This window comes from Xanthobacter aminoxidans, assembly GCF_023571765.1.
Classification (GTDB): Bacteria; Pseudomonadota; Alphaproteobacteria; order Rhizobiales; family Xanthobacteraceae; genus Xanthobacter; species Xanthobacter aminoxidans.
Genome location: NZ_JAMJXC010000028.1, coordinates 1 through 41,851 on the forward strand (window position 1 = coordinate 1; position 41,851 = coordinate 41,851).

Below are 41,851 nucleotides of genomic sequence, written 5' to 3' on the forward strand. Positions count from 1 at the left end.
CGCGTCGGTCGCCGCGTGGGTCGCCGCGTCGGTCGCCGCGCGGGTCGCCGCGCGGGTCGCCGCGACGGTCGCCGCGACGGTCGCCGCGTGGGTCGCCGCGCGGGTCGCCGCGGGATCATCACCCGCGAGAGAGGGGCCTTTGCGGTACAAAATCGCAGCGGCGGCGCCATGGGCAAAAGCCATGACGAGAGGAGAAGGGACGATCACGACGCGGGGCTTCTTGAGCCCGGCGGCGGAGTAGAGGCCCTCAATGGCCGGGATGATGCGGTCGGGAACGATGGGGTCAGTGCGGAACGCGCGCGCTGTCCACAGCGCGACGTGCTCTTGCATCTTGTCCAGTTCTTCTGGCGTCACGCCGCCTTCGGCGCGGGTCAGGGTACGGACTATTTCAGCCATTGGCTGGGCTCCTTCAGGCCGCCTTGGCGGCGAGGTGGGGGAAAAGGGTGTGGAGGCGGGCGCGCCATTCGTCGGCGGCTTTGGGCCAGGGCCACACCTTGATGCGGCCAAGGCGGGCAGGCGGGGGCACGCGCTCGACGCTCGGGTGCCAGGGCTTGGGCGGCTTGCAGAGCATGTCGCGCCGCTCGGCGGTGAGCATGGCGAGATCCCAGTGATGCACGCGCGCGGCGATGTCGGGTGGCAGGGGCCACGGGTGTCCGGCGGCGGCGTGAATGGCGATGTTAATGTCGCTCTTGAGACCCCGAAGAGCCTCATCAAAGACGCCTCTGCCGAACTCCGGCGGCATCCCCCACCGTTCGGCTATGACCTGCTCGACACGGCGGTCCAGCGCTGCTGCAAGCGGCGTCGTAATGTCCTTGCAATAGGATTCGTGCCCGTCGTGCAGCAGGAAGGCGCGGGCCGTATCGATGGAGCCGGTTTCGGCGATGATGGCGTCGACGCCGAGCACGCAGTGCTGCGCCACGCTGTAGGGGCCGGAGCGCACATGCCCGCCGAACCGCGGCTCGCGGGCGAGGGCCTCGGCCACATCGTGCTCCAGGTCCACCATGTCGGCCGTGGGCGCCAGGAGATCGAAAGCGCGGCCGGTGCCGGTTTGCATCCAGATGTCGGTCATTGGGCCGCTCCCGTGGTGGGAGCTTCGACGATTGTGAATCCGGCAAGCCGTTTTTGCTCAATGAAAGCGGCGTCGCGGCCTTCGCGGAACGCGCAAGCGCAAAGAGTTTCGACGAGGTCTTTACTGGCGCCGGTGTTGTAGGCAACGAACTCGGCATTCGCGGCCACTTGCCCTGCGATGTGAGCGATGTAGACCGAAATGGCAACTAGAAGCTGAGGGCTAGAATGCTCACCGCAGGCATCGCGAAACGCCTGCGTAACTGGCGCAAGCCCGGACGTGACCTTCTCGGACATGGTGGCGAGTATGGCGGCTTCTTCGTCCGTCAGCTGAGTGTGGATTGCGTTCACGGGCGCACCTCCGTGGGAGGCAGCCCGAGGCTGGCGTTCAAACTGGACAGCGGCACCGACGGCAGGCGCGGCGGCACGATCCGCTCAAGGCGGGTCACGAAGGCGGAGGCCTCCGGCCAGCGCTCGCGTAGCATCTTGGTGGAGGAGACGGAATAGACCACGGCCTTGATCTGGGTGCGGGATTCCTGCACCCGCTTAGCCAGGTCTTTCCTGCGCTCTTCGATGCTCCGGAAGGTGGCGGTGAAACGGTGTTCCGGGGCATAGACCTTGGCGCAGCCCGTCGTATGCTTGTGCGCCACGCGCATCGCGATGGGCTTGGCCTCCGACTTCTTGCGCAAGGCGCTCCATTCGCCGCGATAGCCGTGTACACCGTCAAACGACAGATGGGTGTAGCCGTTGCTATCGCCGAACTGGATGGCGAAGTTGGAGACTTCGGCCATCCATCCAGCGGGCAGGTCCGCCATGGCAGCGCGCTGCGCGGGCTTGTAGATGTCGTTGTAGACGGCAAGGGCGAGGGCCGCGGCCTCGCTTTCCAGCCCCGCGATCTCATCGGCGTAACGATGGCCGAGCAGATCGGTGATGAACCGGTCGCGCATCATGTTGGTCAGTGGGATGGACTTGCTCATGCCACCTCTCCGTCGTCGGGCTGGATGGGTTCGAAGCGCCAGCGGCGCAGGGGGACGACGGCGCAGGGCGGCGCTGCGGCCCCGGGCGCGGCGTCGAGGCGGCGGTTGGCGACCTCGAGCGTGTGGTCGATGACGCGGACCATGGTCGGCGTGCAGCGCGGGTCCTGGCTGGTGTTGAGCAGCCAGATGCCGAGCTTGCCAACGGCCTCGCGATGGCCCTGCGCGGCGGCGGCAAGCATCCCTTGCGAGGAGGCCCACACCAGATGGGCGATGGAGCCGGGCCCGGCGCCGCCGGGGGTAAAAGTGATAAGCGTGCCCATTTCAGGCCACCTCTTGCGGGGCGGGCTCGATGGCAAATGGCGCCATACGGATGCCTTCCGGAGTCACTTGCGCAGTGAATGCTTGGCCAAGCGGATCGATCACGATCACCGGCAAATGGCCGCCCAAAGCCGCGTTATCCCAGCGACTGTACGCTCCATCGCGATATGGAAGGTCGTTGGGGCACGTCTCACGAGAGCCGCGCATCGTGCTGCCGATGCGCAGCGCAAGTTCGCCGTTTTCACAGCCCTCACGATCGCGACGGCAGTCATGCTCTCCGAGAGGGAGAACAAGCTCGTAGTGAGCAACCCATTCGTATTCACGGTCGGTCGATGCTTCCCACCGGAATTGCAGACGAGGGGCTGGCAAAGTCGCTTTGGCGGCCATCAGGGGTTCCTCTCCGTTTCGCGGGCCAGCCGCGCCATCTGCGCGAGGGCGATGCTGGCCGGGAAAAAGGCGGCGGTGATCGCGAGCAGCGTCGCCGTGGTGGCCCAGGCGCCGGTGGCGCCGATGAGGCCGGAGGGGGTGCGGGCGCGCGGCGGGCCGGGCAGAAGAACCGCCACATGGCCCGGCTCAAAGGAAGTGACGCCGGCCGGGCAGGGGGGCTGGGCCCGGCTGGACGCCACCTGCGCATCGGCGTGCGTTTCCGCCGATGCCTCTCGCGCACGGCCCCGCTGCCGCCGCTTGGGAAGGGAAAAGGGAAGGAGGTGGCCCATCACGCCGCGTCCCGCGAAATGGGCGCGGTCGCCGCGGCGGCTTTGGCTTCGTCCTTGGCTCGCCGGGCGGCGAGCACCTTGGGCGGGCGACCGCAGCCGCGCTCAGCGCGGATGGCGCGGAGCATTGCGCCCGAGTAGCGTGAGCGGTCGCGATAGACAGCCCGGGCGCGGCGGATGGGCTTGGAATGAAGATGCCGCGTCAGCAGGCTGAGGTGCATCGCTTCCGCGTTGCGAACAGCGGCCTTAAGGGCTGCTTCCGAGAACCCTTCGAACTGCGCGGCAAACTTGGCCAGCGCTGCTCCGAGCATGGATTTCCCTTGCGACGACATCACGCCACCTCGTCCGTGTCGGTTTCGACAGGGCCGGCAAGGCGGCGGGCCTCGTCGACAAATTCGGCGATCTGCGCGGCGGTGAAGCCGGCGCGGGCGAGGTCGTGGACATCGCAATGGCCGTGGGAGGCCACGCATTCCTTGAACACCTGCGCCATGAGGCGGGGGATGACGACGCTCTCGCAGGGGTCGTCATTGGCCGGTGCCTTCACCACCATGGAGAAGCGGAAGGCGAGGAAGGGGCTCTCGTAGCCGTGCAGGTAGAGGACCGGCGCGGCGTGATCGAGCGCCTGCTCGATGGTCTCGGCCTGCTGCACCGCGCGGATGGTGTAGATCTGGCCGACAACGAGCGGCAGCGGCGGCCCGGAGCCGGCAACCGTCTCGCAGCGCACAATATCGCCGGGCGCAAACGGGCAGGTGGGCGGGAAAGGCGGCCGGGTGGAGCGGATGGGCGCGCTCATGTCAGATACCTTCCGCAAAGGTGTCATCAGCGTCGGCGGCATCTCCAAGCACATCTCCCAAGGTGGGACCGGCTTTTGCAAGCCGCGCGGCTAGCAAAATCATGATGCTGAGGATCTCCGACGCTTTGTCGGCGGCATCGACCTGCATGGCCGCCAGGCGGTGATTGGCCTCATCGCCGCCGCCAGCTTCCGCAATGCTTGCGGCCGGAAGCAAATGCGCCACGAGGTCTTTGAAATCGCGGATGAGGTCCGCAAGCTGCGCGGAGCGAGACGCCACGCCAGCCAAGGCAGCCAACGCGGCGGCTGCCTCTTTCATATTCAACTGGTTCGGATGGTGGGGCATGCTGGCTCCTGTGAGCAGGCGGGTCTTGCGGTTCAGCGAACGGGCGCGGGCTTGTCGCAGCCGGGCGTCTCGCCGTTGTCGAGCGTGATCGGTGCGGCGCTGCCGGTGGGGTCGAGGCGCTGGACGTCGAACCAATGCGCGTCGCGAAGGGCGCCATCGCCGCTCACGCGGGGAGACAGCAGCGCCTGATTGCAGCCGGAAATGTAGGTGCAGAAGCCGGTGGCGACGCCGCTGAAACCGGTGATGCGGTCCGTGTAGGTGGCGCCGAGTTCAATGATCTTGCTCATGAAAGGTCTCCCGTGGTGCAGGGAGAGGCGGCCGGAGGGCCGCCTCGGTGAGGCGGGCCTTGCGGCTCAAAACTTGCGGTCGCCCTCGGGCTCGCGGAGCGCTTCGGTGAGGGCCCAGCCGGGGCGGCGGCGGGGGGCGACGGTCAGCGGCAGGGCGGTGGGTTGGATCATGTCTGCGGCTCCCCCTCGGTTGGTAGAGCCGTTGTAGCGGATATCGCTACGACGCGTCAAGCGGCATGTAGCGATATTGGAAACATCATCAGCCTCGCGCTATGATGAGCATCGTCCGGCAAACCTAATCATCGTCGGGTAACAAACAGCCCCGCCGAAGCGGGGCTAAGCTGGAGATCTGAGATGTGTGCGACCGACGAAGGGGCATCCGGCGCTCAGGACTATCCTGAAATCACAGACGAGATGGCCATGGCGGGGGAGAAGGAAATGAGCGCGGAAGTCAGCTGTTTTTTCGATCGGGATCGCTGGCATCCCGACCTTTTGGAATTAGCGCGCGAGGTCTATACAGCCATGTGGTTGGCCCGCCCTCGGCGAAAGCGTCGAGTGCGTTCTCGGCGTCCGGCATCTGGGCTGCCACAAGAATGACCTTTATGGTGGCGAGATCCGCCATCATGGCTTCGAGATCCTCGACCTCGATTGCCCGCACCTGTGGGCTCTGTGCTTTGCGACGGCTATTTTTGGCGGCAACGACAACCGATCCATCGGGAGCTAGTCGTGGTCCCGCATGGACGAGATCGTTTCTGGCGATGTTGATGGCCCGCATCTGGGTGATGGCCTCGGCCAGGGCCGGCTCCATGACCCTGCCTCTCGCGGCATAAATCCGATCAAAAAAATCACAACAAGTTGCTACTGACGGGCCATTCAAGATAATTCGGCCAATGTCTTTATCAATGCCTGTAATATGGATCAAAAGTTCAACGAACTTAAGTTCAATATGCGTGAACTTGTCGATGAACATTCCGAAGGCTTCATAATACAATGACGACTTGGTTCGCGTTGCTTTTTGTGGACGCATTGCATTTGCCCTAGCCTATCTGGCGGTATCAGCCGATGCGTCCGATCTTCGCCACCACGCGGCCAATGACCGTCAGCCAATCGGCATCCACCACGCGCGGCGGCTCCAGGGTGGCATTGTCGGAGCGTACTTCGATCTGCGGCGGGTCGGACTTGGGGATGCGATAGAGGCGCTTGACGATGATCTCGCCATCGCCATTCCGGGCCACGAACATGCCACCCTGGCCCAAGGCTGTGTCCGTCGTATCGACCGCGACGTGGTCCCCGCCTTGCAGCGTCGGTTCCATGCTGTCGCCGCGCACGCGCACCCAGTGCATGCGTCCGGCCGGAGCGCGGGATATTTCTTGCTGGAGGTACCCCGGCAAAAGGATTTCGCCGATCACCGCATCTTCGGAATAGATGACTCCACCGGATGGCGCGATGGCGGGCAGGCCTATGCTGCCTGGGCCGGCTCCGGCGCGTGTGTCGATAACGGGGGAGGCGCCGGGAACGTCTGGTTTGTAGATCCGGTCGGTTGAGACGCCGCCATGGGTGTCGGGATGAAACTCGCCGTCTTGTTCGTCGGGCGTGTCGGGGTCAAACGATTGTATAAGGCTACGGTGACCCGGAAGCGGCCTTAATTGGCGCGAGTGATTTGGATCACCAAGCAACCACTCCATTGAGGTGTTGGTGGCGAGAGCAATTTCGTAAAGTTTTTGGGGCCGCTGCACTCGGCCGCGTTCAATTTCAGAAATTGATGATTGCTGCCCTTCACTACCGATAGCGGCGGCCAGTTGCTCCTGTGTCAGTCCGGCAGCTTCCCGAGCAAATTTTATTCGGTCACCAATCTGTTGTTCCAACGGTAGTGGGTAGTTTGTAATTTCCGAAATTGCGATTAGCTCGGCGGCCGTTACTTTACGCGGTTTGGTCTTAGTCGTAGCGTGCTCAAGCATCATTTTGTTGATGGCAGCACGATCGACACTAAAACCGCGTTGGTTCATTCGGCGAGCCAATTCGGCGCCCGATATGCCGGCGGATTTGATGGCGTCTCTTACCCAGCGTGCAATCATGGGCATGGTGTAGCGTCCCACGCAACAAATGTCGGTTTCCAAATCCGCTACGCCGCTTGACAACGTAGCGAAATTCACTACCGTCCGGCTCTATGAACCCGGCGGAATTGATCATCGAAAAGCTCGGCGGTCCCTCGAAGGTCTCGAAAGAGGTCGGGGTTCACCGAACGCGCGTCTCCAACTGGAAGCGCCCGCGTGAGGCTGGCGGGACCGGCGGCGTCATCCCGCAGAAGCACATCCCCGTGCTGATCTCGATGGCCCGTCGGGAGGGCATTGAGCTTTCCGCTCAAGACTTTTTCCCGTCGCCCGAAGCCCCCGCCAACGACACCCGCCCCACCCAATCGGAGGACGCAGCATGAGCGGCCTCGACGTGTCCCGGCTCTCCGCGATCTGGACCAATCTGGGGGTCATCGTTGCCGGCGCCCTGCCGCGCGCCCCGTCGCCACGCATTCGCAGCACGGACGGCACTCTGCAGGTGCTGCCCTGTTGCCGGTGCAAGCGCTCAATCATCTGGATTGCCGAGGCGCCGGCTTTCGCGCTCGAAGAGGGCTTCGACCGTGGCGAGGGCCGCGCGATACCCGGCCGCTTCGTCCTCAATGGAAATGCCCTCGGTTACGTTTGTGCGGATTGCGAGCAGCGCGGCCGTCCGGGCTTTGTCGAGCGCATTCGGCGCCGCGTCGCCCAAGGCTTCGATCACCTGCGCCAGCGCGGTCATGAAGCCGTGCGTCAGGCAGCGCTGGCCTCCCGGCGTCTTCGGAATCTCGATTTGCCACTGCTTCGGCGCCTCTTCGGTCATCGGTCGTCTCCTGATGTGACGGGCAAGGGGGATGCGGCATGAGCGACGTGCGCAATCTCACGACGGGCGGCATGGAGCGCCTGATGGACGATTTGCCCCGGCCGGATCGCGGCCGATTGGTCTCCGACCTGGCCGCGCTTGTCGGCCGGCAGGACATTTCCGTCAGCGAGGGGCGGCTCAAACTCAGTGTGCCGATCTCGGTTGCGCTCGACCATGTCATGTCCTCCGCTCTCATCACCGCAGCGAGCCTGATCCGCGTGAACGCGGAGACCATTGTGCGCGCCGCCGCCGTGCTCGATGCCGCCTCATTTGAAGTCTGGGTGTTGAATGCCGGCCACCTGCCCGATCCGTCGGCTCAGGGCTTCGAGCTCGGTGCGCATGGGGCTGCCTTGCGGCATGGGATTGTAGGCCTCGGGCAGGAAATGCAGGGCGATGGGACCGAGGAAGGTCCGCGCGTCGCGGTCCTTCTCGACGATGCGCCGGGCGAGCAGCCCGACCAGCTCCTGCACCACGTTGCAGAAGACCACCTCGTCGCCGGAAAAGCCCTGTCTGGAAGTCATCCCGAACCCCTGGTGCCGCGGAGGTCTACGCCTCCGCCGTGATCTGATACCGCACTGAACCACACCGAAATCATTCCCGCACCGGGAAAGCGCGCTGCGTTTTCCCAGATCGGGAAAGCTTTATCCGCTTGACAGGGAGGCAAAGACATGAGCGCGGCGGGCGGCGGGTCCGATCATTTCATCATGCGCGTCAAGGCCGTGACGCGAGACCTTGTGAAATATTGCGGCGGCGTGGTCCGCTCCGGCGAATTGACCGGGCGCTCAAAGAGCGAAGTCTCCCGCTGGCAGCATGTGGAGACGCCGGACATCATCGATCTGCCGGCGACCCTGGCGCTGGAGCGTGAATGCGGCGTGCCGCTTGTCACCACCGTCATGGCCGAGATGCATGGCCGGCGCCTGACGGACGAGGCCGCCGCGCAATCTGCCGCCTCCATCAACGCCCACCATTCGGCGCTGCTGCGCGGGCAGGGCGAGCTTTCCATCCACATGGCCGCGGCGCTGGAGGATGGAACCGTCACGCCGGCCGAGGCCGAGCTGCTGGACCGCGCGGCCTCCGACCTCGAGGTGCGGTTGCGCGCCTTCCGCTCCGGCCTCGCCGTGGTGAAGGCCAATGGCCCCGCCTCCGCCGCCACGCCGCTGCGCGGCGTGCGTGAGGGCTGAAGCCATGGGCCGCCTCTCGGGCGCGATACGGCAGCAGTGGCGGGCGGCGCGGGATGCCGTGCACGGCAGCGCCGCGCTGCTTGAAGCCCTCGTGCGTGTCCACGGCCACCCGCCGGCCGATGTGCCCGATGAATCTGCCAGTCATGAGGTGTCGTCATGAAAGCGCCGCGTCGCATCTGCCCGGCCTGCGGCAGCATCAAGGTGGACGTGGGGCCGAAGGCCACCCGTTGCCTGAACTGCGGCCACGTGGCCCGCAAGTTCCCGTCTTCGCTCGCCCCCGTGGCTTCGCCCGAAAAGTGGGACGGCCGGGACCGCGCCTTCGGGCATGTGCTGCCGGCCAAGGGAGCGGAGTGACATGACTGCCCCCCGCCGCATCCAACTGTCCCGCGCCAAGGGCTGGCGCATGCCGGAGAACACTGTGCGGGTGGACCGCGCGACGGCGTGGGGCAACCCGTTCAAGGTTGGGCGCGACGGGAGTGCCCAGCGCTGCGTCGAGCTGGTCGCCCACACGCTGGCGGGCGTGCTGCCTGTCCTGCCATCCCCGACGGTCGAAGAGCAGCGCGCCTATCGCGATCATGTTCTTGCCAATGTGTCCGACCTGCGCGGCAAGAACCTCGCCTGCTGGTGCAAGCCCGGCGCGCACTGTCACGCCGACGTGCTGCTGGATATGGCGAACCGTCCGACCTGTGAGGCGGTGTCGTGAGCGCGCCGGAAATCAGCATCCGCCTTGGCCTGTTTGATTCCGGCTGCCTACCGGTTCTGCTGGCGCGCGAGATCCGCGAAGTAGAATACCGGTTGGCTTCTCGCCCGATGCGCGAGGACGCCAAGGAAAGTACCGAGACCTATCTGCGGCAGCTTAAGGCTTGCCAAGGTGCCGTCGACGCCGCGAGGGCGCCGAAATGACCGCCTCCGACCTCGCCTTTTCCGATTGGGTGGCCGAAGCCCGCGCCGTCGGCGTGCTGGATGAGCTTGGCCGGCGCGGCGTCTCGCTCAAGCGGGCGGGGTCCGAGATGGTGGGGCCGTGCCCGGTGTGCGGCGGGCGGGACCGGTTCGGCGTCCATGTGCGCAAGGGCATCTGGCATTGCCGCCATGCCGGGCGCGGGGGCGATGCCATCGCGCTGGTGCAGTATCTCGACGGCGCGGATTTCCTCGCCGCCTGCGAGACCCTCGCCGGCCGACCGCCGCCGCGCGGGGAGGGCACGCGCGCCACGCCCGAGGAGCTGGCGGCCCGCGAGGAGGAGCGTCGGGCGAAGGCGGCCGAGCGCGAGGCCGAATCCAACCGCTACCGCGAGGAAGAGCGGCGGAAGGTCTACGCCCTCTGGCAGGCCTCGCTTCCCATCGCCGGCACGCCCGCCGCCGCCTATCTGGCCCGGCGCGGCATTCCCGACCCGCATTCGCGCGCCTTGCGCGTCAAGCCGAACTTTGCCTTCTGCCACGGCGAGCGTGAGGAGGGTGACGGGCGCAAATATGCGCGCGTGCTGCATCGCGGCCCGGCGCTTGTCGCGGCCATCACGGCCCCCGATGCCAAGGGCGTCATGCGCTTTCGCGGCCTGCACATGACCTGGATCGACCTCAACCAGCCCAAGGGCAAGGTGCTGGTCGCAGATCCCGAGACGGGCGAGGTGCTGCCGGCCAAGAAGATGCGCGGCTCGAAGCTGGGCGGCGTCATCGAACTGGTGCCGGCCTGGAGCGGCGTCGCCAAGTGCGTCTACGCCGCCGAGGGCATCGAGACGCTACTTTCCGTGTGGGCGGGGCTGGTAGCGGCCGGCGCGGACCTGCGCGACACGGCCTTCCTGTGCGCGGCGGACCTCGGCAACCTCGCCGGCAAGGCCACGGAAACCATCGTGCATCCCACCGACACCGTGGCGGACAAGCGCGGTTATATGCGGCGCGTGCATGTGCCCGGCCCGGTGCCGGACTTCGACAGCCCCGCCATGCCAATTCCGCCCGAATGCACCGAGCTGGTGCTGCTGGCGGACGGCGACAGCGAGCCCTTCTTCACCCGCATGGCGATGGAGCGGGCTTGTGCCCGCCACGCCGCGCCCGGCCGCCTCGTGCGCGTCGCATGGGCGCCGCCGGGGAAGGATTTCAACGATGTGCTGATGGAGGCGCTCTCCATCTTCGATCCGGGGTGGCGAAGCCTCGTGGCGAACGGGGCCGGCAACGCGCCCGAGCAGGGGCGCAGCCCCGTCGCGAACAGCGCAGGCAACACATCGAACGGCGCCAACGACGCGCCCGAGCAGGGGCGCAGCCCCGTCGCGAACGGCGCCAACGAACACGGAGAGGCGGCATGAGCGGCGGCTATGGCGACAGGGCATGGACGGAGGCGCAGGATGCGCTGCTGCTCGATCTGCGGACCCGCAAGGGTTACACGCACAAGCAGATCGCGGAAGCGCTGTCCAACGGCCCTCGTCCCGGCACCACGCGCAACGCCTGCATCGGCCGCCTGATGCGGCTGGCGCCGGACTATGTCTCCGAAGAGCGGATGAGGCGCGCGCGCGAGCGGTCCACGCGGGTCTTTGTGGGCCATCAACCCGCCCGCGCCGCGCGGCCGGTTCCGGAGACGCCCGCCCGCCGCGCGCCGGATCAGGCCCGGCCTGCCCGGCCCGCCCAGCCTGCCGCCGCCCGCCCGCTGGAGCGCGTCGCGCGTCTCGTTCCCCTGCCGAGGTCCGGCGCGGGGCCGACGGAGGCGCCATCCGGCGCCGGCTGCACACTCTTCGAACTCACGGAACAGAGCTGCCGCTGGCCCGTGGGCAATCCCGGCGCGGCGGGTTTCCATTTCTGCGGCGGTCCCGCCTTCCCCGGGCGGCCCTATTGCCTCTTCCATGCGCGGGTCGCCTATCAGCCGCTTTCCGACCGCCCGGTGCGCGCGCCTGCCGACGTGACCCGCGCCCGCCCGGCGCCGTCCGAGTCCGAGATCGACCTGGTGGACGCGTTCGCGTCAGGGGAGGCGGCGTGATGGATGCGTTAGCCCATTCGCACGCGCCTGACCTTGAGAGCCTTGCCCTCTGCGGCGGGCGCCTTCACGCCGGCGCCGGCCTCTTCCTGCGCCAGCCGGAGCGCGCCGGCAACGAGGTAGCTGGACCGGTTCTTTCCGGCCGCCTTGGCGGCGCGGTCGATGCGCTCGAGGTCGCGCTCGTCGACCGAGATGTTGACGCGCACCACGTTGCCGGGGAGCTCCACCGGCACCAGCACGGCGAGGCCATCCTTGAGCCAGTCGGGCTCCTCCTTGCGCAGGGCGTCGAGGGTGCGCAGGCCTGCGGGCAAGGCCTTGTCTTCTGCCAGTCCATCCACATGGAAGGCGAGCATTTCCGCGCCCTTGGCCACGGCCTCTTCCAGGCTCCGGCCGGTGCTGACGGCGCCGGGGAAGTCGGGGAAGGAGATGCCGAAGGTGCCGTTTTCCTCGTGGATGATGCCGACTGCGTAAGCCATTGCTGTCTCCTGTTCGCGCTGGGGGGAGGGGAGGGGGTGGCCCCCTCACCACTCCCAGCCGGCCTGCCGGTAGATGGAGCGGAGGGTGCCGGTGGGTATCTCCTTCGCCCCCATGTCGAGCGTCACGCGGCCGGGCTGGTCGGGACGCTTGAACTGGAGGTGGTCGCCGGGGCCCTTGCGGACCATCTCCCAACCGTCCGCCTCAAGCATCTGCCGGATGATGCGCGGCTGGTTGGACTTGCCCTTGCGACCCATGTTCCGCTCCCGCTCTTGATGTGTGTATTGATACACACCGAGCGCGCGCTCGTCAACGTAAAAATGTGTATCAATACACAAAAGGTGCGCGCATGACCGGGCCGGAGACCTTCCTCGGCGGACGGGTGACGCTCCATTGCGGAGACAGCCGCGACGTGCTGCGCGCCATCCCGGACGCGAGCATCCATGCCGTGGTGACAGACCCGCCCTATGCGCTGGTCTCCATCCGCAAGCGCTTTGGTGGCGCCAACGCCGCACCTGCGCAGCAGGGTCGAGACGGCGCCTATGCCCGCGCCTCGGCCGGCTTCATGGGCCAGCAGTGGGACACGGGCGAAACCGCATTCGCCGTGGAATTCTGGGCGGAGGTGCTGCGCGTGCTCAAGCCCGGCGGGCATGTGGTGGCCTTCGGCGGCACGCGCACCGACCACCGGCTCAAGTGCGCCATTGAGGATGCCGGCTTCGAGGTGCGGGACACGCTGCTCGAGCTGATGAGCCTCGATCCCATTCTGCGCGACTTCGTTAATTCGCTCTCCGACGCGCAGCTCGGCGCCTTCATGCGCGTGATGGACCTGATGGGCTTCGAGGGCCTGCGCGCCTGGGTCTACGGCACGGGCTTCCCGAAGAGCCACGACGCGGCGAAGTGCATCGACAAGGCGCTTGGTGCGGCGGGCGAGGTGGTTCCGGCCGGCGCGCCCGTTCGGCGCATCCGGCCGGGTGCCGATCAGCACAAGGATGGCTCCTGGGAAAAGCTGACGGACCGCACCTATCAGCCCGGCGCCTACGTTCCCGGCTCGGCCGAGGCCGAGGCGTGGCAGGGCTGGGGCACGGCGGTGAAGCCGGCATGGGAGCCGATCATCCTTGCCCGCAAGCCGCTCGAGGGGTCTGTCGCCGCCAATGTGTTGGCGCATGGCACGGGCGCGCTGAATATCGACGGATGCCGTATCGAGGGCGAGAGCACGCGCCGTGTGAAACGCGGCGGTGCGAACGACTTTCCACATGAAGATGATGCTTGGGTGCCCCGCTCTGTCGAGGTTGGTTCCGACCTCGGCCGCTTCCCCGCGAACATCGTGCACGACGGTTCGCCGGAAGTGGGGGAGGAATTTCCGCAGGCTCCTGGGCAATCTGGCGCTGTCACTGGAGATGAGCCGTCTTCACGTCATCGCTACATTCTGAGGGGCTTGGGTGGAGATCATGAAACACGGGCGCCGCGCGGCGACTCCGGCTCCGCCGCCCGCTTCTTTTATTCGGCCAAGGCCGATGCCGACGACCGCCTCGGCTCCAAGCACCCGACCGTTAAGCCTGTGGACCTGATGCGGTGGCTGTGCCGGCTGGTGACGCCGCCCGGCGGCATGGTGCTCGATCCCTTCGCCGGCACCGGCACCACGGGTGAGGCCGCATGGCGGGAGGGCTTCTCCGCCGTGCTGGTGGAGCGCGAGGCCGAATATCAAGCCGACATCCGCCGCCGCATGGCCCTCTGCCTCGCCGGCCCTGCCGAACGCAAGCGCGAATCCGCCAAGGCCCGCGCCGCCAATGACGATCCCGGCCCGCTCTTCGGCGCCGCTTCCCAACAGAAAAGGGCCGCCGAATGAACGCCCACACCCTGCCGGACGGCATCACCGTCCGCGAACTCGTCATTGACAGCTTCGCCGGCGGCGGCGGCGCCTCCACCGGCATTCGCATGGCGCTCGGGCGCGACGCGGACATCGCCATCAACCATGACCCGCTGGCGCTCGCCATGCACCGCGTCAACCATCCCGGCACCCGCCACATGGTGCAGGACGTGGCGACGGTGGACAGCGTGAGCATGTGCGCCGGCCTGCCCATCGGCATGCTCTGGATGTCGCCCGACTGCACGGACCATTCCAAGGCCAAGGGCGCGGCGCCGCGCCGGGATGGCGACCGCACCACGCGCGGCATCGGGTGGGCCATCGTCGGCTGGGTGAAGGCCCTCCCGGCGTGGCAGAGGCCGCGCGTCGTCTTCCTGGAGAACGTGGAGGAATATGTCGATTGGGGGCCGCTGCTGGAGGACGGCAAGCGCTGCCCGGTGCGCAAGGGCGAGACGTTCCGCGCGTTCGTCGCCGCGTGGAAGGCGCTCGGCTACGGCAAGATCGAATGGCGCCAGCGGCGCGCCTGGTGGAGCGGCTCGGGCACCATCCGCCGCCGGCTCTACATGGTGATGCGCCGCGATGGCGCGCCCATCGTCTGGCCGGAGCGCACGCACGGCAACCCGTCTGATCCGGAGGATGCCGCCCGCATCGCGGCAGGCGAGCTGAAGCCGTGGGTGACCGCGGCGGACAGCATCGATTTCACTTTGCCCATCCCCTCCATCTTCGACACGGCGGCGGAGATCCGCGCGAAGCTCGGCATCACCGCCAAGCGCCCGCTGGCACCGAAGACGGGCGCGCGCATCGCCAAGGGCGGGCGGCGCTACGTGCTCGATTCCGCGCGGTCGTTCCTGGTGCGCGTCGACCAAACGTCGGCGTTCGCACGCAATGGCGTTCACTCGGTCGATGAGCCGGTGCGGACGATCCACACCGTTGGCAGCTTTGCGGCCGTCTCGCCCGTCATCGCCTATGCCCAGCAGGGCGGCGGGGTGCGCGCGCCGGACCAGCCGATTCACACCATCACCGCCTCGCCGAAGGATCAGAACGTCATCATCGCGCCCGTGCTCGCCGGCTGCAGCGGGCGCGCGGGTCAATCCGAGCCCCGGCCGGGTGACGCGCCCGTCCTCACGCAGACGGCGAAGGCGGACCTGTGCCTCGTGACGCCCTATCTCGTGCCCCGCTATGGCGAGCGCGAGGGGCAGCAGCCGCGCACCTATCCCTGCGACAAGCCCGGCCCGACGCCCGTGCCGACCGGGAATGAAGGCAGCGTGGCGGCGGTCCACATGATGACGATGCGCAATTCCGGCGCGCCGTCCTCCTCGGCGGACCAGCCGGCGCGCACGCTTGTGGCGGATGGGGCTGCCGAGACCGTGGTGGCCGCCATGATATCCCGCCAGTTCGGCGCCTCGGTCGGCTCCGAGGCCGGCGAGCCCGTGAGCACGGTGACGGCTGGCGGCAGCGGCAAGACGGCGCTCGTCTCGGCCTTCATCGCCCAGCACAATGACGGGCCGCGCGGCGGCGCGCCGGGGCGGGCGGCCGATGAGCCGCTTTCCACCATCACCACCACCGGCGCGCAGCAGGGCCTCGTGGCCGCCCACATGCTGACCCTGCGCGGCTCCGACCGGCGCGACGCGGCGGCGGGCGAGCCCCTGCGCACGGATTCGGCCCGTGGCCAGCACCATGCCGTGGTGCAGTTGCCGATGCTGACGGTCTATTACGGCAGCGAGAAGGACGCGGCGCGGGTGGACGTGCCCGGCCGCACCGACACCGTGCGCGATCGCTTCGGGCTCGTCTCCTCCGTTGCCGCCGTGCCGCCCTTCGGGCCTGAGCACGCGGCCCGGGCGCGGGAGGTGGCGGACTTCCTGCGCGGCCATGGCTGCTGGGATGGCGGCGACCTGGTGACGGTGGAGATCGAGGGCTCCACCTTCGTCATCGTCGACATCTGCATGCGCATGCTGACGCCGCGCGAGCGCTTCAACGCCAACGGTTTCCCGCGCGGCTACGTCATCGATCACGGCCTCGACGAGGCCGGGCGCGTTCTCCGCTTCACGCAGGAACAGCAGGGCCACATGTGCGGCAATGCCGTCTGTCCGACCGAGGCGGAGGCGCTGGTGCGGGCGAACTATGTGCCGCGCGAGGTGGTGGTGCCCCGCGCCCGAGCAGGCCGCGCAAGCGGCCGTGGCGAACGGCGCCACGAGGAGGCGCAGCCGTCATTCTTCCAGGAGGCGGCAGAGTGAGCGAGCCTGCCGAACAGCGGCCCAGCGCGCAACCGTCCGCCCCCATCGTGCCGCCCGAGGCTGCGGCGCGCATCGCCGCGCTGGTGCAGGGGGGCGCCGCGCCGTCCGCCGCCAATGACGACCTGCAAGAGGAAGGTTGGGACAAGGCCGCGCCCCCGGCTTCCCCCTCGTCTGCCGCGCCGCAGATGGGGAGGCAGGAGGAATCGTCCGGCGCTGATGAGGGAGACTTCGAGGGGTTGGAGCCGCAGCCGGATGGCTTCGACCCGTCCGATGCCATCCTCAACGCTTGCGCCCGCGAGCCGCTCAACGACATCGGCAACTCTCGCCGCCTGCGCACCCGGTTCGGACGCGACATGCTGTTCGTGCCCAATCTCGGCTGGCACTATTGGGACCGCCGCCGCTGGCTGCGGCCCGAGAATGACGAGGACGTGGTGCGCCGCTTCGCGCATCCGACCGCCGAGGCCATCGCGCTTGAGGCGTTCGTGCTCCAGCCCACGCCGCGCGAACGCGAGGCCATGGAAGCCGCCGAGGCGGCTCTGGAGCGGCTGCGGGAGATTCCCCACGACATCATCGCCCTCGATGACGAGGACATTGCCAAGACCGAGCGCAAGCAACGCACGCGCGTGCTCCGCGATGAGATGGAGAAGACGAAGGCCGTGGTGAACCGCGGCGTTGTGGCGCTGAAGGCCTTGCAGGCGCGGCAGGCGCAGCGCCGACGCTTCGCCACCTCCAGCGGCAATTCCGGCAAGCTCGACGGCATGCTCACCGAAGCGCGGCCCTACCTTGGGCGTCCACTGGCGGAGCTAGATGCGGACCCTCTGGCTCTCAATGTGGCCAATGGCACGATCCGCTTTATCAAGGTCGAGGAGCCGGACCTGGAGTGCCCCGACCCGGACACCGTGCGCACCCGCGTGGAATGGCACTTTTCCATGCTGCCGCATGCCCGTGCCGATTTCATCACGAAGGTGGCGCCGGCCTATCACTGTCCCGAGGCGCAGGCGCCCGTGTTCGAAGCCTTCCTCAATCGCATTATGCCGGACCATGAGGTGCGGGCCTTCCTGCAGCGCTGGTTCGGCTATTGCCTCACTGCGCTCACGGTGGAACAGGCCTTCTGCATCTTCTATGGCGGCGGAAAGAACGGCAAATCCACCCTCGTGGACATTATCTCGCGCGTCATGGGCGACTATGCCACCACCGTGCCGGTGATGAGCCTGGTGACGGACCAGAACCGCAAGGGCTCCGAGGCGACGCCCGACCTCATCCGCCTTCCCGCCGCGCGCTTTGTCCGCTCCGCCGAGCCGAAGGAGGGGCTGCCCCTCGATGAAAGCTTCATCAAGGATGCCACCGGCAGCGAGCCTATCAACGTGCGGCGGCTGCACCATGAGTTCATAGAGGTCTATCCGTTCTTCAAGCTCGTGATCTCATGCAACAACAAGCCGCGCATCTACGGCAATGACGACGGCATCTGGCGCCGCGTGATGCTGGTGCCGTTCGAAGTGCAGATCCCCGAAGGCGAACGTGACAAGAACCTGCCGCTCAAGCTGCAACGCGAGCTGCCCGGCATCCTCAACTGGATGATCGCGGGCGCCATCGACTATCTGAACCGTGGCGGGCTACATCCGCCCGACAAGATCATGGCGGCCACGCAGGAATACCGGGACGAAAGCGACATCGTCGGGGCTTTCATCCGCGCCGCCGTCGACGTGACACGCAACCCTGTGGACACGGTGGAGGCGGGCGACCTCTACGGCGCCTTCACGGCCTATTGCACCAAGAGCAACCTCACGCCGCTCGGCCGCAACACCTTCAACAGGCGCATGCCGAAGGCGGCCGAATCCTACGGCTTCGAGAAGGGCAAGGCCTCTGTCTCGCTCTACACGGGCATCCGCATCCGTCGCGAGTTCGATCCCTCGCACACCCCTTACACCTATGGCGCGGCGAGGGAGTGAAGCGCGGCCATGGGAGGCTAGGGAGCCTAGGGAGCGTAGCGCCTCGGCGTCTGTTTTTGCGACGGGGGTGCGGGGGATCAATGGGTTAGCGTGGACCATGGGAGGCTAGGGAGCCTAGGGAGGGTAATCCGCAGGTACGCGTGAGACGTGTTGCGTCATTATTCTTCCCTGCGGGAGAAAAACGTCTCCATGCTCTCTCTATGCGTAACACAAGATCTATCCTCCCTAGGCTCCCTAGCCTCCCATAGAGTTACAAATATCATTGTTTATCAATGCGTTAGTCTCATGGCTGGGGTTTGGTCAGATGTGGAGCTAGCCTCCCTTTGCCTCCCTAGCCTCCCATAACGGGCGAGGAGAAGGTGGGATGGGTCGGAAAACCGTTGATATTGAAGCACTTCTGCGCTGGGCCTATCGCGAGGAACTGCCGAAGGCGGCGGCGGGGGGCTCGCGGCTGGTGGTCGGGTTCAAGACGGGATGGGGCGGGGTGGAGCGGTTCGGCGAGCTGCTGGCCGTGATCGACGAGCCCGACATCCGCAATCGCTACGGCCTCGTACCTGATGGCACCGCCAGCACGGACCCGCACCCGGACGCGGTGCGCGTGCACGATGCGGTGATGGCCCTGCGGCGCTGCGATCTTGAGGTGCCCGAGGGCTGGGCGCCGCTCTCCGACATGGGCGACCTCGGGCCGGAGGGCGCCGCCGCCGTGGTGCGCGGGCTCGCCGGCATGATCATCATCAACGACAAGGGCGCGCGGGTGTTGCGCCGCTCGGTCACCCGCATCGTCATCCGCCAGGCCATCCTCGGCGGCGCGCCGGAGTGGGAGGGCGAGACGCCGGAACGGCACGTTGCGTGCATCCACGGCAAGCCGCAATGGTTCCGCCGCGAGGTGGTGGTGACGGATGGCGCATTCGGCCCAGCGAGCCATGAGATCGAGGTGGATGGTTTCGACCACAGGCGCCGCATGCCCTATGCCGACGCCTACACCAAGATGGTGCTTGATCCCGATCCCGTGCCCGTGGTGCAGGGGCGGGCGGAATATGAACTCTGGCGCGGCGCGCTCGATTTGCTGGCGGAAGACCTCGCGGGGGCGCTGGACGCCCACGCGGTTCTCCCCTCGGATCGGTCGGCGCGGCCTTGGGAGACGCCCGATCCCGAACGGCGGATCCTGCCCTCGCTGCTCAAACCGCCCCTGCCCGAACGCGAGTCGCGCGCGGTGCCCCAAAAAAGGAAGCGAGAGGCCGCTTGACTTGCGACAGTTTCTTGGTGCATCACTTGTCACGGATAAGAAGAAACCCCGGAGCGCATCGCTGCCGGGGTTTTTCGTTGGTGGGGCCCGATGACGCGCATTCGCATCCTCGGCCCAAGGCTCGGCACCGCGCGGACGCAGGTCCGTCCCATGCCCAAGCAGGCCGACCCCCATTACGCCATGCCCGAGCACAAGGCTTGGTCCGCTGCGGTCTTCGAGCGGGCGGGCGGGCGGTGTCAGGCGCCGGGCTGCACCAAGGCATGGCCCGAGCACCGCATGTTCGCCGACCACATCGCCGAGCGATCGGATGGCGGTGCTGACTTCGACCCGGCCAACGGCCAACTGCTGTGCGGCGCCCACCATTCGACCAAGACCGCCCGCGCCCGCGCCGTCCGCGCCGGCAGGGGGTAGGGGGTTTAAATCCCCACCCGGCAGGGGCGCCACACCGCACAGGGTGTCATGGACGAAAAAAAATGTGCAGCGCAGGGGCTTTGATTACGCGCCTTTGAAAACCGGAAATCAAAAAGTGCCATGGCGGAAACCGAACGGAAGTCCCGGCGCGGTGGCGCTCGCCCTGGCGCGGGCCGCAAGCCAAAGGGCTACGTCAAGCCTTCCGCGCTTTCTGACCTGAACCGCACCTCCGCGCTGGCAACCCCGCCGCCGGAGGAGATCGACGGCGTCGCCCAGGGCCACGCGAAGGATGCCCTTTCAGCGCTGGTGAAAGTCCTGACCTTCGGCAAGTCCGAGGCGGCCAAGATTACCGCCGCCAAGGAGATCCTCGACCGCGGCTACGGAAAGCCCACCGTGGAGATCGGCGGCGACGCCGCGATGTTGCCCTTCATGATGCCGCCCGAGCGCGAGACGCATTCCGTCCACGCCGATATCCGCACCGAAGCCCGCAAGTACGCGAACCTCGCCATCGAGGCCCTGCGCAAGATCGCCCTCGACGGCGCCTCCGAGACCGCCATCGCCGCCGCGTCCAAGGCCCTGCTCGACCGCGGCCTCGGCACCGTCGGCAAGGCCCGCATGCCAGATGAGCAGCGCGACCGCCCACTGGGCAAGAAAGAGGAGCTGGCCCGGGCCGCCGAGGTCGCCGCCGCCGGCCCCTACGCGACGCCCGCTCCGCCCCGCCAGAGGTTCTCCTGATGCTCTTGCCTGGGCCGCCCACCTGGTCGACGGCCATTCCGGACTGGCGCGAGCGCCTCATCGGCCGCCGCCCGCTTATACCCTTCGCCCCGCTGTTCCCCGGCGAGGCGCAGGCCGGCCTCGACATCTTCAATTCCATGCCGGTGGTGGACGTCGCCGGCCGCCCGCCCATGGGCGACATCGCCCGCCCATGGGTCACGGACTTCGCCAGCGCAGTCTTTGGTTCCTACGACGCTGAGAGCGGCCGCCGCCTCATCCAGTGGTATATGCTCCTCATCGCGAAGAAGAACGGGAAGAGCACGCTCGCTGCCGACATCATGGTCACGGCCCTGATCCGCAACTGGCGCGAGTCGGGCGAGTTCTACATCCTCGCCCCCACCAAGGAGATCGCGGACAACTCCTACACCCCGGCAGCGGACATGGTGCGCCAGCACCCGGTCATCTCCTCCATTCTCAAGCCCTCCGCCGGACGCGTCATCGAGCACCGCAATACCGGCGCCTTCCTGAAAGTGGTGGCGGCTGACACCGAAACGGTCTCCGGCAAGAAGACCATCGGCCTCCTGGTGGATGAGCTGTGGGTCTTCGGCAAGCGCAGCAACGCCGCGAACATGCTCATCGAGGCCGAGGGCGGCCTCGCCTCCCGCCCGGAAGGCTTCGTCATCTACCTGTCCACGCACTCGGATGCGCCGCCCGCTGGCGTGTTCAAGGAAAAGCTGGAAGAGTTCCGCGCCATCCGCGACGGGAAGATCGTCGCCCCGAACAAGTTGCCGGTTCTCTACGAGTTCCCGGAAGAGATACTTAAGGACGAGCGCTACCGCGATCGGGAAAACTGGCACATCACCAACCCGAACCTCGGCGCCTCCGTCGATCCCGAGTTCATCGCGGGCAAGATTGCCGAAGCCCAGCGTGCCGGCAAGGCCCGCCTCGCCGGCGTCTTCGCCAAGCACCTGAACCTGCCCATCGGCCAGGGCCTGAGTGCCGATGGCTGGGCCGGCGCCGAGCTGTGGGACCGCCGCGCCGAACCGGTCCTCACCCTCGCGGAGATCCTCGACCGCTCCGAAGTGGTCACGGTTGGCGTCGACGGCGGCGGCCTGGACGATCTGCTCGGCCTTGCCGTCATCGGCCGCGAGCGCGGCACCAAGCGCTGGCTCGCATGGGGCTGCGCGCTCCTCTCGACCATCGGCGTCGGCCGCCGCAAGGCCAACGCCAACGATTACCGCGCCTTCAAGGCCGCCGGCGAACTCACCGTCTTCCACTTCGACCTCGACATCGAGGACCTGTCGGAGGGCGACGAGGACCTCGCCGACCTCATTGCCGACGCGCTACCGCCGGAGAAGACGCCGGAGGGCTGGACGCCGGACGTCGCCCGCGTGGTGGAGATCATCCGCTCCATCCATGATCGCGGGCTTCTCGCCCAGGTCGGCGTCGACACCATGGGCATCGGCGCCATCGTGGATGCGCTGGCGCAAGTCGGCATCACGCAGGATGCGGACATGCTGCAGGGCGTGCGCCAGGGCATCGGCCTCATGAGCGCGTTCAAGGCCATCGAGCGCAAGCTGGCGGATGGCACCTTCGCCCACGGCGGGGGCCCGCTGCTCGGCTGGAACGTGGGCAACCTCAAGCTCATCCAGACGCCGACCGCCGTCCGCGTGGCGCGTGAGGAATCGGGCTTCGGCAAGATCGACGTGGCCATGGCCCTGTTCAACGCAGCCATGCTCATGTCGCTCAATCCCGAGCCGGCCGAGGCCTCCGTCTACACCGAGGAGCGTGGGCTGCTGTTCTTCTGAGTCCGTCGCCGTCGCATGGAGCGAACATGAAGAAGCGCGCCTGGGTCTGCATCACTCCCGAGGTTCTCCTCGATGTGCTGGCGATCTTTGCCAAGTCTGGCATCGAGGTCATCGGCAGCCGCGACACTGGCTTTATTCGTGGGCCCTATGTTGCGTTGGTTGTCGAGGGCGACGCAGTTCCTTTCGATGACATGCCGGGTCAGTTGCTGCCCGAATGGCGGCCGACGTTTCGGCAGGAAGAGTTTCATGGGCAGCGAGTAACCGTGCTGGTTCCGTGATGCTGACGCTCATCCTCTCGGTCTGCCTTGTTGCAGATCCCGCTCAGTGCAGGGAAGAACGTAGCCCGACCGAGGCGTCGCTCCCGATGGAATGCACGGCGGCTATGAGCGAATGGGCCGCCCAGCACCCCTGGTTGAAGGTCCAGCGCTGGACCTGCCGCCGCATCGATCGTGCCGCCTGAAAGCGCACCCGTACCACTTGGAGAATGAACGAATGACCACGAGCATTGTGGTGAAGGCCAACCATGGCTGGCCGGTGAAGGTGACGAAGCTTGATCCGAAGACCGGCGCGCCGCTGGAGTTTCTGACCGAGATGGTGGAGCCGAACACCGAACGCACCGTCTACTGCCACAACAGCCAGGATCTTCTGATCCACGAGGTGTAGCCGGACGAAGCCCCCCGCGGCCTCTCATTCGGCGATGCGCTGGCGCTGCTGAAGTCCGGCAAGCGCGTGGCCCGCGAGGGGTGGAACGGCAAGGGCATGTTCTTGTTTCTGGTTCCCGGCTCCACCTTCACGGTCAACCGCGAGCCGCTGCTCTCGATCATGGGCGAGGGCGCCCAGGTTCAGTACCACGCGCACATCGATATGAAGACGGCGCAGGGTTACGTGGTGCCCTGGCTCGCTTCCCAGTCCGACCTTCTGTCCAACGACTGGGTGCTCGTCGCCCCCGATAACGTCTGACCCGGCGTCCGCAGGAAGGAACCCGCAACATGGGCGTGCTCTCGCGCTTCTTCGGTCGCGGGAGCACGGCCCCGGTGCGCGTGGAAGACGCCCGCGTCGAGCCGACGCTGGTGGCGAAGTCCAACGATACGTCGACCGATGCGCTCCTTTGGCAGGACAGTTTCCTGTCCGTGCCCTCCGTCACCGGCATCCAGATCAACCAGCAGACCGCCCTCAACGCCTCGGCGGTTATGGCCTGCGTCACCATGCTGGCCGAAGATGTGGCGAAGCTCACGCCCCGCATCCTGCGCAGAAATGCCGATGGATCCCACACCGAGGCGAAGGACCACTACCTCTACGAGCTGCTGTACCGCCCGAATGCCTGGCAAGATTGGCTGGAATTTGCGGAACAGATGCAATGCAGCCTCATCATGCGCGGAAATGCTTTCGCGGTGATCGCCCGCAACGGGCGCGGCCTGCCGGTAAAGCTCATCCCGGTCAATGCGGACTGGGTGGCCCTGTGGGAAACGGCAGACGGGGATCTGTTCTATCGGGTCACGCCGCAGGGCTTGCACCTCATGGCCGAACTGCGCGATCAGCCGTTCCTCATTCCGTTCGCGGACATGCTGCACGTCCGCGGCTTCTCCATGAACGGGCTGCTCGGCGTATCCCGCATCGTCCTCGCCCGCGAAGCGATCGGCCTCTTCCTGGCGCAGGAACAGCAGGCCGCCCGCTGGATGGCCAACAGCGCCCGCCCGAGCGGCTACCTGACGACCGACGCGAAGCTGACCCCCGAAGGCGCCGCCCGCATGAAGTTGGACTGGCAGGCGAGTGCGGCCGGCATCCGCAACACGGGCAGCACCCCGGTGCTGGAGCAGGGCGTCAAGTGGCAGGGCATGTCGCTCTCCGCCTCCGACATGGAATTCATCGCGTCCCGGCAGTTCCAGCTGCAGGAGATCGCCCGCATCTTCCGTATCCCGCCGCACATGATCGGCGAGCTGTCCCGCTCCACAAACAACAACATCACCCAGCAGGGGCAGGAATACGTCAACTACACCATTTCCGGCTTCACCCGCCGCTGGGAGATGAAACTCGACACCACCTTCGATCTGCGCCGCGAAGGCCTTGAGGTCGATTTTGACATGTCGGAACTGCTGCGGGCCGATCTCGCCAGCCGCATGAACATCTATCGCACCGGCATCATGTCCATGGTGATGACGCCGGACGAGGCCCGCATCGACGCCGGCCTGCCCCCGATGGGCGGCGACGCCGCGAAACTCCAGTTCCCGGCCAACATGGCCCGCGACGGCAGCCAGTCCACCGGGACGGCGCCGGACGATGCAGGGCGGCCGCCCGCCGACCAACCGAAGGATTGAGCCCATGCCCGCACCCGCGAAGCCGCGCAAGCCGTCGCGCGCCGCCCAGCCGTCGGCGGCCGAGATCGTGGATATCCGCGAGTTCCGCGCCCGCGCCCGCCGCGGAGAGGCGGCGGCAGGCGCAGTGCGCACCTATCCGGTCCTGCGCCTGCTCGAAACTGCGGCCGGCCAGGCCGACGACAGCCGCGTCGTGTCCTTCGTCTTCTCCGACGACTCGGTGGACCGCTATGGCGACACCATCGATCAGCGCGGCTGGGTGCTGGATTCCTACCGCGCCAACCCCGTCGTGCTGTTCGGTCACAACGACAAGCAGGCCGCCAACGTCGTCGGGAAAGTGCTGAACCTGCGCGTCGAGGGCAACCGCCTCATCGGCGATGTGGAGTTCGCTGCGGCGGATGTGAATCCGGAGGCGGACGTGGTGTTCCGCCTGGTCAAGGGCGGCTTTCTCAACTGCGTCTCCGTCGGCTTCCAGCCGCTGGAATGGTCCCTTTCCAAGGACAGGAGCCGCCCGGGCGGCGTGGACTTCAAGAAGCAGGAACTGCTCGAACTCTCCATCGTGCCCGTGCCGGCCAACGCGAACGCGCTGGTGCAGGTGCGCGCGGCCGGCATCGCCGCCAGCCGTGTCGCCCTCGGCATGACGGCGGCCCGCGACGCTGACATCCGCGAGATCAAGGGCCTCTATGAGGTCTCCTGGCTGGCCTGCCTCCTCGCCGACCTGTCGTGGCTCGAGGAAATGGTCGAGTGGGAGGCGGACTATGAGGGCGACGACAGCCCCGTGCCCGCCATGCTCACCCAGGCCCTCCAGCAGCTCGGCGCCACTCTGGTGGCCATGACCGAGGAAGAGGTGGCCGAGCTTCTCGCCGAGGAGGATTCGGAGAAGTCCTTCGCCGCCGTGGCCCGCAAGGCGCTGGACGCGCGCAAGGCCGGCAGTGTGACGCCGGCCCCGGCCGAGGACCGCGCGGCGCTCCAGCCCGGTGAAACGGTCCTCACGCTCAAGCAGGTGTCCGCCCTCATCAAGGGCGTCTTCGCCGGCGACCTCTCCGCCAGCACGGCCCGCGCCGCGGCAGCGCCCGTCACCCGGCAGGGCAAGGTGCTGTCGGCCGCCAACGAACAGACCCTGCGCGATGCCCACGGCATGATCGCGGAGGGCTGCGCCAAGATCCTCGGTCTCATCGGCGAGCCCGACGAAGGCGGGGAAAGTGAGGGCGCCGCCGAGGAAAAGGCTGCCGCGGCCCGCCGCCGCCGCGCCGCGGCGGTGCGCCTCAAGCACGGCAACGACAACACCCCGGAAAGCCCGCCCACCTGAGAATCGCCGCCCGCTGAGGGCGAACGAACCCCCTCCCACCCTGGCGAGGGCCCCCGAGCCGCCCCGGCATCCGAGGCGGCTTTTTTCATGTCCATGAAAGGTAGACAGATGGACAAGCTTCTTGAGCTCCGCCAGGCCCTCGGCAAGGCGATCGACGACCTGAACACCGATTCCATCATCGGCGACGAGACCCTCTACAAGGCCAAGGAAGCCGAAATCACCGACCTGCTCGGCCAGATCGACCGCCTCGAGCGCGCCCGCAAGGCCTCCGCCAACCTCGCCCGCCCGGTGAACCCCGCCATCACCGGCGGTTCCACGCTCCCCGCCGTGGAAGACGGGGCTCTCTCCGACGTCGGGGCGGTCGCTGTCGCGGCGCGCGCCCAGCATTCCTGGACCGACCGGGACTATGTGCGCGAGGCCCGCTCAGTTCTCGGTTTCCAGTTCGACGGCGAGCAGCACTTCCGCAGCTTCGGCGATCAGCTCCTCGCGGTCTACCAGCACTACAATCCCACGCAGCGCGTCACCGATCCGCGCCTGAAGCTCGCCCCGAACACGTCCATCCGCGCGCCCTCTGGTGCCGCCGTGTCCGACCCGACCTCGGGCGGCTTCCTGGTGCAGACGGACTTCTCGACGGCCATCTTCGCCCGCGCCTACAGCGTCGGCGAGATTCTGAAGCAGACCCAGAAGCTCACCATCTCCAACGATGCCAACGGTATCAAGATTCCCGGCATCGACGAGACCAGCCGCGCCACCGGCTCGCGCTGGGGTGGCGTGCAGTCCTACTGGGTTGGTGAGGGCACCACCGTTACCCCCACCAAGCCCAAGTACCGGCTCATTGAGCTGGACCTCAAGAAGCTCATGTCGACCATGTACGTCACTGACGAGATGCTGCGCGACGCGTCGGTGCTTTCTACCGTCGCCATGCAGGCCTTCTCCGAGGAAATCACCTTCATGACGGAAGACTCCGTCTATCGCGGCTCCGGCTCCGGCATGCCGCTCGGCTTCCTGAATGCGCCGGCGAAGGTGACGGTGGACAAGGAGACCGGCCAGGCGGCGAAAACCATCGTCTACGACAATATCCTCAACATGTGGTCGCGCATGTGGGGCCGCTCGCGGTCGAACGCGGTCTGGTACATCAACCAGGACGTGGAGCCGCAGCTCTATAGCCTGTCGCAGGTCATCGGCACCGCCGGCGTCCCGGTCTACCTGCCGCCGAATGGTATCTCCGGCAATCCCTACGGCATGCTCTTCGGCCGCCCCGTGATCCCGGTGGAATATGCCGAGACCCTCGGCACCGAGGGCGACATCTCCCTGGTCGACATGTCTCAGTATGTGCTGGCGGACAAGGGCGGCGTGCAAGCGGCCTCCTCCATGCACGTCGCCTTCCTCACCGACGAAATGGTGTTCCGCATCAGCTATCGCGTCGATGGCGAGCCGATCTGGCACGCCCCGCTCATTCCCTTCAAGGGCACCAAGACCCAGTCGCCCTTCATCACCCTCGCCTCGCGCTGAGCGAGACACCCGGGCGCGGCGCTCGTCGTCGCGTCCGCCCTTCGGGCCGCTGGTGTGGCCCATCCCTCATAGAAAAGGCCACTCACCATGGCTCGTCAGTTCTCGCTCGTCGCCCAGGCGAAGCCGGTCTCGGCCCTCGCCCCCGCTACCGATGCCGCCGGCCGCACCGGCGGCTACGTTTCGCTCAAGACCGCCCACAAGGCCTACGTCGTCGCCCACATCACCCAGGGCAACGCCGCCACCATCGCGCTGTCCCTGTCGCAGGCGACCAGCGTCGGCGGCGCCAACGCCAAGCCCGTCAGCAACGTCATGCCCATCTGGTCCAATCTGGACGTGGCGGCCGGCGATGCGCTCGTCGCCCGCACCGCGGCGGCCTCCTACACCACCGATGCCGGCGTGAAGAACAAGATCGTCATCTTCGAGATCACGCCCGAGGCGGTGCTGGACGTTGCCAACGGCTTCGACTGCCTCGCCGTGGTCACCGGTGCATCGAACGCTGCCAACATCACCTCGGCGCAGATCATCGTGGTGCCCGGCCGCTACCAGCAGGCCACCCCGCCCTCCGCCGTCATCGACTGAGCCCCGCGGGCCGGTTTCGGCCGGCCCCCTTCCTTCTCCGAACCGTCTGAAAGACGGCCGGGTGACCGGCCGGCAAGGAGAGCCCCATGGGCACCAAGAGCAAATACGGCCCCGGCCGCGTCCTGACCTATTTCGACGACGTCACCTTCGAGACCACGGGCCGCGTCGCGCCCCTCGTCTACAACGACGATTTCGTCGGTGCCGGCCGCCTCGTGGTGCCGGCCGCCGGCTCCGCCGAAAGCGGCATGGACTGGGTCAAGAAGATCGTCGGCGCCGCCCCGCCCACCGTCGCGGGCGTGGCCTCGGCGGTCGGCGGCCAGGTGGCCTGCGCGCTCACCGCCACGTCCGAGAAGCAGGACGCGGTGCTCTATTGGGGCGACCAGAAGGCCCTCGACATCACCAAGGGGCTCGTCTTCGAGACGCGCATCCGCCTGTCGGTGCTGCCCAGCGTCGCCGGCGTCCAGGCCGTCGCCGGCCTCTGCTCCGACTGGATCGACAGCCCGGACAACAACACCTGCTATGCGCAGTTCCAGGCCAACGGCTCGGGCCTGCTCTATTTCCGCGCCTTCGACGGCAGCACCCCCACGTCCGTCTCCACGGGTGTGACCCTCACCACGGCCGACTGGGCCATCCTGCGCATCGATGCCTCGGACGTCACCAACGTGCGGTTCTATGTGAACGGCAAGCAGGTCTCGGCCGAGAATGCCGTCAATTTCGCCGCCACCGGCACCCTCGCGGTGCTCCAGCCCTACAACGGCGTTTACAAGCCCTCCGGCACCGGCGTCGGCAGCATCGTCACCGACTACGTGCGGGCCTGGCAGAACCGCTGATCCTGACGCCCGCCGGCACCCCGGCGGGCGCTTCCCCTCAAGGAGGCTGCCGTGGCCCGCGCCATCAATCTTCAGACCGCCGCTGCGGTGATCGCCAATGGCGCAAGCCAGAGCGACGTCATCAACGTGGCGCCGCTGGTGCCCGTCGGCATCATCCTGCCCGCCCTCTGGACCACGGCCGCGCTCACCTTTCTCGTGAGCGTCGACGGCACCACCTTCTATCCGCTGCAGGACATGTCCGGCGAAGTGTCTGTGACCGTCGGTGCCGGCCAATATGCGGCGCTCGACCCCGCCATCTTCATCGGCATCATCTCCATGAAGCTGCGCTCGGGCACCGCCGCCCTTCCGGTGAACCAGGGTGCCGACCGCGCCTTCACGCTCGTGAGCAAGGTCTGAGCCGTGGCGCTCGACATCATCACCACCATCGTCATGCCGGCGTCCACGGCGGACCTCGTCACCCTCGACGATGTGAAGACCGAGCTTGAGATCACCGGCACCGCAGCCGACGCATGGCTCAACAAGGTCATCTCGCGCGCCAGCGCGGCGGCGGCGCAATACTGCAACCGCACGCTGGTGCAGGAGGTGGTGAAAGACGAGTTCTGGGCGGGCCGCGACGGCTATCCCTGGGTGCTGCCCGGCGGCGTCGCGCCCCTGCAGCTCACCCGCTGGCCGGTCACGGCGGTCGACTCCGTCCTCGAGAACGGCGTCGTACTGTCCGACCCGGCTGATTACCGGCGCCAGCCCGGCACTGGCCACCTGATCCGCCTCGATGGCAACAGCTGGCCGCGCAAGTGGCCGGCCCTTCCCATCGTCGTGCAATACACCGCCGGCTATTCCCCGATCCCGGACGACCTGCAGGACGCCGTGATCCGCATGGTGAAGGCCCGCTGGTTCCTGCGCCAGCGCGACCCGCTGCTGCGGCAGGAAGAGACGCCCGGCGTCTATTCCGCCACCTACTGGGTCTCCACGGGCGCGGACGGCGCCATCACGCCTGATGTCTCCGACCTGCTCGACAATTACCGTGTCCCGGTTGCCTGCGCATGACGCCGGAACAGGCCATCTCCGCCCTCGATCGTCATCTCGCCGCCGGCGGGCAGGATGCGGTGTTGCGCCGCTGGACCGGCAGCGGCTCCGCTCGCACGCCCGTCGACGTGGCGGTGCGCGTCCGCGCGCAGGATTATCGGGTGGAAGAACTCGTGGGCGGCATCGAGCAGGGCGACACCCGCGTCGTCCTTTCGCCCACGCAGATCGTCGCCGCCGGCTGGCCCGGCCCGCAAGGCTGGCCCCGCAATGGCGACGCCATCGTCATCGCCGGCCGCGAGCGCGACATCATCTCGGCGCCGCCGCAGGTGCTGAACGGCGTGGTCGTGCGCATCGAAATGGTGGTTCGCGGCTGATGGCCATCCGCTCCCGGATCACGCCCATCAATCGGGATGTGATGCTGCGCCTGTGCCCGACGCTCGACCCGAAAGAGCGCTCCCGCCGCGTTGCCGCCTATGCGCGGGATGCTCTGGCCGAGGCGCAGGAGGCGAACCGGCAGGCGTCGGGCGGCGTGCCCGGCCACACCACTTTCGTCGACGGCCGCGAGGGCGCGCCGCTGGAGAGCGTCAACCCGGACAATGGCGTCATCGTCTTCCGCTTCGAGCTCGTCACCGACCTGCTCGCCTGGATCGACAATACGCTTCAGGCCCACTCGCCGGTGCGCAGCGGACGTTACCAGCGCTCGCACGTGCTCATCGCCGACGGCACCGCAGTGGACCCGGAAGGGCCCATCCCCGATGCGTCGGAATATGTGTTCGTGAACACCCAGCCCTACGCCCGCAAGATCGAGCGCGGCCTGTCCCGGCAGGCGCCGGACGGCGTCTATGAGGCTGTCGCGGCGCTGGCCTCGCGCCGCTTTGGCAACGTCGCCCGCATCCGCTTCGGCTTCCGCTCGCCCTTGTTCGGCGACATCGACGCCTGGGCCTCACGCACCGGCATGAAGTCGCCGCAGGCCTCCCGCAACCGCCCCGGCGCCCAGCGCCGCGCCTGGCTGAACCGCCAGCCCGCCATCGTCGTCACGAGGTAAGCCAAATGATCAGGACGATGGCGTTTCGGCGGTTCCTCCCGGCGATGCGGAGGGTCGGACCGCACAAAAAGCAGCTGCCTGGCCCTTATCAGATGGACATTTATCTCAGGTTGCGACGCAGGCCCTATGGGGCTGCTGCTCGGCTCCGTTCAAAGCCTGCCAGCGATTTGCTTTGGAATCGGCCACCTCGGCGCGGGAAAAGGTGGGTCTGATGGCCTCCACCGCAGTCATGGCCGCCGTTCGTGCCCGCGTCGATGCCCTCTGGTCGCGCACACCCGTGCGTTATCCCAATGAGGCGGATCCGGACGACGGCCTGCAGGTGCCGGCCGACAAGGAGCCGTTCCTCGCGCTCCAGTACCCAATCGCCGATGAGGAGCAGATCACCGTCGGCGCGCCGGGCGACAACGTGTTTCGCGAAGAGGGCGTGATCCGCTTCGTGCTCCAGATCCCGCGCGGCGCCGGCACCGAGGAATATTCCGGCTGGCTCGATGAGCTCCGCGCCGCCTTCCGCGGCAAGCAATTCGGCGGCGTCACCACCTATGCCGCCTCGCCCGCCACCCTCGACGACCGCAACGATGACGGCAGCTATTGGGCCCTGTCTTGCGCCGTTCCCTACAAGTTCGACCTGTTCGGCTGACCGGCACCCCCGCGCGCCGCGCCTTCCCCTTCATGCGCCCCTGATGGCCTTTCCCGGAGCCCTCCCATGGCTGAACTCCAGACGACGAACCGCGTCACGCTGTCCAAGGTGCGCGAGACCACCTTCGGCGTGATTCCCACCTCTCCGGCCTTCACCACCCGGCGCCAGACCTCCTCTTCGCTCGCCGCCAACCCGAAAACCGTGGTCTCCAACGAGATCCGCAGCGACCGTCAGGTGCGCGACCTCATCCTCGTGTCGCAGGAGGCCGGCGGCGACATCGGCGGTGAACTGGCCTTCAACGTGCCCGACGACGACTTCGAGGAGGTGGTGCAGGGCACATGGTCCAGCAACCCGGCCATCACCGTCGTGACGTCGGACACCGAGATCAGCGACCTCACCACCACCACGCTCACCGTCTCCGCCGGCGGCGCGGCCTTCGTGGCGGGCATGCTCGGGCTGCTGTCGGGCTTCCCCACCTCCGGCAACAACAAGGTGGCCCGGGTGGCGTCCTCCACCAGCACTACCATCGTCTTCCCCGCCTCCACCTTCACCGCCGAAAGCGGGCCGATTCCCGTCGGCGCCAGCGTGCGGGTGGTGGGTTTCGCCGGCGCCTCCGGCGATCTGGTCGCCGCCTCGTCCGGCCTCACCTCGACCGCGCTGGATTTCACCACCCTCGGCCTGTCCGTGGGCGAGTGGGTGCGCCTCGGCGGCGCCTCCGCCGGCAGCCAGTTCGCGACGGCGGCCTGCAACGGCTGGTGCCGCATCTCCGCCGTCGCCGCCCACGCGCTCACCTTCGACGTGGTGCCGACCGGCTGGACCACGGACACCGGCGCCGGCAAGACGGTGGAGGTCTACACCGGGGACTTCCTGGTCAACGGCTCCACCAAGCGCTCCAACACCTTCGAGCGCCAGTATCTCGACCATTCCCCCGTCACCTACGAGTATCTGACCGGACAGACCGCCGACCAGATGAAGCTGTCGCTGGCCACCCAGGCCATCGCCACCTTCTCCATGACGTATGTGGGCAAGACGGGGCAGGTGCAGAGCTCGCGCGTCTCCGGCGCCAGCGATATCGCCGCGCCCGCCACGGACGTCCTGAACACCTCGTCCAACGTCGGCCGCATCGGCTTCAATGGTGTCGAGGTCACCGGGCCGAACTACATCGTGTCGGCCGAGATCGACATCAACAACAACCTGCGGCGCCAGAACGCCATCGGCTCCATCGGTGCCGTGGGCACCGGCAATGGCGAATTCTCGGTCACCGGCACGCTGGACACCTATTTCGGTGACCCCTCCATCTATCAGGCCGTCATCAGCAACACCGCCACCAGCGTCGATTTCCGTGTCGGCCGGGCGGACGGCAACCGCTCCACCTACGTCTTCGATCTGCCGCGCATCAAGCTCTCCGGCGGCTCGCCCGAGGTCGGCGGCAAGAACCAGGACGTGTCCATCAAGGCGACCTTCCAGGCCTCCCGCCACCCGACGCTCGGCTACACCATCAGCATCGGCCGGTTTTGGTACCTGCCGAGCTGATCGCCCGGCCCCGATTTCTCGCCCCTTGCCACATCATCGCGCCGGGCCTCCGGCGCGCACTCCTCCCAGCCCCACAAGGACAGACCATGGACCTCGCCAAGATCAAGGAAGCCGGCGCCCGCATCCGCACCGGCGCCTGGGTGAAGGACATCCCCGTCGCCGGCTTTCGCGGTGTTGCCCTGCGCGTGCGCGGCACCAGCAATCCCGACCTGCGCAAGCTGCGTGAGACGCTGGTGGCCGCCGCAGTCACCGAAGTTGCGGGACCTCTCCCGCCGGAAAAGCTCACCGCCATCAACGACCGGCTCATCACCGAGACCATCCTGCAGGACTGGAACATCACCGATGCCGGCGCGCGCGTGCCCTGCACGCCGGAGAAGGTGGCGGAGTTCCTCGCCGATCCCGATCTTGGCATCCTGCTGCGCGAGGCTGTGAGCTGGGCCTCCGACCAGGTGGCGGAAAAGGGCCTCGCCGAGCTTGAGGCCGCCGCGGGAAACTGACCGCCGCCCTGGTCTGGCGGCTGGACTGGGGCGGCAGGGCCGAAGCCATCTGCGCCGCGCACCGGGCGGCAGGGCGGGACATCTCCACCCTGCCGTTCATGCAAAACAAGGTCGAGCCCAGGCCCGACCTTGCTTTTACATGGCGGGCCTTCCACGACCTGTCCGGCGACCGCCCGGTTGGGATGGCGGTCGGCCGCATCCCCTTCACCGCCATAGACCGCTACGCCGCCCGCTTTGGCATCGACGCCCGCGACGACTTCGAGCGGTTCATGTTCCTGATCCGCGCGATGGACGTGGCGTTTGTGGAATGGGCGGGAAAGCAGACGGGGTGATGTCAGGACCGATCAATCTGGCCGCGCTCAATCATCGCGTCGATGGCTGCGCGGAACTCGAGGGCATTACCCCACGCTCGAATTTCTGAATTGACTATTGCTGTAACCGAATAGTCATCATATTGCGTATATGGAACTCCCCGATATACGTTTGTTTCTAGTATAGATTTCAACTTTGGTGTTTCTGCTGCAAACTCATGACCGCAATATCTACATACTAATGCTGCGGCTTTGACGCTTTCAGCGCAACGCGGGCATATTTTTTCATTCTGCGAAATTCGTGATCGGGGCGTGTCTGAGATATATTTTTCTCGTGTGCCAGTGGGCTCGGTTGATACAACAGTTGGGTTTGTAAGCGCCCAAATAAGAGCAGCAACCCACCCAATAAAAGACCATCCAGTAAAGAAATTAAGCCAGAATATTGCTGATTTCTGAGCATGATTTCTGTTTCTGGCCACAAGTGATGGTATAAAATATATAATTGCTCCGAGTGCGAACACGACAAAGAGCAAGATAAACCCGCCGATCGGGTCATGGTTTTGTCCCACGAAATGCCCCCCAATTTGGCTCCTTCCTTCCGATAGCACTGTCGCGGCGATGTGACCACTTTTTGAGCTTCCGCCGCCAAAGGCCGCCTGCACCGGGCGGCCTTTTTCATGAGGTCCGCATGACCACCGAAATCAACGAACTCCGCATCGAGGCAAAGACCGAAAGCCTCGCCCGCGCGGAGTCCGACCTGAACAAGGTGGCGGCGGCACAGGAGAAGGTATCCGCGACGGGCCAGACCATGGCGACCGTCACGGACATGGCCAGCAAGAAGCAGATCTCGGCCGCATCGGCCTGGGACCGCATGCGGCGTTCGGTGGATGAGCAGTACCGCGCCCTTCAGGCGGTCGAGAAGGCGCAGCGGGACGCATCTCGGGCCGTTGAGCAGGGTGTCACCTCGGCGGAGGATGCTGCGGCCGTCGTCGCCTTGGTGGCGGCGAAATACGGCCTCGCGGCCGGAGAAGCGGCCACCCTCGCGGCGGAATCCGAGCGTCTCGGCGCGGCGCAGGCGGCTCTCGAAGCGCGCGCAGCGGCCTATCTCTCTGCCGTCGATCCGCTCTATTCCGCTCAGAAGCGGTTCAATGCGGCAGTGTTGGAGGCTGAGGACCTTTACACCGCCGGCGCGATCTCGCTGGCGCAGTACGAGGCGGGTCTCGGAAAGGCCCGCGCAGCCATGGACAGGGCCGAGGCCTCCGTGCGCAAGCTGGCAGAGGCGCAGGCGCGGGCGGCGCAACAAAGCTTCAATACGGTTCTCGGTGTCCGCGACGATTTTGACACCACCAAGCGCGCTGCCGACATCGAGGCCTTTGCCCGGGAATACGAGAAGTACACCCGGGGCCTTCTCGACGCCCGCAATGCGGAATTGGCCCTGGCCGCGGCCCGCGCGCAGGCGGCCCAGTCCGCCATCAACGAGCGGCTTGGCGTCAAGGATGATTTCGGTTCCGCGGCCCGCGCGGCCGACATCGAGGCCTACGCCCGCGCCTATGATCAGTATGTCGCCAAATTGCTCGAGGCCCGGCAGGCCGAGGAAGCGCTGGCCCGCGCCCGCGCCCAGACGGCGCAGCAGAGCATCAATGCATCTTTGGGCGTGCGCGACGACTTCGGCAGCCAGCAGCGCGCGGCGGACATCGCGGCCGTCGGCCAGGAGATCGACCGCCTGCGCGGCAAATACGTGCCGCTCTATGCCCTGCAGCGGCAGTACAAGGCCGAACTGCTGGAAATCAACGAGGCTGCTCGGCTTGGCGTGCTCACTGAGACCGAGCGCGCCGCTGCCATCCAGCGCACCAAGGACGCTTTTGCTCGTCAGGTGCGTTCCGACCCGTTCTCCGCTGCGGCGAGGGGCGCAAAGCTCACCGCCTACGAGATGACGAACCTCAGCTACCAGCTGAACGACGTCGCCACCTCGCTGGCTTCCGGCGCTTCGCCCTTCATGGTCATGGCCCAGCAGGGTGGCCAAGTCTATCAGGTGCTGGCCGGCTCGCAGGGCGGTGTCGCCGGCAGCGTCAGGCAGATTGGCACGGGCCTTCTCGGCCTCCTCACGCCCGCCCGCCTCGTCACAGCCGGCGTGGCCGGCATCGCCGTCGCGGCGACCCTTGCCTATTCGTCCTATTCGGCAGGCGAGCGCGAGCTGACCAACTCGCTTCAGGGTCTCGGCAAGTCCACCGAAGCGACTGTCGCGCAGCTGGAGACGATCTCCGCGGCGGCGGCGGACGCCAGCAATATCTCTGTGTCGTCTGCCCGCACCCTCACGGCGTCCTTCGCTGGCACGGGTAAGATCGGCAAGGAGGTCTTCACCGGCCTCATCGATGTCACCAGTCGCTATGCCACGCTCACCAGCGCCGAGCTCGCCGACGCCGGCAAGGAGATGGCGCAGGCCTTCGCTGCCCCGTCAAAGGGCGCGGTTGATCTCAACCAGAAGCTCAATTTCCTCGACGTCGCGACGCTGAAGTACATTCAGGATCTTGAGTATTCCGGGCAGAAGACGGCAGCGCAGCAGGCGTTGCAGTCGGCGCTCAACAAGAACCTGCCCCTCGCGACCGAGAACGTCACCAAGCTTGGCTGGGCCTGGCGCAGCGTCGCCAACTTCGCCCTCGGCGCCTATGACGCCATGGGCAAGGCGGTGTCCTCCGCGCTGAAAGGCCCGAGCCTCGACCAGCAGATCGCCGCGCTGGAAAAGCAGGTGGCGGCGGAGCGGGCGGCGGCGGCTGGGCCGAAAGGGCGGACGCAGGGCGTCGCGGCGGCAAACCTCATCCGCGACGAAGCCGCCCTCAACAAGCTCTATGCGGAGCGCGCCCAGCACGCCAAGGAGGTCGCCGACGCCGATGCGCGCTCTGCCTCCATGGCCGCGCAGCAGGTGGCAGAAGGGCGTGACCCGCGCTTCGAGCAGCTCCGGCAGCTGCGCGAGCAGCAGGCCCTCCTGAACAAGGCGACCGACAACGGCACCAAGGGCACGCAGGAGCAGCGCGACGCACTGGAAGGCGTCAAGAACGAAATCGCCGCGCTGTCCGCTAACGGCACCACGCTGATCTCGGTGCAGGAAAAGCTGCGCCGCGAGCGCGAGCTGGAACTCGCCGTCATCCGCGCCCAGACGCCGACGGCCAAGGCTGAGGCGCAGGCCGCGCTTGATGCCTACCGGGCCAAGGCGGCTGGTGCCACCAGTGCCGTGGCGGCGGCGGAGGCCGAGAATACCAAGATCAAGGCCCTCGCCGAGGTCTATGCGCAGCTCTCCCAGTCCGCGCGCCAGCGGCTGGAGGCGGCGGATGAGGCCATTTCACAGCAGGGACTGGAAGCGCAGCTCATCGGCAAGACCGCCGGCGAGACGGCCCTGCTGCGCGCCAACTACCAGACCTATTGGGATTTGCGCAGGGAAGCCGCCCAGGCCGGTACCGGCTTTGACCAGGCGGAATATGACCGCCTGAAGAAGAAAAACGAGGAGCTGGCCCGCAGCACCCAGCTCACCGCCGAACTCAAGCTGCAGGACGAGATCGCCTTCCAGCGCGCACAGCTCGGCCGCTCCTCGCAGGACCAGGCCATTGCCTCTACGTTGCGCTCGTCCGGCGTCGCCGTGGACCTCAATTCCGCCGACGCGGCGGCGCTGCGGCTCAACGCGACGCTGTCGGACATGTCGACCACGGCGGACTCGGCCCTGTCCGGCTTCATCCAGGACCTGCGCAATGGCAAGTCGCTGACCGACGCGCTCACCAACGCCATGAACAAGCTGCTCGACAAGCTCATCGAGATGGCGAGCAACCAGGCCATTTCGAGCCTGATGTCGGGGCTGTTCGGCTTCAGTGGCCTTGGTGGGAGCGGTTCGCTCGGCACCGTCGGCACCACCACGGGGGCTGTCTATGTGGCTGGCGCGCACAGCGGCGGTGTGCTTGGGGCAGGGGAGGCGACCTTCGTGCGCGCCGATCATCCGGGCCTCTATGCCGGTGCGCCGCGCTACCACACTGGCCGCGACCCGTTCCGCCTCCTCGCCGGTGAGGAGCGGGCCATTATCAAGAAGGACGAAGGCATCTTCACCCCGGCCCAGATGCGGGCGCTTGGCGCGCGCATCGGCGGCGGCGACACCATCGCCCCGGTTTTCGCCCCGGTCATCAACGCCGGCGGGTCAGGGCAAGGTGGTGGTGGTGTCTCGCCGCAGGAGCTGATGCAGACGCTTGAATTGTGGTGGAAGGGCCAGCGCGCCGACGTCGTGAACATCCTGCGCGACGCCCGTTCGCGCCGCGTGCCGGGGGTCTGACATGACCATCAGCTATCCCCGGTCCTTCCCCGCCGGCGCGGGCTTCATCACCGTCGACTTCAAACTGGGCGACCTCTCCGTCCAGAACACGCTGGAAAACGGCGCCATCCAGGTGATGGAAATGGGCGAGGCGCTCTGGTCCTCCACCTTCACCACGTTCGAGATGACCATGGCCGACCGCCAGCGCTGGCAGGCCTGGGCGCTCACCCTGCGCCTCGGAAAGCCCTTCTATGCCTACGACCCGGAGAAGGTCTATCCGGCGGCCTATGGCGCGTCGGTCCTCAACCTCACCCGGGCCGGCGGCGGCGCCTATGACGGCACGGCCACCCTCGCCGCCGTCACCGCCAAGACCGTCCAGCTGACCGGCCTGCCCGCCGCCTACAAGGCCATGGCCGGCGATATGCTGTCGTTCCCGTGGAACGGCGGCACCGCCTTGCACATGGTGGTGGAGGATGCGACGGCGAGCGGCGACGGCGGGGTTACCCTCACCGTGGCGCCGCCCGTGCGTCTCAGCCCGTCGCCGAGCATCTCCTCGACCGTGCGGCTCGTACAGCCGGTTTGCGTCATGAAGCTCAAGCCCGGCACGTTCTCGGCGCCGGCCGGCTTCCAGCCGCAGTCCGTCACTTTCGAGGCGGTGCAGGACATCACCGGCGCCAGCACCGCGGATTACGTCTGATGCGGTCCTTCAACGCCACCACCCTGGCCAAGCTCGATGCCGGCGCCATCGTCACGCGTGGCCTGCTGCTGTTCGATTTCCCCTCGGGCCTCTACGGCTTCTGGGACGGAGTGGGCACGCTGACCTATTCGGGCGTCGATTATGTCGGTGCCGGCCGGCTGATCTCGGCCGATGCCATCGGCCTGGTGGGCGACCTCTCGGCCTCGTCCATCACCCTCACGCTCTCCGCCATCCCCGACGCGGGGCTCGATCCGGACGTGCTGGCAACCCTCGAGGCGGAGGTCTACCACCAGCGCCCCGTCACCCTGAGCCGGGCTTATATCGACCCCGACACCCGCGCCCTCATCTCGGTGGAGCGGGTCTTCCGTGGCTACGTGGACCAGGTCAGCCACGAATACACCATCGGCGGGGGCTCGGTGCTCACCTGCGCTGTGGAGAGCCGTGCCCGCGACAACACCCGAAAGGGCTGGCGCACGCGCTCGGATGCCGACCAGAAACGCATCGACGCCTCCGACGGCGGCATGCGCCACGCCACGATCGCTGGCAAACAGGTCATCTATTGGGGCAAATACCCGGGGACGGTGAAGAAATGAGCCGCGACACCATGCGACTGCCGGGCTGGGAACAGCGCCTCGCCGACCTCATCGCCGCCTATCAGGGCGGCGGTTTCATTTGGGGGGTGCGCGACTGCTTCCGCCTGCCGCAGGACGTGGCCCGCGCCGTGGCTGGCCTCGCCATCTGGCCCGATGTTCGGCCCTACCGCACCGCGCGCGGCGCCGCCATCCGGCTGGCCCGCCATGGCTTCTCCGGTGTTGGCGACGCGCTCGCCGCCGTTCTGCCGGAAGTGCCGCCCGCCCACGCGCGGCGCGGCGACTTGGGCATGGTGCTGGAAGCGGGCGCACAGGCGGGCGTGGTGGTGCTCGGCGCCGAGATTGCCGGCATGGCTCCCGATGGTGGCCTCACCATCCTGCCCCGCGCGCGCCTCGTGCGTGCCTTCGCGGTGGGCTGACCCATGCCCTTCATCGGAGCCGCCATCGTCGGGGCTATCGGCCTCAGCGGATTCGTCGCAACCGCCACCAGTGCGCTCATCAATCTCGGCGTCGCGGCCGGCCTGTCCTATCTGTCCCGCTCGATGCTTGGCGCCACGGCCACTGCCGAAACCGGCATCAAGACCGATATCACGCTCGGCGGGAACCAGCCGCGCGGCTGCATCTTCGGCGAGACCGGCACAGCAGGGCAGTTCGGCTATTGGAACACTGCCAACGAAAACCTCAATTATTTGCAGGCGATCTTCATCCTCGGAGAGGGTCCGCACGAAGACCTGACCCGCATCTGGGTTAACGGCAAGGAGCGCACGCTCACGCTCACAGCCTCGACCGCGTGGTCCAAGACCTATCGGGTGTCCGGCTTCGCCACCGAAAGCGGCGTGCCCGTGCTCTATGTGGATTTTTACTTCGGTTATGAGGACCAACCTTACGACGCCGATCTTGTAAGCTGGGCGAAGCCACCAGAACGCTGGACCAGCGCCGACCGCCTGGCCGGCGTCTGCTATGCAAAGGTGCGCGCCTTCTACATTGACACCGCTTTCGACACGGGTAGCATCCCCACCTTCCTCTTTGGGGTTAAGGGCCGGCGCCTCTACGACTGGCGCAAGGACTCCACCAATGGCGGCTCGGGTGCGCATCGCTGGAGCGATGCCCACACTTGGGAATACTCCGCCAACCCCATCGTGCAGCTCTATAATTTCCAGCGCGGGCTCACTCTCGGCGGCGAGCTGATCGTCGGCATGGGCGTGCCGCCCATCGACCTCAGGCTCGACATGTACACGGCGGCGGCCAACGTCTGCGACACGCTGGTGGCGGACCCGGACGGCGTCATGGGGCCGGCCTTCGCCTGCAGCACGATCGTTTCCGCGAACGAGGAATACGGCTCGGTCATCCAGCGCCTCCTCGACAGCTGCGCCGGCTCCCTCTACGAACGCGTCGGCGCCTATGGCCCCATCGCCGGCGCGCCGCAGAGCGTCGTCTATCCCACCATCACCGACGGCGACCTGGTGGTGGGGCGGCCGGTCAAGTTCACCGCGAAACTGAGCCGGGCCGACCTCATCAACGGGGTCTTCGGCTCCTATGTCTCGCCGGACGACCAGTACCAGATGGTGTCCTATCCGGCCCGCACCGATTCCGGCGCCGAGGCGGAGGACACCGAGATTCGGCGCATCCAGCAGGATGAGCCCACCATCACATCGCCCGGCATGGCGCAGCGGCTGGCGCAGATCCGCCTGAAGCTGGCGCGCCTGCAGGCGACCGCCACCATCACCCTCGGCTTCCGTGCCATCGTGCTCGAGCCCGGCGACTGGGTGCGCTGGAACTCGGCCCGCTATGGCGACCGCACCTACATCATCCTGTCGCTGACGCAGAACACCGACCAGACGGTCACCGTGAACCTGCGCGAGATCGCCGCCTCGGCCTACGACTGGACGGCGGGCGATGAACTGCCGGCCGGTGACCCCGGCATTGAGGGCGACACCTCCGGCCTTGCCACGGGTGTGACCGGCTTTTCCCTCTCCGCCCTCACGCTCACCGGCGCGGGCGGGGCCAAGACGCCGGCCATTCGCGTGTTCTGGAGCCCGATTTCCGATCCCACCATCACTGCGGTTCTCATCGAGTACCGCATCGCCGGCACCACGGATGCGCTTTCCATCAGCACGTCCTCGGTCGGCAACGGGGAATATCTCATCAGCGCCGGCCTGGTGCCGAACACCTCCTATGAGTTGCGCGCGACCATCGTCACCGTCCCGGTACGGGCCACCGAATGGACCGACTGGAGCACCGTCAGCACCGGCGAGCAGCTGGCCGCCGGCGTGGTGCCCAACTCCATCACGCCGGCGCAGATGACGGCCGCCACCCGTGACCTTGTGGTGACGAAGACTGTGGTCGAGATTGTCTCCCTGCAATACGCGGTCGAGCGGCTGTCCTTGCTGCTGGCCGATGTGGATGCGGCTGGTGACCTTAACCGGCTGGAAATGAGCCGCGCCT

The 41,851-nt window shown here is 67.1% G+C and carries 52 protein-coding genes and 1 pseudogene; 36 read left to right on the top strand and 17 right to left on the bottom strand.

Annotated features, from left to right (window positions below; all coding sequences use genetic code 11):
* The 13 genes from EJ105_RS25525 to EJ105_RS25585 all read right to left on the bottom strand — a co-directional run.
* On the bottom strand, positions 1–396 hold a 396-nt coding region (locus EJ105_RS25525; RefSeq protein WP_250168557.1), incomplete at its 3' end, for a hypothetical protein.
* Between the two features lie 13 nt (positions 397–409).
* On the bottom strand, positions 410–1,069 hold the full coding sequence (locus tag EJ105_RS25530) for a hypothetical protein (protein WP_250168558.1): 660 nt from the start codon (positions 1,067–1,069) through the stop codon (positions 410–412).
* Positions 1,066–1,416 (bottom strand): hypothetical protein, encoded by a 351-nt coding sequence (locus EJ105_RS25535; RefSeq protein WP_250168559.1) that lies wholly within the window; start codon positions 1,414–1,416, stop codon positions 1,066–1,068. The genes EJ105_RS25530 and EJ105_RS25535 overlap by 4 nt, the downstream gene beginning before the upstream one ends.
* A complete protein-coding gene (locus EJ105_RS25540; RefSeq protein ID WP_250168560.1) occupies positions 1,413–2,042 on the bottom strand; it encodes an Nmad5 family putative nucleotide modification protein in 630 nt (209 codons plus the stop codon). The genes EJ105_RS25535 and EJ105_RS25540 overlap by 4 nt, the downstream gene beginning before the upstream one ends.
* Positions 2,039–2,362 carry a hypothetical protein gene (locus EJ105_RS25545; RefSeq protein ID WP_250168561.1) on the bottom strand — a complete coding sequence of 108 codons (324 nt, stop codon included), beginning with the start codon at positions 2,360–2,362 and terminating at the stop codon, positions 2,039–2,041. The genes EJ105_RS25540 and EJ105_RS25545 overlap by 4 nt, the downstream gene beginning before the upstream one ends.
* 1 nt (position 2,363) lies before the next feature.
* Positions 2,364–2,747: a hypothetical protein gene (locus EJ105_RS25550; protein ID WP_250168562.1), complete on the bottom strand. Its 384-nt coding sequence runs from the start codon at positions 2,745–2,747 to the stop codon at positions 2,364–2,366.
* The gene (locus tag EJ105_RS25555) at positions 2,747–2,986 is read right to left on the bottom strand and encodes a hypothetical protein (protein WP_250168563.1); all 240 of its coding nucleotides are present in this window, start codon (positions 2,984–2,986) and stop codon (positions 2,747–2,749) included. Before EJ105_RS25555 ends, EJ105_RS25550 begins: the two co-directional genes overlap by 1 nt.
* Positions 2,987–3,075: 89 nt before the next feature.
* A complete protein-coding gene (locus EJ105_RS25560) occupies positions 3,076–3,405 on the bottom strand; it encodes a hypothetical protein (RefSeq protein WP_250168564.1) in 330 nt (109 codons plus the stop codon).
* Entirely contained in the window at positions 3,405–3,866 is a 462-nt protein-coding gene (locus EJ105_RS25565) for a hypothetical protein (protein ID WP_250168565.1), read from the bottom strand. Before EJ105_RS25565 ends, EJ105_RS25560 begins: the two co-directional genes overlap by 1 nt.
* 1 nt (position 3,867) lies before the next feature.
* Positions 3,868–4,209 (bottom strand): hypothetical protein, encoded by a 342-nt coding sequence (locus EJ105_RS25570; RefSeq protein WP_250168566.1) that lies wholly within the window; start codon positions 4,207–4,209, stop codon positions 3,868–3,870.
* 32 nt (positions 4,210–4,241) lie between these two features.
* A complete protein-coding gene (locus tag EJ105_RS25575; RefSeq protein ID WP_250168567.1) occupies positions 4,242–4,496 on the bottom strand; it encodes a hypothetical protein in 255 nt (84 codons plus the stop codon).
* Between the two features lie 451 nt (positions 4,497–4,947).
* A complete protein-coding gene (locus EJ105_RS25580; protein ID WP_250168568.1) occupies positions 4,948–5,466 on the bottom strand; it encodes a hypothetical protein in 519 nt (172 codons plus the stop codon).
* Positions 5,467–5,551: 85 nt separating this feature from the next.
* Positions 5,552–6,577 carry a S24 family peptidase gene (locus EJ105_RS25585; RefSeq protein WP_250168569.1) on the bottom strand — a complete coding sequence of 342 codons (1,026 nt, stop codon included), beginning with the start codon at positions 6,575–6,577 and terminating at the stop codon, positions 5,552–5,554.
* Positions 6,578–6,678: 101 nt separating this feature from the next.
* Here EJ105_RS25585 and EJ105_RS25590 point away from each other — a divergent pair, with 101 nt between their 5' ends.
* Entirely contained in the window at positions 6,679–6,930 is a 252-nt protein-coding gene (locus EJ105_RS25590; RefSeq protein WP_250168570.1) for a helix-turn-helix domain-containing protein, read from the top strand.
* A gap of 143 nt (positions 6,931–7,073) precedes the next feature.
* Here the strand turns inward: EJ105_RS25590 and EJ105_RS25595 are convergent, their stop codons facing one another.
* Positions 7,074–7,367, bottom strand: coding sequence for a hypothetical protein (locus tag EJ105_RS25595; protein ID WP_250168571.1), 294 nt, complete (start codon positions 7,365–7,367; stop codon positions 7,074–7,076).
* A gap of 38 nt (positions 7,368–7,405) precedes the next feature.
* Between EJ105_RS25595 and EJ105_RS25600 the strand changes: the two genes are divergently transcribed.
* The 7 genes from EJ105_RS25600 to EJ105_RS25630 all read left to right on the top strand — a co-directional run bounded on the left by EJ105_RS25600 (position 7,406) and on the right by EJ105_RS25630 (position 11,546).
* Positions 7,406–7,969 (top strand): hypothetical protein, encoded by a 564-nt coding sequence (locus tag EJ105_RS25600; RefSeq protein WP_250168572.1) that lies wholly within the window; start codon positions 7,406–7,408, stop codon positions 7,967–7,969.
* Positions 7,970–8,074: 105 nt separating this feature from the next.
* Positions 8,075–8,587 carry a hypothetical protein gene (locus EJ105_RS25605; RefSeq protein ID WP_250168573.1) on the top strand — a complete coding sequence of 171 codons (513 nt, stop codon included), beginning with the start codon at positions 8,075–8,077 and terminating at the stop codon, positions 8,585–8,587.
* Positions 8,588–8,743: 156 nt separating this feature from the next.
* A complete protein-coding gene (locus tag EJ105_RS25610) occupies positions 8,744–8,941 on the top strand; it encodes a hypothetical protein (protein WP_250168574.1) in 198 nt (65 codons plus the stop codon).
* A gap of 1 nt (position 8,942) precedes the next feature.
* Positions 8,943–9,290, top strand: coding sequence for a DUF4326 domain-containing protein (locus EJ105_RS25615; RefSeq protein ID WP_250168575.1), 348 nt, complete (start codon positions 8,943–8,945; stop codon positions 9,288–9,290).
* Positions 9,287–9,490, top strand: a complete 204-nt coding sequence (locus EJ105_RS25620; protein WP_250168576.1) for a hypothetical protein — start codon at positions 9,287–9,289, stop codon at positions 9,488–9,490. Before EJ105_RS25615 ends, EJ105_RS25620 begins: the two co-directional genes overlap by 4 nt.
* The gene (locus EJ105_RS25625) at positions 9,487–10,881 is read left to right on the top strand and encodes a DUF7146 domain-containing protein (protein WP_250168577.1); all 1,395 of its coding nucleotides are present in this window, start codon (positions 9,487–9,489) and stop codon (positions 10,879–10,881) included. The genes EJ105_RS25620 and EJ105_RS25625 overlap by 4 nt, the downstream gene beginning before the upstream one ends.
* Positions 10,878–11,546, top strand: a complete 669-nt coding sequence (locus tag EJ105_RS25630; RefSeq protein WP_250168578.1) for a GcrA family cell cycle regulator — start codon at positions 10,878–10,880, stop codon at positions 11,544–11,546. Before EJ105_RS25625 ends, EJ105_RS25630 begins: the two co-directional genes overlap by 4 nt.
* Positions 11,547–11,554: 8 nt before the next feature.
* Here the strand turns inward: EJ105_RS25630 and EJ105_RS25635 are convergent, their stop codons facing one another.
* Entirely contained in the window at positions 11,555–12,019 is a 465-nt protein-coding gene (locus EJ105_RS25635; RefSeq protein ID WP_250168579.1) for a type II toxin-antitoxin system HicB family antitoxin, read from the bottom strand.
* A 45-nt stretch (positions 12,020–12,064) separates the two neighbouring features.
* Positions 12,065–12,274, bottom strand: coding sequence for a type II toxin-antitoxin system HicA family toxin (locus tag EJ105_RS25640; RefSeq protein WP_250168580.1), 210 nt, complete (start codon positions 12,272–12,274; stop codon positions 12,065–12,067).
* A 92-nt stretch (positions 12,275–12,366) separates the two neighbouring features.
* Between EJ105_RS25640 and EJ105_RS25645 the strand changes: the two genes are divergently transcribed.
* The 23 genes and pseudogenes from EJ105_RS25645 (at position 12,367) to EJ105_RS28145 (ending at position 33,852) form a co-directional block, all read left to right on the top strand.
* On the top strand, positions 12,367–13,863 hold the full coding sequence (locus tag EJ105_RS25645; RefSeq protein WP_250168581.1) for a DNA methyltransferase: 1,497 nt from the start codon (positions 12,367–12,369) through the stop codon (positions 13,861–13,863).
* Positions 13,860–16,115: a DNA cytosine methyltransferase gene (locus EJ105_RS25650; protein ID WP_250168582.1), complete on the top strand. Its 2,256-nt coding sequence runs from the start codon at positions 13,860–13,862 to the stop codon at positions 16,113–16,115. The genes EJ105_RS25645 and EJ105_RS25650 overlap by 4 nt, the downstream gene beginning before the upstream one ends.
* Positions 16,112–18,064 (top strand): DNA primase family protein, encoded by a 1,953-nt coding sequence (locus tag EJ105_RS25655; protein ID WP_250168583.1) that lies wholly within the window; start codon positions 16,112–16,114, stop codon positions 18,062–18,064. The genes EJ105_RS25650 and EJ105_RS25655 overlap by 4 nt, the downstream gene beginning before the upstream one ends.
* A gap of 364 nt (positions 18,065–18,428) precedes the next feature.
* Positions 18,429–19,310 (top strand): hypothetical protein, encoded by an 882-nt coding sequence (locus EJ105_RS25660; protein ID WP_250168584.1) that lies wholly within the window; start codon positions 18,429–18,431, stop codon positions 19,308–19,310.
* Positions 19,311–19,400: 90 nt separating this feature from the next.
* The gene (locus EJ105_RS25665; RefSeq protein ID WP_250168585.1) at positions 19,401–19,721 is read left to right on the top strand and encodes an HNH endonuclease signature motif containing protein; all 321 of its coding nucleotides are present in this window, start codon (positions 19,401–19,403) and stop codon (positions 19,719–19,721) included.
* A gap of 120 nt (positions 19,722–19,841) precedes the next feature.
* Positions 19,842–20,456, top strand: coding sequence for a hypothetical protein (locus EJ105_RS25670; protein WP_250168586.1), 615 nt, complete (start codon positions 19,842–19,844; stop codon positions 20,454–20,456).
* On the top strand, positions 20,456–22,243 hold the full coding sequence (locus tag EJ105_RS25675) for a terminase large subunit (RefSeq protein ID WP_250168587.1): 1,788 nt from the start codon (positions 20,456–20,458) through the stop codon (positions 22,241–22,243). The genes EJ105_RS25670 and EJ105_RS25675 overlap by 1 nt, the downstream gene beginning before the upstream one ends.
* Positions 22,244–22,269: 26 nt before the next feature.
* Entirely contained in the window at positions 22,270–22,521 is a 252-nt protein-coding gene (locus tag EJ105_RS25680; protein WP_250168588.1) for a hypothetical protein, read from the top strand.
* Between the two features lie 214 nt (positions 22,522–22,735).
* Positions 22,736–22,906 (top strand): hypothetical protein, encoded by a 171-nt coding sequence (locus EJ105_RS25685; protein ID WP_250168589.1) that lies wholly within the window; start codon positions 22,736–22,738, stop codon positions 22,904–22,906.
* 36 nt (positions 22,907–22,942) lie between these two features.
* Positions 22,943–23,203 (top strand): annotated as a pseudogene (locus tag EJ105_RS25690) (DUF2829 domain-containing protein); the annotation flags it as partial.
* A gap of 29 nt (positions 23,204–23,232) precedes the next feature.
* Positions 23,233–24,558, top strand: coding sequence for a phage portal protein (locus EJ105_RS25695; RefSeq protein WP_250168591.1), 1,326 nt, complete (start codon positions 23,233–23,235; stop codon positions 24,556–24,558).
* 4 nt (positions 24,559–24,562) lie between these two features.
* Positions 24,563–25,864: an HK97 family phage prohead protease gene (locus tag EJ105_RS25700; RefSeq protein ID WP_250168592.1), complete on the top strand. Its 1,302-nt coding sequence runs from the start codon at positions 24,563–24,565 to the stop codon at positions 25,862–25,864.
* Positions 25,865–25,972: 108 nt separating this feature from the next.
* Positions 25,973–27,376 carry a phage major capsid protein gene (locus EJ105_RS25705; protein ID WP_250168593.1) on the top strand — a complete coding sequence of 468 codons (1,404 nt, stop codon included), beginning with the start codon at positions 25,973–25,975 and terminating at the stop codon, positions 27,374–27,376.
* An 87-nt stretch (positions 27,377–27,463) separates the two neighbouring features.
* Positions 27,464–27,955: a hypothetical protein gene (locus tag EJ105_RS25710; protein ID WP_250168594.1), complete on the top strand. Its 492-nt coding sequence runs from the start codon at positions 27,464–27,466 to the stop codon at positions 27,953–27,955.
* A gap of 86 nt (positions 27,956–28,041) precedes the next feature.
* The gene (locus EJ105_RS25715) at positions 28,042–28,785 is read left to right on the top strand and encodes a hypothetical protein (RefSeq protein WP_250168595.1); all 744 of its coding nucleotides are present in this window, start codon (positions 28,042–28,044) and stop codon (positions 28,783–28,785) included.
* 51 nt (positions 28,786–28,836) lie between these two features.
* Entirely contained in the window at positions 28,837–29,181 is a 345-nt protein-coding gene (locus tag EJ105_RS25720) for a hypothetical protein (protein ID WP_250168596.1), read from the top strand.
* 3 nt (positions 29,182–29,184) lie between these two features.
* Positions 29,185–29,829 (top strand): phage head-tail connector protein, encoded by a 645-nt coding sequence (locus EJ105_RS25725; RefSeq protein ID WP_250168597.1) that lies wholly within the window; start codon positions 29,185–29,187, stop codon positions 29,827–29,829.
* Positions 29,826–30,182 carry a hypothetical protein gene (locus EJ105_RS25730; RefSeq protein ID WP_250168598.1) on the top strand — a complete coding sequence of 119 codons (357 nt, stop codon included), beginning with the start codon at positions 29,826–29,828 and terminating at the stop codon, positions 30,180–30,182. Before EJ105_RS25725 ends, EJ105_RS25730 begins: the two co-directional genes overlap by 4 nt.
* Positions 30,182–30,853 carry a hypothetical protein gene (locus tag EJ105_RS25735; protein ID WP_250168599.1) on the top strand — a complete coding sequence of 224 codons (672 nt, stop codon included), beginning with the start codon at positions 30,182–30,184 and terminating at the stop codon, positions 30,851–30,853. Before EJ105_RS25730 ends, EJ105_RS25735 begins: the two co-directional genes overlap by 1 nt.
* A 211-nt stretch (positions 30,854–31,064) precedes the next feature.
* A complete protein-coding gene (locus EJ105_RS25740) occupies positions 31,065–31,490 on the top strand; it encodes a phage tail terminator-like protein (protein ID WP_250168600.1) in 426 nt (141 codons plus the stop codon).
* A gap of 66 nt (positions 31,491–31,556) precedes the next feature.
* Positions 31,557–33,023, top strand: a complete 1,467-nt coding sequence (locus EJ105_RS25745) for a phage tail tube protein (protein WP_250168601.1) — start codon at positions 31,557–31,559, stop codon at positions 33,021–33,023.
* Positions 33,024–33,109: 86 nt separating this feature from the next.
* Positions 33,110–33,520, top strand: coding sequence for a hypothetical protein (locus tag EJ105_RS25750; protein ID WP_250168602.1), 411 nt, complete (start codon positions 33,110–33,112; stop codon positions 33,518–33,520).
* Between the two features lie 98 nt (positions 33,521–33,618).
* Entirely contained in the window at positions 33,619–33,852 is a 234-nt protein-coding gene (locus EJ105_RS28145; protein WP_394042856.1) for a phage tail assembly chaperone, read from the top strand.
* Positions 33,853–33,854: 2 nt separating this feature from the next.
* Here EJ105_RS28145 and EJ105_RS25760 read toward each other — a convergent pair whose 3' ends face one another.
* On the bottom strand, positions 33,855–34,493 hold the full coding sequence (locus EJ105_RS25760; RefSeq protein ID WP_250168604.1) for a superinfection immunity protein: 639 nt from the start codon (positions 34,491–34,493) through the stop codon (positions 33,855–33,857).
* 26 nt (positions 34,494–34,519) lie between these two features.
* On the opposite strand from EJ105_RS25760, the gene EJ105_RS25765 reads away from it, so the two are divergent.
* From EJ105_RS25765 to EJ105_RS25785, 5 genes are all read left to right on the top strand, one after another.
* Positions 34,520–38,140 carry a phage tail length tape measure family protein gene (locus EJ105_RS25765; protein WP_250168605.1) on the top strand — a complete coding sequence of 1,207 codons (3,621 nt, stop codon included), beginning with the start codon at positions 34,520–34,522 and terminating at the stop codon, positions 38,138–38,140.
* Position 38,141: 1 nt separating this feature from the next.
* Positions 38,142–38,816: a hypothetical protein gene (locus EJ105_RS25770; protein WP_250168606.1), complete on the top strand. Its 675-nt coding sequence runs from the start codon at positions 38,142–38,144 to the stop codon at positions 38,814–38,816.
* Entirely contained in the window at positions 38,816–39,409 is a 594-nt protein-coding gene (locus EJ105_RS25775; protein WP_250168607.1) for a DUF2163 domain-containing protein, read from the top strand. Before EJ105_RS25770 ends, EJ105_RS25775 begins: the two co-directional genes overlap by 1 nt.
* A complete protein-coding gene (locus EJ105_RS25780) occupies positions 39,406–39,825 on the top strand; it encodes a DUF6950 family protein (RefSeq protein ID WP_250168608.1) in 420 nt (139 codons plus the stop codon). The genes EJ105_RS25775 and EJ105_RS25780 overlap by 4 nt, the downstream gene beginning before the upstream one ends.
* 3 nt (positions 39,826–39,828) lie before the next feature.
* A partial coding sequence (locus EJ105_RS25785; protein ID WP_250168609.1) for a phage tail protein occupies positions 39,829–41,851 on the top strand: 2,023 nt, incomplete at its 3' end.

Coding starts and splice junctions, on each gene's coding strand:
- EJ105_RS25700 (WP_250168592.1), top strand. CDS start 24,563: ATGCCCGCACCCGCGAAGCCGCGCAAGCCGTCGCGCGCCGCCCAGCCG.
- EJ105_RS25550 (WP_250168562.1), bottom strand. CDS start 2,747: ATGGCCGCCAAAGCGACTTTGCCAGCCCCTCGTCTGCAATTCCGGTGG.
- EJ105_RS25685 (WP_250168589.1), top strand. CDS start 22,736: ATGACCACGAGCATTGTGGTGAAGGCCAACCATGGCTGGCCGGTGAAG.
- EJ105_RS25565 (WP_250168565.1), bottom strand. CDS start 3,866: ATGAGCGCGCCCATCCGCTCCACCCGGCCGCCTTTCCCGCCCACCTGC.
- EJ105_RS25660 (WP_250168584.1), top strand. CDS start 18,429: ATGGGTCGGAAAACCGTTGATATTGAAGCACTTCTGCGCTGGGCCTAT.
- EJ105_RS25675 (WP_250168587.1), top strand. CDS start 20,456: ATGCTCTTGCCTGGGCCGCCCACCTGGTCGACGGCCATTCCGGACTGG.
- EJ105_RS25765 (WP_250168605.1), top strand. CDS start 34,520: ATGACCACCGAAATCAACGAACTCCGCATCGAGGCAAAGACCGAAAGC.
- EJ105_RS25775 (WP_250168607.1), top strand. CDS start 38,816: ATGCGGTCCTTCAACGCCACCACCCTGGCCAAGCTCGATGCCGGCGCC.
- EJ105_RS25615 (WP_250168575.1), top strand. CDS start 8,943: ATGACTGCCCCCCGCCGCATCCAACTGTCCCGCGCCAAGGGCTGGCGC.
- EJ105_RS25710 (WP_250168594.1), top strand. CDS start 27,464: ATGGCTCGTCAGTTCTCGCTCGTCGCCCAGGCGAAGCCGGTCTCGGCC.
- EJ105_RS25740 (WP_250168600.1), top strand. CDS start 31,065: ATGGCCTCCACCGCAGTCATGGCCGCCGTTCGTGCCCGCGTCGATGCC.
- EJ105_RS25600 (WP_250168572.1), top strand. CDS start 7,406: ATGAGCGACGTGCGCAATCTCACGACGGGCGGCATGGAGCGCCTGATG.
- EJ105_RS25670 (WP_250168586.1), top strand. CDS start 19,842: ATGGCGGAAACCGAACGGAAGTCCCGGCGCGGTGGCGCTCGCCCTGGC.
- EJ105_RS28145 (WP_394042856.1), top strand. CDS start 33,619: ATGCAAAACAAGGTCGAGCCCAGGCCCGACCTTGCTTTTACATGGCGG.
- EJ105_RS25650 (WP_250168582.1), top strand. CDS start 13,860: ATGAACGCCCACACCCTGCCGGACGGCATCACCGTCCGCGAACTCGTC.
- EJ105_RS25645 (WP_250168581.1), top strand. CDS start 12,367: ATGACCGGGCCGGAGACCTTCCTCGGCGGACGGGTGACGCTCCATTGC.
- EJ105_RS25540 (WP_250168560.1), bottom strand. CDS start 2,042: ATGAGCAAGTCCATCCCACTGACCAACATGATGCGCGACCGGTTCATC.
- EJ105_RS25735 (WP_250168599.1), top strand. CDS start 30,182: ATGGCCATCCGCTCCCGGATCACGCCCATCAATCGGGATGTGATGCTG.
- EJ105_RS25575 (WP_250168567.1), bottom strand. CDS start 4,496: ATGAGCAAGATCATTGAACTCGGCGCCACCTACACGGACCGCATCACC.
- EJ105_RS25630 (WP_250168578.1), top strand. CDS start 10,878: ATGAGCGGCGGCTATGGCGACAGGGCATGGACGGAGGCGCAGGATGCG.
- EJ105_RS25715 (WP_250168595.1), top strand. CDS start 28,042: ATGGGCACCAAGAGCAAATACGGCCCCGGCCGCGTCCTGACCTATTTC.
- EJ105_RS25730 (WP_250168598.1), top strand. CDS start 29,826: ATGACGCCGGAACAGGCCATCTCCGCCCTCGATCGTCATCTCGCCGCC.
- EJ105_RS25695 (WP_250168591.1), top strand. CDS start 23,233: ATGGGCGTGCTCTCGCGCTTCTTCGGTCGCGGGAGCACGGCCCCGGTG.
- EJ105_RS25605 (WP_250168573.1), top strand. CDS start 8,075: ATGAGCGCGGCGGGCGGCGGGTCCGATCATTTCATCATGCGCGTCAAG.
- EJ105_RS25610 (WP_250168574.1), top strand. CDS start 8,744: ATGAAAGCGCCGCGTCGCATCTGCCCGGCCTGCGGCAGCATCAAGGTG.
- EJ105_RS25750 (WP_250168602.1), top strand. CDS start 33,110: ATGGACCTCGCCAAGATCAAGGAAGCCGGCGCCCGCATCCGCACCGGC.
- EJ105_RS25665 (WP_250168585.1), top strand. CDS start 19,401: ATGACGCGCATTCGCATCCTCGGCCCAAGGCTCGGCACCGCGCGGACG.
- EJ105_RS25580 (WP_250168568.1), bottom strand. CDS start 5,466: ATGTTCATCGACAAGTTCACGCATATTGAACTTAAGTTCGTTGAACTT.
- EJ105_RS25595 (WP_250168571.1), bottom strand. CDS start 7,367: ATGACCGAAGAGGCGCCGAAGCAGTGGCAAATCGAGATTCCGAAGACG.
- EJ105_RS25635 (WP_250168579.1), bottom strand. CDS start 12,019: ATGGCTTACGCAGTCGGCATCATCCACGAGGAAAACGGCACCTTCGGC.
- EJ105_RS25640 (WP_250168580.1), bottom strand. CDS start 12,274: ATGGGTCGCAAGGGCAAGTCCAACCAGCCGCGCATCATCCGGCAGATG.
- EJ105_RS25705 (WP_250168593.1), top strand. CDS start 25,973: ATGGACAAGCTTCTTGAGCTCCGCCAGGCCCTCGGCAAGGCGATCGAC.
- EJ105_RS25745 (WP_250168601.1), top strand. CDS start 31,557: ATGGCTGAACTCCAGACGACGAACCGCGTCACGCTGTCCAAGGTGCGC.
- EJ105_RS25780 (WP_250168608.1), top strand. CDS start 39,406: ATGAGCCGCGACACCATGCGACTGCCGGGCTGGGAACAGCGCCTCGCC.
- EJ105_RS25545 (WP_250168561.1), bottom strand. CDS start 2,362: ATGGGCACGCTTATCACTTTTACCCCCGGCGGCGCCGGGCCCGGCTCC.
- EJ105_RS25625 (WP_250168577.1), top strand. CDS start 9,487: ATGACCGCCTCCGACCTCGCCTTTTCCGATTGGGTGGCCGAAGCCCGC.
- EJ105_RS25680 (WP_250168588.1), top strand. CDS start 22,270: ATGAAGAAGCGCGCCTGGGTCTGCATCACTCCCGAGGTTCTCCTCGAT.
- EJ105_RS25770 (WP_250168606.1), top strand. CDS start 38,142: ATGACCATCAGCTATCCCCGGTCCTTCCCCGCCGGCGCGGGCTTCATC.
- EJ105_RS25560 (WP_250168564.1), bottom strand. CDS start 3,405: ATGTCGTCGCAAGGGAAATCCATGCTCGGAGCAGCGCTGGCCAAGTTT.
- EJ105_RS25570 (WP_250168566.1), bottom strand. CDS start 4,209: ATGCCCCACCATCCGAACCAGTTGAATATGAAAGAGGCAGCCGCCGCG.
- EJ105_RS25585 (WP_250168569.1), bottom strand. CDS start 6,577: ATGCCCATGATTGCACGCTGGGTAAGAGACGCCATCAAATCCGCCGGC.
- EJ105_RS25530 (WP_250168558.1), bottom strand. CDS start 1,069: ATGACCGACATCTGGATGCAAACCGGCACCGGCCGCGCTTTCGATCTC.